Source organism: Streptomyces sp. NPDC036764, assembly GCF_055609385.1.
Window position 1 is genome coordinate 282,346 of record NZ_JBVJPT010000005.1, and the last position, 57,671, is coordinate 340,016.

Below are 57,671 nucleotides of genomic sequence, written 5' to 3' on the forward strand. Positions count from 1 at the left end.
GGTCCCGCGCTCGACCTCGCCGAGGCCGCCGCGTCCCGCCGTACGGCCCGCACGCTGCGCCTCGCCGGCCTCGGCCCCGCCCACACCGCGGAACTGGCTGCCCGCTGTCTGGGCCACGACGACGCGGGCAAGGTCCCGGCGGCCGTACTGGACCGGCTGCACGCCGTCTCCGAGGGTGTCCCCTTCGTGGTGGAGGAACTGCTGACCGCCATGGTCGACAGCGGCAGCCTCGTGCAGCGGCAGGGCGACAACTGGACGGTGACCGGCTCGCTGGACGCCGGCGTGCCCGCGACGGTCGCCGCCGCCGTCCTCCAGCGCGTGGACCACCTGGAACCGGCGGGCGTCGCGCTCTTGGAAGCGGCGGCCGTTCTGGGCAGGCGCTTCCCCGTGGACATCGCCGCCCGCGTCGCCGGGGTCGACCGGACGACGGCGCTCCGCGAGTTGCGGCAGGCGGCACGCGCCCATCTGGTCACCGACGGCGCCGCCGCGGAGGAGCCCGGCTGGCACTCCTTCCGGCACGCCCTGACCGCCGACGCCATCACCCAGCGCCTGCTGCCCGCGGAGCGGGCGGCACTGTGCCTCGCCGCCGCCGACGCGATCGAGTCCGCCGACGCGACAGGGCCCCAGCAGCGGGACGCCGGCCGCCCTGCCCGGCGGGCCCAGGAGCCCGACGGTCTGATCGGCGGTGACCCGGGCGACGACCTGTACCGCCTGGCCGCGGAGCTGTGCGTCGCCGGCGGGCAGCGGGCACGGGCGGCCGTACTGCTCACCCGAGCCGGCCGGCAGGCGGTCCTGCGGGGCGCTCTGCTGACCGCGGTGGAACTCCTCGACCGGGGCCTGGAGCTGACCGCCGACGCGGCCGACGCCCCGCCCGAGGCCGTGGCCCGACTCCTGGAGGAGCTGCTGGGCGCTCTCGTCCTCACGGGCGACGTCCGGCGCGTCCCGGAGCTCGGCGACCGACTGGACCGTGTCCTGACCGCGTGGGGCGCGCCGCCCGCCCGCCGCGCCGCGGGTTTCCTGATCCGGGCCAGGGCCGCGGCCACCGCGCAGCAGTGGGAGGAGGGCCTGACCGCCGTACGGCGGGCACGGGAGTTGCTCGGAGCCGAGCCGGACCCGGCGTCCCGCGCCGCCCTGGACTCGGTCGCCGCGCACCTAGTGCTCAACTCGCAGCGCCCGGACCGGCTGGAGAGCGCCAGGGCCCTGGCCGAAGGGGCCGTGGCGACCGCCGAGGAGGTCGGGCTGCCGGAGGTGAGCTGCAAGGCGCTGAACATGCTGGGGTACTGCCTGCGGCCCCGGGATCTGGCCGAGACGGAGAAGGTGTTCGAACGCCTGGTGGCCACGGCCGACACTCATGCGCTGCCGGTCTGGCGGATACGCGGCCTGCTGGAACTCGGTGTGCTGGACCGGATCCGGTTCACCGGGACCGATCGGCTGCTGGCCGCGCGGAAGGCGGCCGAGGAGACCGGTGCCGTACTCATGACGGCCTGGGCCGACATGCATCTGGCGCAGGCGCATGTGCTGCGCGACGAGCATGATCAGGCCCTGGAGTCCGCCCGGCGGCTGAGGACGACGGCCCGCAGGCTGCGGCTGCGGGAGGTGCAGCTCATCGGCGTCGGAGTGGACGCCATCATCGCCGCCTCCCGTGGCGAGCGGGAGAAACTCCAGGCCGCACTGCACGCCATGCAGAGCGCACTGGCCGGACGGAGCGCCGGAGCACTCTGGGGCTACGCCGACACCTCCGTGTGGGGCTGGGCCCAGGGCATCTGCTCCCTGCTGCGGGAGGAACCCGACCGCGCGATGGCCGAGTTCACCGAGGCGGACCAGGCCATGCGCGCACTGCCCAGTACCCGCGGCGTCACCGGGTTCCTTGGGCCGTACCTGCTCCTGCGTACCGTGCGGGGCGCGGCCGGCTGGGCGGAGCTGGACGGGGCCGTCGCGGACCGGCTCACCCAGGTCCACTGGGACCGGCCCTTCGCCGGGTGGTCCCGGGCCGTACTGCTGGGCCGCGAGGGACGCGCCGCCGAGGCCGCCAAAGCGGCCGAGGAAGCACTGGCCGGGACCGACGCCATCCCCCTGGCCCGTCACCTGGGTCTGCGCCTGGGCGCCTCCGCGGCGCTCGCCGACGGCTGGGGGCGCCCCGTCGAGTGGCTGTGCGCCGCCGAGCAGTTCTTCCACGACCGGGGCACCACACGGGTGTCGGCGGCCTGCCGCGCCCTGCTGCGGGAAGCCGGCTCTCCCGTTCCCCGCCGCCGCCAGGGCCACGACACGATTCCGCAGGAACTGCGGCGGGCGGGGGTGACCGCGCGGGAGTACGAGGTGCTGCGCCTGCTCGGCCGAGGACTGGGCAACCAGGAGATCGCCGAGCACCTCTTCCTCTCGCCACGCACCGTCGAGAAGCACCTCGCGAGCCTCAGGAACCGTACCGAGCGCAGCGGCCGGGCCGCTCTGATCGCCCTGGCACGCCGGTACACCGACGGGCCGTGACCCCGTACTCCTTGGGCCGTTCCCCCGACTCCAGCGCTGTGAACTGAGCGTTCGCCGCCAGGAACGATCGCTGCCACGTCGGCGTCTCAGCTAGCGCCCAGGCATGCGTGCCACACTGCCAGATTCCATCCGACCCCAAGGGAGCCAAAGCCTTACATGGACAGCACCGCATCCGCCTCGCTCGCCTCCCTCTGGGACGAGGTCGCCGGCACCCAGCCCGACCCGAACCTGTGGGTGGTGATCGCCACACTGGTCGCCGCGCTCGTCGTGGTCGTCCCGCACGGCCTGTGGCGCCTCTCGCGCAACGCCATCACCATCGCCCACGAGGGCGGCCACGGACTGGTCGCGCTGCTGACCGGCCGGACGCTGACCGGCATACGCCTGCACTCCGACACCAGCGGCCTCACCGTCAGCCGTGGCAAGCCGCACGGCATCGGCATGATCCTCACCGCGGCCGCGGGCTACACGGCTCCGCCGCTGCTGGGCCTGGGCGGCGCCGCCCTCCTGGCCGGCGGCCGCATCACCCTGCTGCTGTGGCTGGCGACGGCCCTGCTGGTGGCGATGCTGGTGATGATCCGCAACGCGTATGGAGCACTGACGGTGTTCGTGACCGGCGGCACCTTCGTTCTGGTGTCCTGGCTGACCGGCCCGCAAGTGCAGGCGGCGTTCGCGTACGTGGTGGTGTGGTTCCTGCTGGTGGGCGGGGTACGGCCGGCGTTCGAGCTGCAGGCGAAGCGGGCGCGTGGGGGTGCCGGGGACTCGGACGCGGACCAGCTTTCGAGGCTGACACACGTACCGGCGGGCTTGTGGCTCTTCCTGTTCCACGCGGTGTCGTTGTGCTCGCTGATAGGTGGCGGCAGGTGGCTGCTGGCGGTGTGACCAGCCAACTCAAGGGGCGCGGGCCCTGTCGATATGCGGCTCCGCCGCGTGGGCGCGATCAGCCCCCACGGCGCCGCACCCGAACCACATGCTCCTTATAAAGTGAACCCATGGCCCAAAACCCCGCCGCACACACCGCCCTCTGGCCCGCCCCCCACGCGAGCGGACCCGTCGACGCGACGGTCCACGTGCCGGGGTCCAAGTCGGTCACCAATCGCGCCCTCGTCCTGGCCGCCCTGGCGAGCGAGCCCGGCTGGCTGCGCCGCCCGCTGCGCTCCCGCGACACCCTGCTGATGGCCGGTGCCCTGCGCACCATGGGCGTCGGCATCGAGGAGGGCGTCGGCCCCGAGGGCACCGGCGAGGCGTGGCGTGTGCTCCCCGCGGGCCTGCGCGGCCCGGCCACGGTCGACGTCGGCAACGCCGGCACGGTGATGCGCTTCCTGCCGCCGGTCGCCGCGCTGGCCGACGGCCCCGTCCGCTTCGACGGCGACCCCAGGTCGTACGAGCGTCCCCTGCACGGCGTGATCGACGCCCTGCGCGTCCTGGGCGCGCGTATCGACGACGACGGCCGGGGCGCCCTGCCGCTCACGGTCCACGGCGGGGGTGCGCTGGAGGGCGGCACGGTGGAGATCGACGCCTCGTCGTCGTCCCAGTTCGTGTCGGCCCTGCTGCTGTCGGGCCCGCGCTTCAACCAGGGCGTCGAGGTCCGGCACATCGGCTCCTCGCTGCCCTCCATGCCGCACATCCGCATGACGGTCGACATGCTGCGTGCGGTCGGCGCCCAGGTCGACACCCCGGAGTCGGGCGGCGAGCCGAACGTCTGGCGGGTCACGCCGGGCGCTCTGCTGGGCCGCGATCTGACCATCGAGCCGGACCTGTCCAACGCCCAGCCGTTCCTGGCCGCCGCGCTGGTGGCCGGCGGCAAGGTCCTCGTCCCGGACTGGCCGGCCCGCACCACCCAGCCCGGCGACCGGCTGCGCGAGATCTTCACCGAGATGGGCGGTTCCTGCGAACTCACCGAGTACGGGCTCGTGTTCACCGGTTCGGGTGCGATTCACGGCATCGACGTGGACCTGAGCGAGGTCGGCGAACTCACCCCGGGCATCGCCGCCGTGGCGGCCCTCGCGGACTCCCCCTCCACCCTGCGCGGTGTCGCGCACCTGCGGCTGCACGAGACGGACCGGCTGGCCGCGCTCACCAAGGAGATCAACGAACTCGGCGGTGACGTGACCGAGACGGCCGACGGCCTGCACATCCGCCCACGCCGGCTGCACGGCGGCGTCTTCCACACCTACGAGGACCACCGCATGGCCACCGCCGGCGCGATCATCGGCCTCGCGGTGGAGGGCGTGCGGATCGAGAACGTGGCGACGACGGCGAAGACCCTGCCGGACTTCCCCGAACTGTGGACCGGGATGCTCGGGGCGTAGGAGACACCGCCATGCGCCGCTACAGCAAGCACACCGACGAGGACGACATCCGCACCCGCCCGGGTCGTCGCAACACCCGACCCCGTACGAACATCCGGCCCAAACACGAGGACGCCGCCGAGGGCATGGTCCTCACCGTCGACCGGGGGCGGCTGACCTGCCTCGTCGACGACCGGGTCGTGCTGGCGATGAAGGCCCGCGAACTCGGCCGCAAGGCCGCGGTCGTCGGGGACCGGGTGGCGCTGGTCGGCGATCTGTCCGGCAAGAAGGACACCCTCGCGCGCATCGTGCGGATCGAGGAGCGCAGTTCGGTGCTGCGCCGTACCGCCGACGACGACGATCCGTTCGAGCGGGTCGTGGTCGCGAACGCCGACCAACTCGCCATCGTCACCGCCCTCGCCGACCCCGAGCCGCGGCCCCGGCTGATCGACCGCTGTCTGGTGGCGGCGTTCGACGGGGGGCTCGAACCGCTGCTGGTGCTGACCAAGTCGGACCTGGCGTCGCCGGACGAAATCCTGGAACTGTACGGGGCGTTGGACATCCCGCATGTCGTCACCAGCCGGGAGGAGCTGGCGACCGGGGGCGCCGCGGACCGGGTGCGCGAGCAACTGGGCGGCCGGGTCACGGCGTTCGTCGGGCACTCGGGTGTCGGCAAGACGACGCTGGTGAACGCGCTGGTGGCGCAGGACCGTCGGCGTTCGACGGGGCATGTGAACGCGGTGACGGGACGCGGCCGGCACACGACGACGTCGGCGCTGGCGCTGCCGTTGCCGGGGATGGACGGCTGGGTGATCGACACCCCCGGCGTGCGGTCGTTCGGCCTGGCGCATGTCGATCCCTCGCGTGTGATCAACGCGTTTCCCGACCTGCAGCCGGGAACCGAGGGCTGTCCGCGTGCGTGCAGTCATGACGAACCGGACTGCGCGCTGGACGACTGGGTCGCACAGGGTCACGCCGATCCCGCGCGGCTCTACTCGCTGCGGCGGTTGCTGGCCACGCGTGAGCGCACGGAAGGCGACTGAGGAAGGCGGCCGAGGAAGGCGGCCGAGGAAGGCGATTGACCTTCGCGTTGTTTGTCCTCCTGCGAGTCCGGTAAAGGCATAATCGCACCGAGCCGGATCCAAGCCTGACGAAGCGGTCACAGTACGTGGGGATACGGGAGGACAGCACATGGCGTGGCTGCTGGTCATCGTGGCGGGGCTGCTCGAAACCGGCTTCGCCGTCTGTCTGAAGCTGTCGCACGGGTTCACCCGGCTCTGGCCGACCGTCGCCTTCTGCATCTTCGCCCTCGGCAGCTTCGGGTTGCTGACCCTCTCGCTGCGCAAGCTCGACGTGGGGCCGGCGTACGCGGTGTGGACGGGGATCGGCGCGGCGGGTACGGCGATCTACGGGATGATCTTCCTCGGGGACATCGTGTCGACGTTGAAGATCCTGTCGATCACGCTGGTGATCGTGGGGGTCATCGGGTTGCAGCTCTCCGGCTCGTCGCACTGAGACCCGCCCCTCTGTCGGGGTCAGCCCGGCAACTGCCGGTACAGCGAGTTGCGTACGAGATCGGCGACGCCTCCTTCGCCGGGCGGGGCGGCGACGCAGGACAGGGCCAGCCGGACCACGAGTTCACAGGAGCGGGCGAGATCGGCGGTGTCGGGCTTGTTGGTGCCGGGGCCCGTCAGGACGGACACGGCACGGTCGCGCACGATGGCCACGAAGTCGCCGGGCGAGGGCAGGGGTCCGTCGGCGCGGCGCTGCGCCGGGACCGCAGAGGAGGACGGGACGGCGGAGAGGGTCGGCGACGGCAGGCTTTCGCTCCAGCAGCCGGTGAGCATGGCCCGCACGAGGGCGTTGTCGCGGGCGAGGCCGACGGTCCACTCCGCGGTGGCGGTGAGGCGGTCGCGGGCGTCGCTGGGGGTGGCCAGGGCGCGGTCGACGCCGACGAGGTAGCCGTCGGCCTCCCTCCGCACGAGCGCACGCGCGAGCCCATCCTTGCTTCCGAACTCGTTGTACAGCGTCTGCCGGGACACTCCGGCCACCGCGGCCACGTCCACCATCCGCACGGCGGACCACGGCCGGCGCGCCAGCGCCGTGTAAGCGGCGTCCAACAGGGATTCCCGTGCTCCAGGCATCATCGCCTCCCGGGGACGAGCGGCTCTGCGCCCAGATTTGACGCGCACAGGGTCACTGTCAAGGGTTCGCGAAGGCGTGCGGGGGCGCCATTCGGAGCGGGTGCGCGGGTTCTCGACGGGTGAGCGGGCACTCCGCGGGCGGCTGCGGGCACCTCATGCGCTACCCCGTGGCGAGCCACGCGCCGGGCGTGCCGCCGGTACGCGCGGCGGCACCCCGCCAACCGTGCGTATCCCGCCCATGAGCCCCCGGCGTAGTAGCCCCAGCCCGACCACGGCAGATAGCGTTCGTCCCATGCCGGACTACCTCGACGATCTCCGCCTCGCCCACGTCCTCGCGGACGCCGCCGACGCCACCACCATGGACCGATTCAAGGCCCTCGACCTCAAGGTCGAGACCAAGCCGGACATGACCCCGGTGAGCGAGGCCGACAAGGGCGCCGAGGAGCTGATCCGGGGCCAGTTGCAGCGCGCCCGCCCGAGAGACGCGATCCTCGGGGAGGAGTACGGCGTCGAGGGCACCGGGCCCCGCCGCTGGGTGATCGATCCGATCGACGGCACCAAGAACTACGTACGCGGCGTCCCTGTCTGGGCCACCCTCATCTCGCTCATGGAGGCCGTCGAGGGCGGTTTCCAGCCGGTCGTCGGTCTGGTGTCCGCTCCCGCGCTCGGCCGGCGCTGGTGGGCCGCCAAGGGGCACGGCGCCTTCGCGGGCCGCAGCCTGTCGTCGGCGTCCCGGCTGCGTGTCTCCCAGGTCTCGAAGCTGGCGGACGCCTCGTTCGCGTACTCCTCGCTCGGCGGCTGGGAGGAGCAGGGTCGGCTGAACGGTTTCCTCGATCTCACGCGCGAGGTGTGGCGCACGCGCGCGTACGGCGACTTCTGGCCCTACATGATGGTCGCCGAGGGCTCGGTGGACATCTGCGCCGAGCCCGAGCTGTCCCTGTGGGACATGGCCGCCAACGCGATCATCGTGACGGAGGCGGGCGGCACCTTCACCGGACTCGACGGCCGCCCCGGCCCGCACAGCGGCAACGCCGCCGCCTCGAACGGCCTGCTGCACGACGAGTTCCTGGGGTACCTCAACGAGCGCTACTGACGCTCGAACCGCTCCCGCCGGCAGGCGTCCGATGCGCCGCCGGCAGGTCACGCCTGACGCTGCTTCTCCGGTACCAGGTCCAGGGAGCGGACGAGTTGGGCCAGTTCTTCGCGGAAGAGCTTCTCCGGGCTGAGGGCCTGGGCCTGCAGATGGCCGTAGACCTCCAGCGACACCAGGCCGTGCAGGTGACTCCAGATCCGCAGGGCAAGGGCCACGGCGGCCGGGGGCAGATGAGGGAAGGCCGGGCGGACCTTCTCCAGCAGGCCCGGGTCGAAGTCTGACCAGCCGAAGTCGCTGTCGGCGTAACGGGGTTCGGCCTGCGGCCAGGCGGCGTCCGCGAGGGCGGTGATGCCGGTGCAGACGCGGTGCGCGGCGTCCGGGGCGGCGCCGCCCGCAGGCGGGCGGTATCCGGGGACAGGGTCCCCGTAGATGAGGCGGAAGCCCTCGGGGTTGGCCAGCGCCCAGTCCCTGAAGGCGCGGGCCCATGCCTGGATCCGGACGGCCGGATCGCGCCCGAGGGCGTCGCTCCATGCGGCGTCCACGGTGTCGGCCAGCGAGGTGTAGACGTCGTTGATCAGCGTGGTGACGAGGTCGTCGCGGGTGGCGAAGTAGCCGTAGATGGCGTTGGCCGTCATGCCCATCTCGCGCGCGATGGCCCTCAGCGTGATGGCGTCGGGCCCGCCCGTGGCCATCAGCTCCAGGGCGACCTTCTTGATCTCCGCCGTCGTCTCCAGGCGCAGTCGCTCGCGGCGCCCCATGCTGCTTCCCACGGCATCACTGTACAGCGTCACGGGATTGCGCCTTGTCCATTTACTGCACGCCGTATAGTTTTTGCATGCCGTGCAGTCAGCAGGGCGACCTACCCGAGGGGACAGCCATGCACATCGGAGTGATCGGGGCCACGGGCACCATCGGCAGCCGCGTCGTCACCGAGGCCCTCGACCGGGGGCACCACGTCACGGCCTTCAGCCGCGACACCACCCGGATCAAGGAGGACCGCAGGAACATCACGTGGAAGAACATCGAAGTCCTGGATGCCGGCTCGGTCGCCGCCGCGATACCCGGCCTCGACGTACTGATCAGCGGATTCCAGCCGGGAAACGCCGCCAAGGACATGACCGACACCGTGGCCCGCTCGATCGCCGACCCCACGGTCTACGCCACCGCCGCGCGCGCACTGCTCAAGGCACTTCAGAGCCACCCCCGCACCCGGCTGATCGTCATCGGCGGCGCCGGCAGCCTGGAGATCGAGCCCGGAGTCACACGGGCCGACTCCGACGAACTCCTGCACGAAGCCCTCGACGCGGTCGGCCTGCCGAGGGAGTACGCCGCCGCGGTACGCGGCCACCGGGACGCCCTGAACGTCCTGCGCACCTCGAATCGCCTGTGGACCTACTTCAGCCCGGCCGAGGACATCGCACCCGGCGAACGAACGGGACGGTTCCGCATCGGTACCGACCAGCCGGTTCGAGACGCCGACGGCCTCAGCCGGATCTCGGCGGAGGACGCCGCCATCGCCCTCGTGGACGAGGCGGAACTGCCGCGGTTCGTCCAGCGCCGCTTCACCATCGGCTACTGAGCGCCCCCTTGTTGACCCCCTCTTTACCTGTCACTCTGAGAGTCCCCCCACTTGTGAATTTGTGAATCCATGAACAATCGGTGCGGGGGCACTTCAGGAGGTGGCTCCATCCATGCTCGTACGTGACGCCATGAGCACCGTGGTCCTCACCATCGGCCCCACCCACACCCTTCGCCAGGCCGCCGCACTCATGTCCGCCCGCCGGGTCGGCGCGGCCGTGGTCCACGACCCCGACGCGGGCGGCATCGGCATCCTCACCGAACGCGACATCCTGATCTCCGTCGGCCTGGGACAGAGCCCGGACGCCGAACGCGCCCATGACCACACCACCACCGACGTCGTGTTCGCCGCCCCGGCGTGGACCCTGGAGGAGGCGGCCCGCGCCATGGCGCACGGCGGCTTCCGGCACCTGATCGTCCTGGACCGCGGCGAGCCGGTCGGCATCGTCTCGGTCCGCGACATCATCCGCTGCTGGGCACCCGTACGACAGCACGTACCTGCCTGACCACGCACGACGGGCCGGGCCCCCCGAAGGAACCCGGCCCGTCCGCCACGGCAGGCGATCCAGTGCTGGTGTCAGCCGCGCAGGGCCTGGACCGCGGCGTCCAGCCGCTTGCCGAAGTCGTCGTCCGCCCGGCGGAAGTTGTCGATCGCGCGCTCGACGATGTCCTGGCGCGAGACCGGCGCCATGGCACCCGCCAGGTTGGCGATCAGACGCTCCTTCTCGTCCTCGGACATCAGGCGGTACAGGTCGCCCGCCTGTACGAAGTCGTCGTCCTCCGCGCGGGCGGGAGCCTCGTGGTTGCCGGTGCCGGCGGTGAAGCCCGCGAACGGCTGCCACAGCGGACGGTCCGTCTGGGCGGGGCCGCCGAAGCTGTTCGGCTCGTAGTTCTTCGCACCGCCGTGGCGGCCGTCGTACAGGAATCCGTCACGGGAGTTGGTGCGTGCCTCGGTGGCGTGCGGGCGGTTCACCGGCAGGTGGTCGGCGTTGATGCCGACGCGGTAGCGGTGGGCGTCGCCGTAGGCGAAGAGGCGGCCCTGGAGCATCTTGTCCGGGGACGGGCCGATGCCGGGCACGAAGTGCGCCGGGGAGAAGATCGACTGCTCGACCTCCGCGAAGACGTTGCGCGGGTTGCGGTTGAGCTCCAGCTTGCCGATCTCGATGGGCGGGTAGTCCTCGTGCGGCCACACCTTGGTGAGGTCGAACGGGTTGAAGCGGTACGTCGCCGCGTCCGCCGCCGGCATGATCTGCACCTGCACGGTCCAGCTCGGGAACTCACCGCGCTCGATGGCCTGGCGCAGGTCGCGCTGGTGGGAGTCGGGGTCCTCCCCGGCGAGCCTGTTCGCCTCTTCCTGGGTGAGGTTCCTGATGCCCTGGTCGGTCTTGAAGTGGTACTTGACCCAGAAGACCTCGCCGGCCTCGTTGTTCCACTGGTAGGTGTGCGAGCCGTAGCCGTTCATGTGGCGGTACGACGCCGGGATGCCGCGGTCGCCGAAGAGCCAGGTCACCTGGTGCGTCGACTCGGGGCTCAGGCTCCAGAAGTCCCAGACGTTGTCCGCCTCCTGGCTGCCCGTGTACGGGTCGCGCTTCTGGGTGTGGATGAAGTCCGGGAACTTGATGGCGTCCTTGATGAAGAACACCGGGGTGTTGTTGCCGACGAGGTCGTAATTGCCCTCCTCGGTGTAGAACTTCAGCGCCCAGCCGCGCGGGTCGCGCACGGCGTCCGCCGCGCCGAGGTTGCCGGCCACCGTCGAGAAGCGCAGGAACGTCTCCGTCTGCTTGCCGACCTCGCAGAGGAAGGCGGCGCGCGTGTACGGCGTGACGTCCGCGGTCACCGTGAAGGTGCCGTAGGCGCCCGCGCCGCGTGCGTGCACGACGCGCTCCGGGATGCGCTCCCGGTTGAAGTGGGCGAGCTTCTCCAGCAGGAGCTGGTCCTGGACGAGGACCGGGCCGCCGATGCCCGCGGTCTCACTGTTCTGGTTGTCGGCGACCGGAGCTCCGGCCTCCGTCGTGAGCGGTCCCTGGGTCACGTGCGCCTCCTGCGTATGTCCGAGCAACTCCGGCCACTCCTGTCCACCTGGCCAAAGACGGTCTCGATCCTATCTTGGACTTTGTCTAAGTCAAGCCAGGCTCCAAAGTCACATCCATTCGGAAGCTGGTCCTCCTGCTGTTAAGGTGTTCTGCATGAGTGACCTTCTGGAACGGCTGCGCGGACGCGGATGGCGTATGACCGCGCAGCGGCGCGTCGTGGCCGAGGTTCTCGCCGGCGATCACGTCCACCTGACAGCGGACGAGGTGCACGCGCGGGCCGTCGCCAAGCTGCCCGAGATCTCCCGGGCGACCGTCTACAACACGCTGGGCGAGCTGGTCACCCTCGGCGAGGTGCTCGAGGTCTCCACCGACAAGCGCGCCAAGCGGTACGACCCGAACGCCCACCGGCCCCACCACCACCTGGTCTGCGCCCAGTGCGGCTCGATCCGGGACGTCCACCCGACGGGCAACCCGATGGCCGACCTCCCCGACTCCGAGCGCTTCGGCTTCACGGTCTCGGACGTCGAGATGACGTACCGCGGTATCTGCCCGAACTGCGCGAAGGCCTAGTCGGCCACCTTCTCCGAGCCCCGGCACCGATGAGCGCCGGGGCTTTGTGCTGCGCGGGTGCGGGCGGGCGGGGTTTCGGAATCTGACGGGTCGTCATATGGTCAACGACACCCACACGTCCGTTCCGCACTCCGCGAGGAGACAGAAGTGGGAGAGCCGTACCCCAAACTCAGAGCGAACGACCTGACACGCGCCTTCGGCCGAACCCCACACACGGTCGACGCCCTCGGCCCCCTCGAACTGACCGTCGCCCCCGGCGAGTTCGTCTGCGTCGTCGGCCCCTCGGGCTGCGGCAAGTCGACCCTTCTGCGCATCGCCGCGGGCCTGCTCCGCCCGAGCACCGGCACCCTGGAGATCCGTGCGACGAGCCCGCGCCCGGCGGCGATGATCTTCCAGGACTACGGCATCTACGACTGGAAGTCCGTCCGCGCCAACGTCCGCTTCGGCCTGGACATCCAGCGCGTCCCGCGCCGCGAGGCCAACGCCCGCGCCGACGACTGGCTGGCCCGCATGGGCCTGTCGGACTTCGCCGACTCCTACCCGGCGGCCCTGTCCGGCGGGATGCGCCAGCGCGTGGCGATCGCCCGCGCCCTGGCGGTGGAGCCCGAGATCCTGCTGATGGACGAGCCCTTCGCCGCGCTCGACGCCCAACTGCGCACGATCCTCCAGGACGAACTCCTGGACATCACTCAGTCCTTGAGGACGACCACGCTCTTCATCACCCACAGCCTGGAGGAGGCCATCGTCCTCGGCGACCGCGTCCTGGTCATGTCCGCCCGCCCCGGCCGGATCATCGCCGAGCACCGCCCGCCCTTCCCGCGCCCGCGCACCGGCGACATCCGGGCCACACCCGAGTTCACCGCCCTGAAGAGCGAGCTGTGGGACCTGCTGCGGAAGGAGGCCGTACCGGCATGACGACGCTCACGAAGCCGCCCGCCGAGTCGGTCCTGATCCGCCGCCCGGGCCCACGCGAACTCCACCCCGCACGCACCCACCGCCGCAGGCGCGCACTGGAGCTGTCACTGGCACTCGCCGTGCCCGTCCTGCTGCTCCTGCTGTGGCAACTGGCCGCGGCGCAGGCCTGGATCGACGACCGTGTCTACCCGGCCCCGTCCACGATCCTCGCCGACGGCTGGGACCGGGCCGCGGCCGGCGAGCTGTGGCCGGACGTGTGGGCCACGCTGAAGCGGGTCCTCGCGGGTTACACGGCCGGCACGGCGGCGGGCTACGCCCTGGGTCTGCTGATGGGTTCCCTGTCGCTGGTACGCGCCGCGCTGGAGCCGCTGCTGGACGCGCTGTACGTCGTACCGAAGCTGGCCCTGCTGCCTATCTTCCTGAACATGTTCGGCCTGGGCGAGGGCCCGCAGGTGGCCCTGGTGGCGGCGACGGTGTTCTTCTTCGTGTGGATCTCGACCATGTCGGCGGTGATGTCCATCCCGTCCGGCCACCGGGACGCCGGCCAGGTCTTCGGCGCCTCGCGATGGCAGATGTTCCGCCACGTCCTGCTCCCCGCGTCACTGCCCTCCGTCCTGGTGGGCGCGCGGATCGCGGCGGGCGTGGCGGTGCTGGTCATCGTCGCCTCCGAGCAGATCGCCGCGACGAACGGCCTGGGCCATCTGATCTTCGACTCGCGCGCGCTGTTCCAGAACGACGTCATGTTCGTCGGCATCGTCTGCGTCGCGGTCCTCGGAGTGCTCTTCTCCGAACTGATCCGCCATGCCGGACGCCTGCTCACGCCCTGGGCACCGAGAGACCGAGGAAGGGGCCAGTCATGAGAGGAAGGCGACATGTGTACGGCGTTCTCCTCGCCGTGGGGGCACTGCTGGCGTCGGCGGCGTGCTCGTCGCCGTACGAGTCGGACTCCTCGTCGGATGCGGCCGCCGGCGACCGTACGATCCGCCCGGTCGAGGGCTGCGGCACGAAGGCGTGGACGGACCCGAAGGACCTCTCCCCCACCCGCACACCGGCCCGCTGTCTGCCCGGCGCCCCTTCCCCGCAGCCGTTGTCCGAGCCCCGCAAGCTGACGATCGCGACGGGGACGCTGAGCGCGGAGTACGTGGCCCCGCTGCAAGTGGCGCTCGACAAGCGGGAGTTCGAGAAGGAGGGCCTCGACGTCACGCTGAAGGTCCTGCCGACCCCGGACGCGCTGCCCCTGCTGGCGAAGGGCGACATCGACGCGCTGTGGGCGGCCCCGGAGGCGGCCGTCATGAACGGCGTCAAGGGCGGCTTCGACATCAAGTGGGTCGCGGGGAACTTCTCACCGGCTCCGAAGTCGAAGAGCGGTCTGTGGGTGCGCCTGAAGGAGGGCGAGAGCGCGAACCGGGTGGCGATGGCCGGCCGCAGGCTGGGCACGATGATCGGCAAGGGCTCGGTCATCGCGTACCCCATGCAGAAGGCGCTGGGGAAACACGGCGGCGGCCTCGCCGACATCCAGTACCAGCAACTGGGCTCGGCCGACGTGCTCACCGCCCTCCAGAACGGCGGCGTCGACTCCGCGTGGCTCCTGGACCCGGTCTGGCGCAAGGTGGACGGCGAGCAGGGGTACGCCTTCCTCGGCGGCCAGCCGCGGGGCGAGCCCCTGGGCGGCATGCTCTACGGCCCCGCGCTGCTCCAGGACGACGTGGACGCCGGGGTGGCCCTGCTGAGGGCCTACATCCGCACGCTGAACTCGTACTTCGCCTCGGACTACAAACAGGATGCGCCCTTCGTCACATACCTCGCCAAACTCCTCAAGGCGGAGAAGTCGATCCTCGAATCCACCCCGTCCCTGGTCATGGACTGGGAGATCCGCTCCGGCACCACGACCCGCCTGCAGTCGGCCTACGAGGCCCAGGCCGTGGCCGAGGGATCCCCACTGCCGGAGTCCCGGACGGTGAACCGTGCCCTGTACGAGGAGGCGGTGGGCCACCAGCCCTGACACACCACCCCACCCACGAAAACACCTAGGGCCGGAATCCTTACGGATCCCGGCCCTAGGCCTTCAGTAGCGGGGACAGGATTTGAACCTGCGACCTCTGGGTTATGAGCCCAGCGAGCTACCGAGCTGCTCCACCCCGCGTCGGTGAACGCAACATTACGTCAAGGACGCGGACAGAGGCAAATCGCTTTCCCGGCAGCCATCCTTCGGACCTGACCAGCACGTTTCAGCGCGGACCCGCTTTCCCCCGCCCCCGGCACCCTTGAGCGCCGGCCTGCTTCCTTCCCCCGCCCACGGCACCCTTGAGCGCCGACCCGCTTCCTTCCCCCGCCCACGGCACCCTTGAGCGCCGACCCGCCTCCTTCTCCCGCCCCGGCACCCTTGAGCGCCGACCCGCCTCCTTCTCCCGCCCCGGCACCCTTGAGCGCCGGCCCGCCTCCTTCTCCCGCCCCCGGCACCCTTGAGTGCCGGCCCGGCCCCCGGCACCCTTGAGCGCCGGCCCGCTTCCTTCCAGCCCGTCCGGCGTTTGAGGACGAGGCCCGTTCAGGGCCGAAGCGGGGGTCTGGGGGCGGCAGCCCCCAGGACGGCCGGGGTCGAAGGGGCAGCGCCCCTGGAGGACGGGACGGGTAGGGGCGGCGGGGGCGAAACCCAAGACGCCGGCCACAACGCCGGGCACCCGACATCGGCACCGGCACCCCTCACGCCGAGAGCTCCTCCCGCAGAGCGTCCCGCAACCGCGCCGCCCGCTCGGCAACCTCCGCCGGCCCCAGACTCACCGCCCGGTCGGCCCACCGCTGCCCCTCCGCCAGCTCCCCGCGACGCGCGTAGACCAGGGCGAGCCGCAAAGCCGACCGCCCATGCCCGGCGTCAGCCGCCCGCGTCCACCACACCGCCGCCTCGGGCTCACTGCCCTCCCTGGCCAGCAGCAGGCCCAGATTGAACGCACCGTTGCGCGACCCGGCCTCGGCGGCTTCCCGGTACCACCGAGCCGCCTCCACCACGTCCCCCCGGGCCGCAGCGAGCATCCCGACCCGAACCTGCGCCCGCCGATGCCCCTGGGAGGCGGCCCGCTCGTACCACTCCTCGCACTCGGCCTTCTCCCGCACCGGCTCCCCGAGCTCATGCGCGGGCTCCGGCGGCCGCCGGGCGTCCAGCACGGTCGCCAGCCGATACGCCGCCTCCGGACTGCCGGACCCGGCCGCGCACCGCAGATGCCGCTCCGCCGCGAGCTCGTCGCCGTCCCGCAGCCGGGCGATGCCGACCTGGAGCGCCGCCTCCGTGTGCCCGGCGGCAGCCGCACGCTCGTACCACCGCAGCGCGGCCCGCTCCTCGCCCCGCCCGGCGTGCAGGATCCCCAGATTGAACGCGGCGTCCACGCTCCCCGCCTCAGCGGCCTTGGAGAACCACGGCTGGGCACCCGACGTGTCCCCGCCCTGGAGCAGCAGGATCGCCAGCGCGTTCGCCGCCTCGCGGTGCCCGGCGTACGCAGCCCGCCGGTACCACTGCTCGGCCTGCGCGGTACGCGCCTGCTCGGCGCAGAGCAGCCCGAGGTTGTACGCGCCGTTGACATCACCGGCGTCCATCGCGGCCCGGTACCACCGCTCGGCGGTCTGGGTCTCCCCGCGCTCGGCATGCAGCGCGCCCAGCGCGTTCGCGGCGTTGCCGTCGCCGTCCTGCGCGGCCCGCAGCCACCACACGGCGGCGCTCTCGGTGTCCCCGGCGTCCCGCAGCAGGAACCCGAGCGCACAGGCGGCGCGCGCCTCACCGTCCTTGGCGGACGTCAGATACCAGCGCCCGGCCTCCTTGAGCTCCCCGCGCTTCTCCAGAATCGCCCCGAGGTGCAGCGCGGCCCTGCGGTGCCCGCGCGCGGCGGCCTGCCGGTACCACTGCTCGACCTCGTCCAGCACGGCCTCGCCCGGCTCGACACCGTTGTCGGCGCCGTCCTCACCCGTCCGCGTCACCTGCCGGTCGAGCGCGCGCGCCAGCCGGTACGCCGCCTCCCGGTGCCCGCGCTCCGCCGCGGCCCGCATCCACTGCTCGGCCCGGCCGTCGCTGCGGTGCTCCAGCAGATCCGCGAGCGCGTACGCGCCCAGCGTGTGCCCCTGCTCGGCGGACTGCCGCAGCCAGTACTCGGCGGCGGGCTCGTCGCCCCGCTCACGGTGATGGCGTCCCAGCGCGTGTGCGGCCGCGGCCGACCCGGCGACGGCGGCGATCCGCCACCATCCGGCGGCGTCGTCGGCGTAGCCGCGCTGGTGCAGCAGGACTCCCAGATTGTTCGCGGCCGCCCGGTCCCCCGCCGCGGTCGCGGCCCGCAGATGTGGCTCGGCTCCGTCGAGGTCACCACGGCGCAGCAGCATGGCCCCGAGGACGCTCATCGCCTCGACGTCGCCGGTCTGCGCGGCGAGCCGCTGCCGCGCCTCCTCGGCGGCCTCCCCCGTCTCGTCCTGGTCGGCCGGCCGGTCGACGGCGAAGTCGCCCTCCGGTCGCACCAGCTCACCCACCGGCTGCGAGGCACCGCCCGTCGGACGCGAGGCATCGTTCTCCGGCTGCACGAAATCGCCCGTCGGCTGCACAAAGTCGGCAGGCTGCACAAACCGCCCTGTCTCCAACAGAGTTGCCTTGTCCCCCATAACGTCCATCGTCGCACCACCTGCAACCTGGGTACACCTGGTATACCGCAGCCAGTGAGGTCACTTCAGCGTTTTGTCGACATGCCCACAGAGAGACAAGTCAAACACAGTTCTCCCAACTCCCCACAGCGGCACGACCGTCCCAGTGCCCGGCACATGCGTTCGCACACCACGAAGGCCCGGATCCTTGGAGGATCCGGGCCTTCGCTGTCGTACGAAATGTTCGCCGACTTCAGTAGCGGGGACAGGATTTGAACCTGCGACCTCTGGGTTATGAGCCCAGCGAGCTACCGAGCTGCTCCACCCCGCGCCGTTGTGATGCAACCGTACCACGGCGCGGGGTGGGCTATTCGATCAGCCGCCGGTCCCTAGGTGCCGGTGGGACTTCCGCTCGGCTTGGGACTCGCACTCCCGCCGCCACTGCCCGCGCCGCCGCCCGTCTTGTCGGGCTGCGACTGCGCGTCCTCGGCCCGCCTGAGCGCGTCCTCAAGGTCCTTCTGCGCCTTGCCGTACGCCTCCCAGTCGCCCTTCTTCAGGGCGTCCTGGCCGGCGTCGAAGGCCTTCTGGGCGTCGTCGAGCGCTTCTTGGACCGTCGGGTTGTTGGACGTCGGCGGAGGTGTCGTACCGCCGCCGTCCTCGTCCGGTGGCGGGGTGGTCGCGCCGTCCGCTCCGAAGACCTTGTTGAGGGCCTCGTCGAGCGTGTCCTCGAAGGCGGTGGTGCCGCCGTAGGACACCAACACCTTGCGCAGCAGCGGGTACTTGAGTCCGCCACCGCGTACGTAGACCGGCTCCACGTAGAGCAGTCCGCCGTCGAGCGGAACCGCCAGCAGGTTGCCGTACTCGATGTCCGAGTCGCCGCCCTTGAGCAGCCTGATCGTCTCGGCGATGTCCTGTTCGGAGTTGAACTGGCTCTGGACCTGACTCGGTCCGTTGACCGTGGTGTTGGTCGGCAGTTTCAGGATTCTGATCTTGCCGTAGTCGCTGGTGCCCGCCTCGGCGTCGACCGCCATGAAAGCACTGAGGTTGTCCCGGCCGTTCGGCGTGAGCGTCGTCGTCAGCGAGAACGCCTGTGACGCCTGGTCGGGCATCTTCATGCTCAGGTAGTACGGCGGTGTCGCACTGCCCGACTTGTTCGTCGGGTCGTCCGGCACCTGCCAGACCTCGCTGCCGCTGAGGAACGTCGTGGCGTCCTTCACGTGGTAGCGGGTGAGCAGCTCGCGCTGGACCTTGAACAGGTCCTGCGGGTAGCGCAGATGGGCCATCAGCGACTTGGAGATCTCGCTCTTGGACTTCACCGTGCCCGGGAAGGCCTTCATCCAGGTCTTCAGGACCGGGTCCTTGGTGTCCCACTGGAAGAGCTTGACCTCACCGGTGTAGGCGTCGACCGTCGCCTTCACCGAGTTGCGGATGTAGTTGACCTGGTTCTGCTGGGCCACCACCGCACGGTTGTCGTTGGTGGCGGTCAGCGAGTCGGCCGTGGTGTCCCCGAGGGTCGTACGCGACGAGTACGGGTAGCCGTTCGTCGTCGTGTACGCGTCGACGATCCACTGGATACGGCCGTCCACGACCGCCGGGTAGGCGTCGCCGTCGATGGTCAGCCACGGGGCGACCGCCTCGACGCGCTCCTTGGGCGTGCGGTTGTACAGGATGCGCGAACCGTCGCCGATCGCACCGGAGTACAGGATCTGCGGCTCGCCGAACGCCACCGCGTACGCGGCCCGGTTGACCGGGTTGGAGAGACTGACCCCGCTGTCGGCCTTGTAGCTGTAGGTCTTCTCACCGCTGTCGTCGGAGTAGTCGATCTCCTTCTGGGGACCGCCGACGATCGAGTACATCGTGGTCTTCTCGCCGTAGTAGACCCGCTGCTCGTACGTCCCGAGGTCGCCCTTGGACGGCAGGTCGGACTCGGTGAAGTCCGGGCGGCCCTGGGAGTCGGCACTGGTGCCCTCGGCGGCGACCACGCCGTAGCCGTGGGTGTAACGGAAGTGGTCGTTGATCCAGTTCCGCTTCGGGATGCCGTTGAGGTTGATCTCACGCAGACCGATGACGGTGTCCTGGTCCTTGCCGTCCTTGCTGTACCGGTCGACGTCCAGGTTGGTCGGGAACGCGTAGTAGTTCCTGATCTGCTGGAGCTGCTGGAACGTCGGCGAGACGATGTTCGGGTCCAGGATGCGGATGCTCGCCGTGGCGTCGACGTCGTCGCGCAGCTTCGTCTTGTCCTCGGTCTTGCCCGTGCCCGCGTACTCGGTGACCTGGGTGCCGTCGATGCCGTACGCCTCGCGCGTCGCCTTGAGGTTCTTCTCGACGTACGGCGCTTCCTTGGCCTGCTCGTTGGGCTGGACCTGGAACTTCTGCACGATCGCCGGGTACAGGCCGCCGATGAGGATCGCGGAGAGCACCATCAGGCCGAAGCCGATGACGGGCAACTGCCAGGTGCGCCGCCACAGGGTGGCGAAGAACAGCAGCGCGCAGATCACGGCGATGCAGAACAGGATCGTCTTGGCCGGGAGATAGGCGTTGGCGTCGACGTACCTGAGGCCGGTCCAGTTGTCGGTCGCCTTGAAGTCGCTGGACTTCACCGCGAGTCCGTACCGGTCGAGCCAGTACGCGACCGCCTTCAGGGCGACGAAGATGCCGATGAGGACCGACAGATGACCGGTGGCGGCGGCCGTGGCGCGCGCGCCGGGGCTGGTGATCCGCAGCCCGCCGTACAGGTAGTGGGTGAGCGCGGCGGCGATCACGGAGAGGATCGCGGCGGCGAAGCCGAAGCCGAGCAGGAACCGGTACCAGGGCAGGTCGAAGGCGTAGAAGCCGACGTCGAGGTGGAACTGCGGGTCCTTCTCACCGAAGGGGACGCCGTTGACCCACATCAGCCAGGTCCGCCACTGGCTGGAGGCGGAGGCGCCGGCGATCAGGCCGACCAGGGCGGTGATCGCGAGCAGCAGCCACTTCTTGTACGGCGCGATGCCCATGCGGTAGCGGTCGAGGCTCTGCTGCTCCATCGACATGGCGCTCAGCGGCGGGCGCAGCCGGTGTGCCAGCCAGATGTTGAAGCCGACCGCGAGGGCCATCAACAGACCGAAGACGAAGAAGAGTCCGATCTTCGTCCACAGCGTGGTGGTGAACACCGAGGAGTAGTTCACCGACCGGTACCAGAGCCAGTCCGTCCAGAAGCCCGCGAACATGGTGAACGCCATGCCGAGGACGGCGAGCACGCCCAGTGTCATGAGCAGGGTCCGGACACGCCGGGACGGGCGGCCCACTCTGATCCGTGGCCCGGTCGGGCCTCCGCCGCGGTCCGGCATCTGGAAAGCCAAGGTTCGCACCCCGAAGTTCGCTGTTGGTCTGGGTCAGGCCCGCGTCTTCGTGGACCCTCCGTGGCCCCCCGTGATCGTGGGCCCACATCTATGCAACTTACTCACCGTTTACTCGGTTCCCGATTCCGGCCAGGAACGAGAGAGGATTGTGACCATGTCCAACACTCCCATGGCTGCGAACCCGCTTACCCGGGCCGTTCTCGAGATCGACGAGTACGCCTCCGGCCTCGGCTGGGACCAGCCCGCCCGCCTTTTCGCCCTCGTCGACACCGCACGGCTGCGAGTCCAGGAACCCGGCCTCGCCGCCCAGCTCGGCCTGGGGGACGAGGAGGAGTCCACCGGCCTGACCCCGATCGAGCAGGACGAAATTCCAACGGGCAAGCAGCTCGACGAGTTCCTCGGCACGATCGCCTGGCCCGACGCGGTGGCCGGCTGCGCGCTCACCGTGGAGCGCCTGATGCTGCCGCCGTCCGCCGAGGCACAGGTTCCGCAGGGCCTGAGCGACGCCAGGTTCGCGAAGTGGGTGGCGGAGCACCCGGACCGTCAGGAGGTCCGCATGACGGTCGCGGTCCTGCGCGACGGCACCCGCGAGTCGGCCCTGCGCCTGCGCGAGAAGGACACCCCGACGGAGGTCCTCACCGGCCCGGACCTCGTCCCGGGCCTGGCGGAAGCGCTGACGGCCACCTTCGCGGACTAGGACCTTCCGGTCCGGCTCCCGCGGTCTTCCGGTACGACGACGGGGGCGCCCCTCGGTGTGAGGGGCGCCCCCGCTGTCGTACGGCTGCTGTCGCTCAGCTCTTGGTCGTGCACTCGGGCAGGTCGGCGGTGTCGCCGGAGCGGATGTCCGTCAGGGCGCCGAGGGCGTCGTCGATGGTGTCGACCTTGACGAGGGTGAGCCCGCCCGGAACGTCCCTGGCCGCGGTCGCGCAGTTGTCGGCGGGCGTCAGGAAGTACTGGGCGCCCTTCTCGCGCGCGGCGATGGTCTTCATCTCGATGCCGCCGATGGGGCCGACCTTGCCCTCGTCGTCGATGGTGCCGGTGCCTGCCACGAACTTGCCGCCGGTGAGGCTGCCCGGGGTGAGCTTGTCGTAGAGGCCGAGCGAGAACATCAGGCCCGCGCTGGGGCCGCCGACGTCGGCGAGCTTGATGTCGATGCTGAACGGGAAGGTGTGGTCGGTCCCGGCGGAGATCCCGACGATGGCGCGCTTGTCGCCGCTGTCGGTGGACTGCGCGGTCCTGATGGTGACCTTCTCGGTCTTCGTCGGCGTCCGGCGCTCCTTCTCCGCGGCGGCCTGCTCCTTGGCGGGCACGATCGTGAAGACGACGTCCTGTCCCGGCTTGTGCTTGGTCACCAGCTCGGCGACATCCCCGGGCTCCTTGACCGCGGTGTCGTCGACGGCCTTGATCACGTCACCGGCGTGCAGCTTGCCCTCGGCCGGGGTGCCCTTGACGACGGTCGAGACGATCACCCAGCTCTGCACCGGGATGTCCAGCGCCTTGAGGGCGGCGACCTTGGCGCTCTCCTGGGACTGGCTGAACTCCTCGGCGTTCTCCTGGGTGGACTGCTCCTCGGTCTTGCCGTCCGGGTAGAGGGTGTCGTGCGGCACGACCTTGTTGTCGTGCGCGAGCCAGCCGTAGACGGCCTCGACCAGGTTCATCTTGTAGTCGGCGCTGGTGACCCTGACGGTGGTCATGTTGAGGTGACCGCTCGTCGGGTAGGTCTTGCGCCCGGAGATCTGAAGCACCGGCTCGCCGTCGTGATCGCCGAGGGTGTTGACGGTCGGCCCCGGGGACATCTCCGCATACGGCACGGGAATGAACACTCCCGCGCACAGGAGCGCGATCAGCATCAGAGTGGAGGCGAGCATCGTCGCGGTGCGGCGTGGCATGCCAAGACAGTACGTGACAGTCCTGTCAGAGCCCCGTCAGGGCCGCGAACCCGACTCCGTGATCATGTGCGGGACGAGGGCTTCTCCATGGCCGCGCGGAAGCGGGCATAGCCGTCGAGCTCCGGGCCGTCGCCCCGCGCCTTGCGGGTCCGGTTGGCCCAACTGCCCCACAGGCCGGCGATGACCGCAGCCACGAGCGGAATCAGCAACCAGGCGAGCGCCGCCATGCCGTCCTCCCATCCCCAATGAGCGACCGCAACTGACTGATCAGCAGATTAACCACTGGCACTGACAACGCTCACGCCAGGGGTGCGGTTACGCAAGCCGGGTGGGGTGGATGGGGTTTCGGCGGGGGTGGAAGGTGCTCCGGGGCTCAGCAGGCGCCGACCCACTCCTCCGTGCCATCGGAGAACTTCTGGTGCTTCCAGATCGGCACCTCGTGCTTGAGATCGTCGATCAGTCTCCGGCACGCCTCGAACGCCTCGCCGCGATGGGGGCAGGAGACGGCGACGACGACCGCGAGATCCCCGACCCTGAGGTCCCCGACCCGGTGGACCGCGGCGAGCGCCCGCACCGGGTACTCGGCGACGACCTTCTCGGCGATCCGGCGCATCTCGGCCTCGGCGCTGGGATGGCACGAGTATCCGAGCTCGTCGACGTCGGCACCCCCGTCGTGGTTGCGCACGGTGCCCACGAACAGCGCGGTCCCACCGGCGGCGTCGTCCCCGACGGCCCGGAAGACCTCGTCCAGGGAGAGCGCCGTCTCGCGAATGGCGATGAGCTTGACGGGGTCCTGAGCGCCCTGCTCACCGGGGTGATCGTTGGTAGGTGCCATGGCCCCATCGTGCCCCACGCGTGTGAGGACGGGAAATAGCGTTATCGCCCGGCACACACGCGTGCGGCTTTGGAGCCTCCTACAGTTCGGCCCGCTCCACGCCGTGGGTCAGGCCGGCCCTCAGATCCGCCGCGTGCCGTGGAGCGGGCCGCGCTCAGATCCGCCGCCTGGCCTTGCGCGCCCGCCGTACCACCGCCGCCGCACCCAGCAGGGCCACCGTCGCTCCGGCCGCGCCGGCCGCCGTCGCGTCCTTGCGGCCGAGGCGCCGCCCGGCGACCGTGTGCCTGCCGGAGACCTCTTCCAGCAGCTCGGCGAGGACTTCCTCGTTGGTCCACTGCGGCCGCCATCCCGCGTCGTGCAGCCGACTGCCGCTGACCACCCACGGGTACATCGTGTAGGCCAGGTCCCCGGCCGGGGAGGGCGTCAGCCCGATGCGGTGCAGGCGGGCCGCCGCTCCCAGCGCGACCGCCGAGGGCAGCTCCATGCGGCGGATCCCGCTGAGCTCCTCGACCTCCTCCTGCTCCAGCCAGCCGTCGCAGCCGACGGCGAGTTCCCCTTCGACCTTCTCCAGGACGGCGTACTCGAGCGCGCTGCACAGGTCCTCGACGTGGCAGAACTGCCAGGCGGGCCGCGACCCGGCGACGACGAGTAGCCGGGGCGACTCGAAGTACCTGGTCAGCGCGGTGTCGGTGCCGCCCACCAGCACGGCCGGCCGCACGACGGTGACATTGAGTCCGGGGTGGGCTCTGGGGGCCCGCCGCGCGAGACGCTCGATCTCCAGCAGGTCCCCGACGCCGGTGGCCTCCGCGGTCGCCCGCAGTTCGGCGTCCTCGGACAGCGGCAGCTCGTTGTCGTCGAGCGCCCCGTAGACCATCGCCGAGGTGCACAGCACCACCCGGTGGACCCCGGCCGCCGCGGCGGCCGTCAGAACGGTCTGCGTCCCCCGAACGTTGTATGCCGTCCGCGCGGCTGAATCCGTCTCCAGATCCAGGTCGAGCGCCAGGTGCACGACCACGTCGGCACCCCGCAGCTTCTCGGCGATGGCGGGGTCCCGCACGTCCAGGATGTGCCACTGCGCCGCGGCGCAGTCACCGCGCCGCTCGTCGATGGCGATGACCTGCTTGACCTCGCCGGACGCGACCAGCCGCTCGGTGAGCAGCGCTCCGATCCCGGACGCGGCACCGGTCACCGCGACGACGGGTCCGCGCACGCCGCGCGCGGCGTGCGGGGTTGACTGGTTTCGCGCTGCGCGAACCTGCGGATCAGGGGAACTCACCGGGCGTCTCCAGCGGTTGTCTTTAGTACGAACGCGAGTGACGCGTACGTACCAGGTGGCATCCATCCTGCCGCAGGCCGAGAGTCGGCGAAGCACCGAGGCCCGATCGGCTCGCGGTGTCTACGCTGGGTGGTGTTATCGGGCAGTCGTGCCGCCGGCGCCAGCCGGTGGCCTTAACAGCCGAGGAATCCCGTGAGTGACACCCCATTCGGATTCGGCCTTCCGCCGGAGGAGCCGGAAGACGGCGACGAGGGCAAGAAGAAGGACCAGCAGAGCGGTGGTGGTCAGGGACCGGCCAACCCGTTCGGTTTCGGCGGGCTGCCCGGTGCCGGGGGCTTTGGCGGCCCCGGCGCGGACAATCCGTTCGCTGCCATGTTCGGCTCGCTGAACCCCACCGACCTCGGGGCCGCGTTCCAGCAGCTCGGGCAGATGCTCTCGTACGAGGGCGGCCCGGTGAACTGGGACATGGCCAAGCAGATCGCCCGCCAGACGGTCTCCCAGGGCACCGCGGACGGCACCAAGGACGCGAGCGTGGGCTCCTCCGAGCGCACCGCCGTCCAGGAGGCCGTACGCCTGGCAGACCTGTGGCTGGACGACGCGACGTCCCTGCCGTCCGGCGCGAACACCGCCGTCGCGTGGAGCCGCGCGGAGTGGGTCGAGGCGACCCTGCCCGCGTGGCAGGAGCTCGTCGACCCGGTCGCCGAGCGGGTCGGCACCGCGATGGGCGATGTGCTCCCGGAGGAGATGCAGGCCATGGCGGGCCCGCTGATCGGCATGATGCGTTCGATGGGCGGCGCCATGTTCGGCACGCAGATCGGGCAGGCCGTCGGCGTGCTCGCGGGCGAGGTCGTCGGGTCCACCGACATCGGCCTGCCGCTCGGCCCGGCCGGCAAGGCCGCGCTGCTGCCGGTGAACATCGAGACGTTCGGCAAGGACCTGGGCGTGCCGAAGGAGGAGGTGCGGCTGTATCTCGCCCTGCGCGAGGCCGCCCACCAGCGCCTCTTCGCTCATGTGCCGTGGCTGCGCTCGCACCTGTTCGGCGCGGTCGACGGCTACGCGCGCGGGATCAAGGTCGACACCGCCAAGCTGGAGGACGTGGTCGGCCAGTTCGACCCGCAGAACCCCGAGCAGCTTCAGGACGCTCTCCAGCAGGGCATGTTCCAGCCGGAGGACACCCCGGAGCAGAAGGCGGCTCTGGCCCGCCTGGAGACGGCTCTGGCGCTCGTGGAGGGCTGGGTCGACGCGGTGGTCCACGCGGCCGCCAAGCCCCGTCTGTCGTCCGCCGACGCGCTGCGTGAGACGCTGCGCCGCCGTCGTGCCTCGGGCGGCCCGGCGGAGCAGACGTTCGCGACGCTGATCGGTCTGGAACTGCGTCCGCGCCGCCTGCGTGACGCCTCCCGTCTGTGGGCCTCGCTCACGGACGCGCGCGGTGTCGACGGCCGTGACGCCCTGTGGGCGCACCCCGACATGCTGCCGACGGCCGGCGACCTGGACGACCCGGACGGTTTCGTGCACCGTGAGCACATCGACTTCTCCGAGCTGGACAAGATGCTCGGCGAGGCCGCGAGCGGCGCCGGCGAGAAGCCGAACCTGAAGAAGGACGAGGACTCCGACGGCGGCGACGCAAAGGGCGACGGCACCGAGTGAGCCTGTACGACGACGCGGTCCTCGTGCTGAAGGGGTACGAGGACCAGGAAGAGTTGCGCCGGACGTATCTGGAGCATCTGGAGACCCACCCGGACGGCATGTGGAAGGCCTGCGGCGACGGGCACATCACGGCGAGCGCGCTGGTGATCGACCCCTCACGCGGTCGGGTGCTGCTCACCCTCCACAAGAAGTTGCGCATGTGGCTGCAGATGGGCGGCCACTGCGAACCGGCCGACGAGACGCTGTCGGCGGCCGCCCTGCGCGAGGGAGCCGAGGAGTCGGGCATCGCGGGGCTGACCCTGCTGCCGGGCGGCCCGGTGCGCCTGGACCGCCATCACACGCCGTGCGCCTGGCACCTCGACGTCCAGTACGCGGCGCTCGCCCCTGCCGGCGCCGTGGAGGCGATCAGCGACGAGTCGCTGGACCTGCGCTGGTTCGCCTACGACGAGGTGGCGGACGTGGCGGACGAGTCGGTCGTACGCCTGCTGGAGGCGACGCGGGCGAGGCTCGCGGTCTGAACGCCGGCCGGTGCCGAACCATGTGTAAGGGGCGACTGCCCAGGCGGTCGCCCCTTACGTCTGCTTTCCAGACGGTCAACTCCAGACGTTGCCCTGGTTCTGACCTCGCGCCCCCTGCTGCCCCATGCCGTACTGGGCGGCGAGGCCCGAGCCGATCTGGGCGTTCTGCGGCGGCAGCAGCTCGCTCGGCTGGACCAGCGCGAAACCGGAGCCCATGAAGCTGAGCTCCCAGCCCTCGCCGGTGTTGCCGCGGCGCCGCCACACTCCGGAGGAGTGCGTCTGGGCCTGCATCTGTACGCGCAGCGAGGTCGACCAGGCGACGATCGCGTCGGCGTCGCAGTTGACGTACTTGTCGGGCGTCACCTGCATCATCAGCGGCATGCCGGAGGTCATGAGGGCGATCTTGCCGCGGCCGGTGATGTTGAGCTGGTACTTCCCCGAGCCGGAGATGCCGTAGAGGCTGTCCACGGCGATGACCTCGTGGTGCAGCGAGGAGTCCATCGCCAGCACATAGCTGCTGTCGACGGTCAGCCCGTCCTGTTCGACGTCCATGACGTGGACGTGCTGCTTGAGGTTGGCGAGGTAGACCGTGCCCTGTCCGTGACAGCGCATGAGGTCCAGGCCCTCACCGGTGTGCGCACGCGCGCGTCCCTGCTGGTTGCTCTGGTACTCGGCGTCGAACTCGACGAGTCCCTGGTAGGCGACCATCGTGCCCTTGCGGGCGAGGATGTCGTCGTGGCCCTCCAGGTTGACGCGGAGCATCTGCTTGTTCTGCAGGCTCCAGCGGTCCTGGGTCTGCTGGTCGTTGTAGGCGAAAATCGGGCTCTGCATGGCGTTCTCTCGCTCCCCCTCAGCCCCGGACCCGGAGGCGGTCGGTGCTGTCCTCGCTGGGCTGTACGACGACGATGCCCTGGCCGGAGAAGGCCATCTGGTAGGCCTCGCCGCTGCCCCGGCCGATGAGGGACTGCGCCTTGAAGCTGCGCTTGCCTTTCACCTTGAGGTTCGGCGACCAGGCGACGAGCGCGTCCGGGTCGACGTACGTCTCGTCCTCGCCACCGCCGCAGTCGACGACGATCGGCTTGCCCCGGGAGGTCAGCGCGACCCAGCCCTGCCCGGAGATCTTGGTGTTCCACAGGCCCTGCCCGGCGAACTTCGCCAGGCCCTTGACCCGCTCGACACCCCACGTCAGATGCGCGTCGAAGGCGAGCAGGTTGGTGGCGTTGACGGAGATGCCGTCGCCGTTGAGGTTGATCACGACGACGTTGGCGCCGTAGTCGGCGAGGTAGAGCAGTCCGTCGCCGGAGCACTTCATCAGGGGCGCGCCCTCACCCGTGAGCCAGTCCTTGGCGATCTGGCGCACGGCCGGCGGGTTGGGCTCGTACTGGACGAAGCCCTCGTAGGCAACCATCGAGCCCACGCGCGCGAGGAGGTCGTTCCCGGTCTGCATGGCGACCTTCAGCATGTGGTTGCCGTGGTTCTCCATGCGGGCGGTGACGGGTGCGGGGGCGTAGCCCGCGAGCGGCTGGTTCATGACGGGCTCTCCCTCAGATCTCGTACGGCTGGACGACGATGAAGTTGCCGGGAGCGGCCCGGAACTGGAGGTTGACGCTCTCTCCGGTGTCGCCGGGGTAGGCGTTGCGACGCATGCGGACCTGGCTGGAGACGACCACCTGGGCGGCGGACGACCAGGCGACCACGGCGTTGCAGTCGGCGAACGTCGTGGGCGTCACCGGCAGCACCACCGGCGTGCCGTGCGTCTTGACGACGATCGTGCCGGTACCCGTGAACTGCATCGTGAACAGCGCGCCACCGGGGATGCCGTGCCCCTCGATGCGGCGGACCTCGTACTGAAGGCTCTCGTCGAAGGCGAGGACGTTCTCGGCGGAGACGCAGATGCCGTCGCCCTGGAGCTCGATGGGGTGCAGCATCGTGGAGTTCTCGGCGAGGAACACCTGGCCCTGGCCGGTGCAGCGCATGAGCTGCATCTCCTGGCCGGTCGCGTTGCCCACGATCCGGCCGGCGAAGCCGGCGCCCTTGTAGCTGAAGTCGACCTTGCCCTGGTACAGCACCATGCTGCCCTGGCGGGCGAGAACGGGCTGACCGCCGATGCCGAGGTCGACGCGGACCAGCTTCTTGTTCTGCTGCGTCCAGCGCTGACCGGTCGGCGTCTCCTTGAACTGCTGGAGCGCCGAGGCCACACCGGGACCCTGAGGCACGCCTTGCGGGGCGCCCTGCGGGGCTCCGTAGGGCGCCTGCTGGCCCGGGACCTGCCCGTAGGGGGGCTGCTGGCCGTAGCCGGGAGGCGGGGTCGGCTGGCTGTACCCGGGAGGCGGGGTCGGCTGGCCGTAGCCCGGCGGCGGGGCCGGGGCCTGCGGGGCCGGGGGCGCCTGGGGGTAGCCGTAGCCGGGAGGCGGCGGCGCCGAGGGCTGGCCGTACGGCTGCTGCGCGGGCTGGCCGTAGGGCGCGGGCGCCGGGGCGGGCGGCGGCGGGGCGCCTCCGGGCGGCGTCATGGGCGCGATGATGGTCGGCTGCGCGTGCACCGAGGGCGCCGGGCTCGGCGGCGGCGGGGTGGATCCCGGCGGGGGCGCGAAACCCTGCGCCGGGGCGGGCGCGGGCGCCGGAGCGGCCGGCTGCGGGGCGGGAGCGCCGGCCGGGGCGCCGAACGCGGGCGGCGCGGCGGCCTGGGCGGGCGGCGCAAAGTTGGGAGTCGCACCGGCCTGGGGCTGCTGCGGGGCGGCGGGGGCCTCTTCCTCGGCGACCTCGCCACCGAAGTTCTTCAGCAGCGCCTCGAGTCCGCCGTCGAAGCCCTGGCCGACGGCGGCGAACCGCCAGACGTCCTTCAGGTAGAAGTCGCCCAGCATCACGGCGCGTTCGGTGGAGAACTCCGAGCCGTTGAAGGCGTACCGGGCCACCTCCTCGCCACCGGCGACGATACGGATGTATCCGGGGCCGACCTGCGACATCTGCCCGGCGCCGTCGATCGTCGCCGTGAAGGACAGCTTCTGGATCTGCGGGGGGATCCTGTCGAGCGTGACCCGGAAGGACTCCGTGTCACCGGCCTGGGTGCCGAGGAGCTGGATGGCTTCCTCGGGGGACTTCGGCTGGTTGAAGAAGATGAAGTAACGGTCGTCCGAGAGCCGTTCGTCGGCGTCGAGACCGAAGCAACTGATGTCGAAGCTCAGCCCTGGGGCGCCGATCTGTACCCCTACGTACAGATCCGTGCCCGCGGTGAGGTCACTGATCTTGGCCTTGTGGCCGCGTTGGAATTCCCTGGCCATGCGTAACGACCGTCCCCCATCCCGAATGTAAGTGCGTCGCGCCAGGCTAACGGCAAACTCGGACATCGGACGAAGCCGGTACAGACCCGGTACACAACCCGCGCCCGGCCGAACCGGAAGCACTGCCCAGCGGCTGCCTCACGGGCTGCCCCATGGGCTGCCCCATGGGCTGCCTCACGGGCTCCATCGGAGAATGGAGCGGCGGCGCGGCAGCGGGTCCCTCGGGCTCATTCGCCGCGCGCGCCGGGCAGATGGGGCAACCGCTCGGCGGCGACCACGCCTTCGAGGTAGCCCTTCGCCCGCTCGGTGCGGGGATACGCCTCCAGCAGCCGCCAGAAACGGGGCCCGTGTCCGGGCACCAGAAGATGCGCGAGTTCGTGCAGGAGGACGTAGTCGACGACGTATTCGGGCATGCCCTGCAGCCGGTGCGAAAGCCGGATGCTGCCCTCGGCCGGGGTGCACGAACCCCAGCGGGTGTTCTGGTTGGTGACCCAGCGCACCGAGTTGGGCCGCGCGCGGGCGTCCAGATACTGGTCCGAGAGCCGCTCGGCCCGCTCCGCCAGCTCCGCGTCGCCGATGACCCGCTTGCTCTCCTGGGCGGCCAGCTTGTCCAGCATGACGTTCACCCAGCGTTGCTCCTCGGCCTCGGACATCCGGGCAGGGATGAGCACGACGGTGCGATCGCCCTCGCGGTACGCCGAGACCGTCCGGCGGCGCCGGGCGCTTCTACGGACCTCGATCGCGCTCGCCCCCGAGCCGCTCTGCGGCGGGCTCGTCGTACTGCGCTGTGGCGTTCCGGCGCGGTGCAGTGGGTCGGCGGACACGCCCCGACGTTACCCGCTGCACATGGGCGAAGTCCCGACTCTGGGACGGTTCGATCCCGATCCCCCACCGTGCGTTTGATTTGTACGACGAATATCCACCGCCTGTGGACAACTTTCGGCACCGTCCGCCGTATCGGGGCATGCTGGCAGTCGTCGGCGACGCTGCGACCGAGCCTTTCCGACGCATGGGGATGTTCCACGATGGCTACGGGGGCCAGTTCATGCATGCGACAGATCAGACCAATTCAGCCATTTCAACCGACCTGTCCAGGCCGGCGCCTCCAGCATTTCCACCGACACCACAGGCTCCACAGGTGAAGTCGTCCCTCAGGCGCGGCTGGCGCGACCTCAACACCGTGCAATTCGGGATGACTCCGGCACACGCGCTGACCCTGGGCCCGATGGACACCGCGACGGGCAGCTTCCTCGATCTGCTCAACGGCACTCGCGGACTGGAGCTGTTACGCGAGGAAGGCCGCCGCATGGACCTGCCGGACGGCCATGTCGACGGGCTGGTGCGACGCCTGGCAGGGGCAGGACTGCTCGACGACGCGAAGGGCGGCGGCCCGGCCGGCGACACCCTTCGACGCAAGAAAGAGGTACTGGACCGGCTGCGCCCGGATCTGGCCTCGCTGTCGCTGACCACATCCGAGCCGGGCGAGGCCATGAGCCGCCTCACCGCGCGACGCTCACTGCGCGTACAGGTGAGGGGCGCCGGCCGGGTCGGATCGATGATGGCCTCACTGCTGTCGGCGGCCGGGGTGGGCGACGTCGACGTGCGCGACGTCGGCCGGGTCGAGCCCTGGGACGTGACCCCGGGCGGACTGCCCGCGGAGACCGTCGGCGACCGCAGGGACGAGGCCGCGCGACGAACCGCACGCCGCTGCGCACCGGACCGCCCAACACGCCGCGGCGCCCAATCATCCGCGGAAGAGCAGACCACCGGCCACTCCCTGGTGATCATCGCGCCCCGGGACGACGTCGCCGTGCACGCCCCCTCCCCATCCGCCGCCGAACCCCTCATCTCCTCCGGTACGCCCCATCTGTACGCCGGTGTCGTGGAGGGAACCGGCGTGGTCGGCCCGCTCGTACTGCCCGGCGAGACCGGCTGCGCCGGCTGCCTGCACGAGGGGCGTACCGATCGGGACCCGGCCTGGCCCCGGCTCGTCGCACAGTGGCGCTCGGGCTCGGGGCGGGCGCGCGAGGTGCGGGCCTGCGACCTCACGCTGGCCACCGCGGTCGCCGGTCTGGCCGCCGCACACGCCCTCGCCTTTCTGGACGGCCGGGTTCCGTCCAGCGCGGGCGCACGCTGGGAAGTGTCACTACCCGCTCTGACCTGGCACGCCCGGCCGGTGTGGGCGCATCCCGCATGCGCGTGCGGCGCCACGGAGAAAGGTGAGGGAGAACACCCCTCCGAGGACGAGGACCGGCACGAGACAATGGCGGAGCAGCGGCCGTCGAAGGAGTCACGCCGTAGGGCAGACACGGAGCGGTTGGCTGGGACCTGGAGGGCGCATGTCTGATCTTCCCCGCAAGGCGGTCACCCGCACCGCCAAGCTCGCCGCACTCCCGCTCGGCTTCGCCGGACGGGCGACCTGGGGACTGGGCAAGCGGATCGTCGGCGAGTCCGCGGAACTCGTCGGCCGCGAGTTGCAGCAGCGCACCGCGGAGCAGATGTTCAAGGTGCTCGGCGAGCTCAAGGGCGGCGCCATGAAGTTCGGCCAAGCCCTGTCCGTCTTCGAGTCGGCGCTGCCCGAGGAGATCGCCGGCCCGTATCGAGCGGCGCTCACCAAACTTCAGGAGGCGGCGCCTCCGATGCCGACGCGCACCGTGCACTCGGTACTGGCGGAGCGACTCGGCGAGGACTGGCAGGACCTGTTCCTGGAGTTCGAGGACAAGCCGTCCGCGGCCGCCTCGATCGGCCAGGTGCATCGCGGGGTGTGGCACGACGGCCGCGAAGTGGCGGTCAAGGTGCAGTACCCGGGAGCAGGCGAGGCCCTACTGTCCGACTTGAACCAACTGAGTCGCTTCGCCCGACTCTTGGGCCCCCTGATTCCCGGCATGGACATCAAGCCGCTGATCGCCGAGCTCAAGGACCGGGTCTCGGAAGAACTGGACTACGGCCTGGAGGCACAGGCCCAGCAGGCACACGCGGAGGAGTTCGCCGGCGATCCGGACGTCGTCGTCCCCGCGGTGGTGCATCAGTGCGAGCAGGTCCTGGTCACGGAGTGGATCGACGGCATCCCGCTCTCGGAGGTGATCTCCGACGGCACCGAGGAGCAGCGCGACCGCGCCGGCCAGCTCCTGGCCCGCTTCCTCTTCTCCGGCCCGGCCCGCACAGGCCTGCTGCACGCCGACCCGCACCCAGGGAACTTCCGACTCCTGCCGGGCGGCCCGGACGGTGAGGAAGACTGGCGGCTCGGCGTCCTGGACTTCGGAACGGTCGACCGTCTCCCTGGCGGCCTGCCGACGCCCATCGGCGGCTCCCTGCGCATGACCCTGGACGGGGACGCGGACGAGGTCTACGAACTCCTCTGCGAGGAGGGCTTCGTCAAGGAGTCCATCGACCTGGCCCCCGACGCCGTCCTGGACTACCTGCTGCCGATCATCGAACCGGCCCAGGTCGACGAGTTCACCTTCACCCGCGGCTGGATGCGCAGCCAGGCCGCGCGGGTCGCCGACCCCCGCTCCCCCGCCTACCAACTGGGCAAACAGCTCAACCTGCCCCCGGCGTATCTCCTCATTCACCGGGTGACGCTGAGCACGATCGGGGTGCTGTGCCAGTTGGGCGCGACGGTACGGCTGCGCGAGGAACTGGAGGAGTGGCTACCGGGATTCGTCCTGGAGGAGCCGACCGCTGAGGAGGGGTCGGCGGCGGAGGCGTGAGCTGACGCTGGGTGCGTGGAGGGGCCAGGGAGGGGGGCGGGGGACCCCTACGCCTTCAGTCAGGAAAATTGGGCTGCTCTGGGGATAGCCGCCGGGCAGCATGGCGAGGTGTCTGATCTGCTGTGGGGCGACGTCAAAGAATTCTTCGACCCGGATGAGATGGGGCCTCTGCCAGACGTGCGTGTCCCTGATGCCTCAGTGGCGGACTGGCAGGCGGTCCTCGATCTCATCAGCGAGTGCGGTTGGAAGTGCCAGTACTCCGAGGGCGATGTCGTGATGCCGGTGCCTCGGGCGGAGGCAGTACTGTCCCGCCCGCCCGACGCCGAGTGTGCGGATCTGCGGGTCTGGCCAGTAGCGGGCATTCTGGCGATCTTCAGTTTCTACACGTCTGAGGAGATCAACTTCGATGTGGATCTGAGGGAGCTGCAGGGCCAGGAGCAACTGGATGTGTTCTGCGGCTTCCTCCGGGCGATCGGACGGCGGCTGAGAAAGCCGGTACTGATGGACCCTGAGGGGGATTCCGGGCATTCCGTGCTTGGGTTCGACGTTGAAGCAGACCGGGTTGTTCTCTTGGCCGAACCGCCCGTCATGTGATGACCCGCGTTGGTCGCGGCTCGCAGAAGGCGCCTGTCGAACGTCTTCTTCCCGGCCGGGGTGACGGCGGTGGCGTGGTGTTCGAAGGCAACGGACCCCCAGGGCGAAGCACCGCTGTCTCTCTACCACCAGGCCGAGTCCAGCCGTCCCTCGATCGCTCTGAGGTTCTCCCGCGAGCACGTGTCGCAGAAGTAGCGCCGGGTGCCGTTTTCGACGGAGTAGGTCCAGGTGGGCTGCGGGGGCCGGGCCTCGGTGCCGCATCGGGCACAGGCGATGGAGTGGGGCTCTGTGGCGGAGCCGCCCTTGTCACTGCCTCCGGAAAGACTCGTCACTCGGCGACGGTACCTCCGCCGCTTCCCGATCGCCGGGCACAACGCACCGCGGGGGCCGGTCCGTTCGTACGGACCAGCCCCCGCGGGGTGTAGTCACCGCCTCCCTGATCGGGAGGCAACCGCATGGCGGTGGGGTCGATTACTGCATGACCGCCATGGCGAGCGCGCGGCGGGCACGCAGCGAGGCGCGCTCGGCACGGCGCTGCATCCGGCGAGCGGACGCCAGGCGCACGGCCCGGCGTTCCCGCTCGGCCTCGTGCTGTCGCTCGTGCATATGCGCACGTGCCAGGGCTTCTTGGATGAGTTGCATCTCTCGGTTCCTGTTCTGACGCGAGTCGTTCGCGCTACTGGTGGTGAAGTCTTCAGGCATGGAGCCTGCGAGCTCGTTGGTGGACGGCTTCATCGGGGCCTGCTTCTGGGGGTCGTGCGTGAAGGGACGGTCGATCGTTCCTGCGGTGTTCATGCCGTGACCGGGTTCTTGCGCGGGCGACCACGCGGCCGCTTCCGGGCGACGACAACACCCTGGACGAACAGCTCGCCACCCCAGACGCCCCAGGGCTCACGCCGCTCCTTGGCGCCGGCGAGGCAGGCCTCGATCAGCGGGCAGGTGCGGCAGAGGGACTTGGCGTACTCGACGTCCGCCGGCGACTCGGCGAAGAAGACCTCCGGGTCGTAGGAACGGCAGGGGACGGGTACGCCGAGGTTCTCGATGGCGTCGTCGAGCGCGGTGAGCGCAGTGAGCGGAGTCAAGGTGGAGTCCTCCGTGAGGCCGGGCTTGGGGATCGTGTCTGAAGGCGGTACTGACGGGGCGTGCGCTTCGAGTTGCACGGTTGGTTTTCCTCGTCTGTTCGTTCCGGCCCTGTTGGGCCGGTTGGCGGCTGGTACCGGGTCATTCCTTGTCCCGAGGCCCCTTCGCTCTGTCATCCCTGTTGCAGGACAAACAGAAGGGCCGCGGATCCCGGATGGGGTTCCGCGGCCCTGAAGGCGCCGGCCTGATCGACTGTCAGGCTGGATCACTCCAGGGTTCTGGCCCACGGAAGGCCCACATCTGGTGGTGCTGCGTCGTCTGCTTCCGGAATCCGGCACCGGTCGCTGCAAAGGCATAGGCATGCGCCTTGACCTCTACTGCCGCTTCCAGTGCCTTGGTCGGTCGCTCATTGCGCTCGCGGATGGGAAGACCCGCGAGAGACACGGAGGACGCCGGACGGTCGGCACGGATGCCGGACAGACCGGTGCCCTGGTTCGAGGCGCCGAGCATGCACAGGGAGGCGACGACCGAGCGATCGGTCATTTTGACGTTGCTGATGGAGCTGGCGTTGATGCTGATCACTGGACTCGCCTCCTCTCGGCGTCTCGGGGGACTGGGGTGAACCAGTCCGACGGGTATGCAAGTACAACACGGAATTGGGGCCTCCGAGAAGGCCTCCGTTCCCGTGGCTAAGAACCTATGGGGATTGCTGGGGCATGCGCAAACTATTTTTTCGACGAGTTCGTATCATTCCCCGTCCGGGCCCTGCTCAAGCTCCTGGCCTGCGCAGATGGCCAGCACATCGGCTCCGTAGCGGTCGAGCTTGCGCTTGAGGAGTCCTGGGATGCGGGCCAGCTCATCCGGACTGGTCGGCTCCGCCTCGGCGATGGCCATCAGCGTTCTGTCCGTGAAGACGCAGAAGTCGGGCTGCCCGCTGAGCCGCGCCTGGACGCCTCGCCATTCGCGGAGGCGTTCGTAGAGGCCCTCGTCCATCTCGGACGGGCAGTCCTCGCAGCGCATCAGCTTCATCTCGCCGGCGTCGGTGAGGGTGCGCCCGCAGACGCGACAGCGGGCAGGGCTGCGCTGCGTCCGTCTCGGGGCGGCGTCCGGTCGGCTGGTGAATCCGCGCTCGACCCCGCCGGAGCCACGGGCGGCGGCGCGTCCGACGGTGGCGGTCGAGCCGGGGCGCAGTCCGTCGAGGAAGCGGCTGGGGCGGCGGTTGGGGCGGCCGCCGGGGGCGCGGGTGAGTGCCCAGGAGACGTGGAGGTACCGGCGGGCGCGAGTGACGCCGACGTAGAGAAGACGGCGTTCCTCCTCGACCTGCTCGTCGGTCTTTGCGTAGGTGATCGGCATCATGCCCTCGGCGACGCCGACGAGGAAGACGACGTCCCACTCCAGGCCCTTGGCCGAGTGCAGGGAGGCGAGGGTGACGCCCTGGACGGTCGGGGCGTGCTGGGCGTTGGCGCGTTCGTCGAGTTCTGCGACGAGGTCGGCGAGGGTGGCGCCGGGTTTGGCGGCGGCGAAGTCATGGGCGAGGTTCACCAGGGCCGCCAGCGACTCCCAGCGCTCTCTGACGGCGCCGGAGCCGGCCGGTGGCTCTGTCGTCCAGCCCTCGCCCGAGAGGACGGCACGCACCTGGGAGGGCAGGTCGACGGCGTCGTCGAGGAGGGCGTCGTTGCCGCCGAATCGGGCCGCGCCGCGCAGGGCGATGCCGGCCTTGCGCACCTCGGGCCGGTCGAAGAACCGCTCGGCGCCGCGCAACTGGTAGGGGACGCCCGCGTCGGCGAGGGCCTGCTCGTAGGTCTCGGACTGGGAGTTCGTGCGGAACAGGATGGCGATCTCGCTGGCCGGGACGCCGGAGTCCATGAGGTCGCGGATGCGGCGGGCGGCGCCTTCGGCCTCGGCGGGTTCGTCCGTGTACTCGGTGTAGACGGGTTCGGGGCCGGGGTCGCGCTGGGAGATCAGTTCCAGGCGGTGGTCGGCGGCGCGTCCGCTGGCCTGGGCGAGCAGTCCATTGGCGAGGTGGACGACCTGGGGGGTGGAGCGGTAGTCGCGGACGAGTTTGACGACGGTTGCGCCGGGGTGGCGGGTGCGGAAGTCGAGCAGATGGTCGGGGGTTGCGCCTGTGAACGAGTAGATCGTCTGGCTGGCGTCGCCGACCACGCACAGGTTGTCCCGCTCGCCGAGCCACAGCTCCAGCAGGCGCTGCTGGAGCGGGCTGACGTCCTGGTACTCGTCGACGACGAAGTGCTGGTACTGGGAGCGGACCTGCTCGGCGATGTCGTGGCGGTCCTGGAGGATGGCGACGGTGAGCAGCAGGACGTCCTCGAAGTCCATGAGGGAGCGGTCCCGTTTGAGGTCCTCGTAGACGTTGTAGATCTGGGCGATCTCGGCCGGGTCGCGGGGGGCTTCGCGGCCGGCTTTCGCGGTGGCGGGCGCGTAGTCCGCGGGGACGGTCTGGGTGACCTTGGACCACTCGATCTCGCCGGTGACGTCCCGCAGCTCGTTCCGGTCGAGGCGGATGCGGCAGGCGGCGGCCGCGTCGGCGACGAGCTGGATCTTGCGGTCGACGAGTCGGGGCATGGCGCCGCCGACTGCTTTCGGCCAGAAGTACTGGAGCTGGCGCAGGGCGGCCGAGTGGAACGTACGGGCCTGGACTCCGGCGGCGCCGAGCTGGCGCAGTCGGCCGCGCATCTCTCCGGCGGCGCGGTTGGTGAAGGTGACGGCGAGCACGCTGGAGGGCTGGAGGATGCCTGCTCGGACGCCGTAGGCGATGCGGTGGGTGATCGCTCTCGTCTTGCCGGTGCCGGCGCCCGCGAGTACGCACACCGGTCCGTGCAGGGCGGTGGCCACCTCGCGCTGCTCGGGGTCGAGCCCTTCGAGCACCGCGTCGGCCGTGTCCGGTGCCTGCGGGAAGAGGGTGGAGTGCGTTGCTGCTGTCACACGGCCATGCTGCCAGGTCGCCGGAGACGGCTGCGCCGGTTGTCCACAGGCAGGCATTGATAGTCGTACTAATGCGGCAGGCGTCACGTTGCCGGGCATACCCCGGGTGGGAATGGCCGCCCGGTCGCGTACGTTCCCCCTCTGGACGACCTGTTCCCCCGAGCTATCAGAGGAGCGCGCGAGACATGCAGGGCACTGTGACGATGTACAGCACCACCTGGTGCGGCTACTGCCAGCGGCTGAAGAAGCAGTTGGACCGCGAGGGCATCGCGTACACGGAGATCAACATCGAGCAGGACCCCGACTCCGCGGCTTTCGTCGAGAAGGCGAATGGCGGAAACCAGACGGTCCCGACCGTGCTCTTCGCGGACGGCTCGACCATGACGAACCCGTCGCTGGCTCAGGTCAAGCAGAAGGTCAGCGCCTGACCGCACCGTCGGTGCGGTCCTTGGAAGGCGGTCCCTGAGGCGCTTCAGGGGCCGCCTTCATGCTGTGCGTCCGGGGTTTTTGCCGTGGCTGGTACGTCCCACACGAGTGTGTAGCGCCACAGCAGCCGGCGTCGGAAGCGGCTGCCGGGCAGCAGGCCGCGGGCGGCTTCGCGGACCTCGCCCCAGTGCATGTCCGAGTCCTGCACCGGCATGCCTACCGGGCCGGTCTTCCCGCCCCGCAGCCATCTCATCAGCAGGCTCGGAAGCACCCCGCAGCCACCGATCGCCCAGTCCAGGGCCGTCTTGTTGCCCGCCATCCCGACGATCACCAGGCGTCCGCCCGGCGCCAGCAGCCGCGCCAGTGCGCCGATCGCGTCTTCGAAGCGTGCGTGGTGCACCACGGCGACCGCACTGACGAAGTCGTACTTGCCCTCGGGCAGGGAGTCCGCGTCGAGGTAGTCCGCTTCCAGGAACGTGACGTTCCCGGGCGTCTCGGCGCGGGCCTGCCGGATCATCTGCGGTGAGCGGTCCACGTCCGTGACGGACGCGGCCCTCGCCGCGAGCTTGCGGGCGAGCAGCCCGTCCCCGCACCCCACGTCCAGTGCGGCGCGGCACCGTCCGGGACGGCGTCGAGCACCACGGGGTGGTAGTGGACGTTGTGGTTCCAGTACGGGTCGGGCACAGCCGTCCTCTCAGGCGGGTCGTCTCAGACGAAGCTCCTCGTCGGCAGCGGCTTGCCGTACCAGAGTTCGATCAGGCGGGCCGCGATGGAGATGCCGTAGGGCGGCAGGACCTCACCGGCCTCGAAGGCGACACGGAGCTCCTCACGGGAGAACCAGCGGGCCTCGTGGATCTCGTCACCGTCGACGTTGACATCGGTGGAGGTGGCGCGCGCCATGAAGCCGAGCATGAGGCTGGACGGGAAGGGCCAGGGCTGGCTGGCGACGTACTCGACCTCGCCGACGGTGATCCCGGCCTCCTCGAAGACCTCGCGGCGCACCGTCTGCTCGATGGACTCGCCGGGCTCGACGAAGCCGGCGAGCGTCGAGAAGCGGCCCTCGGGCCAGTGGACCTGGCGGCCGAGGAGGATGCGGTCGTCCTCGTCGGTGACCGCCATGATCACGGCGGGGTCGGTGCGCGGGTAGTGCTCGGCGCCGCAGGCGGGGCAGCGGCGGATGTGGCCCGCCGCGGCGATCACGGTGCGCTCGCCGCAGCGGGAGCAGAAGCGGTGGGTGCGCTGCCAGTTCTCGAGGCCGACGGCGTGCACCATCAGGCCGGTGTCGCGCGCTGACAGCAGCAGGCCCGCCTCGCGCAGGCCGGCCGCGCGCGCGGACTGGTCGATGCGGCCGGGCAGGGCGTCCTTCTGGAGGGCGAAGTAGCTGACGCCGTCGTCGTCGATGCCGAGGAAGTAGCGGTGCGCCTCGGTGAGGGGGGCCTCGAAGGAGGGGGTCATGACGAGTTCGGTGTGCCCGTCCGGTGCCTCGTCGATGAGGACCTGGCCGCCGGAGACCACGAAGCAGCGGGTGGTGGGGTGGCTCCACGCTGCCGCGAGCCAGGCTTCGTCGAGCCGGTGGTGGGCGGCGCGGTCGATGCCGCTCGGGGCTGTGAGCGAGATCGGGCGGTCGGCGGTGTGGTCGGTCCAGGTGGTCACGGGTGCTTCCAACTCCCCCAGTGGAACGGTGTGCTTCGGCGGGCGGATCGGCGGGACGTGGGACGGGAGGCGACCGTAGGCGGCAGGGCTCGGCGGTGCGGGGCGGCCTTTCCAGTGTGCCCCGCGCGCGATGCCCCTCCGGACGGGCCCGATGGCTCAGGGCTCATGGCGCCAGTTCGCGGCCAGGTCGCCCCACAGGTAGGCGGAGGTCTCGACGCCTTTGAGGAGCAGGTCCAGCTCGACCTTCTCGTTCGGGGCGTGCCAGCCGTCGGACGGGACGGAGATGCCGAGGAAGAGCACGGGTGCGGCGAGGACGTCCTGGAGGTCGGCGGCCGGTCCCGAGCCGCCTTCGCGGGTGAAGCGGACGGGGCCTTCGAAGGCGCGGCCCATGGCGCGTACGACGGACTGGAGGGCCGGGTGGTCCAGTGGGGTCAGGCACGGGCGCGTGGCGCCGGTGAAGGTGATCTCGCTGCGGATGCCTGCGGGCACCTGGTCGGCGGCCCAGGCGCGGACGGCCTTCTCGATGTGTTCGGGGTCCTGTCCGGCGACCAGCCGGAAGGAGAGCTTCACCATCGCGGAGGACGGGATGATCGTCTTGCTGCCGGGGCCTTGGTAGCCGCCGCCGATGCCGTTGACCTCGGCGGTCGGGCGGGCCCAGATGCGCTCCAGGGTGGTGAGGCCGGCCTCGCCGTGGGTGGCGTAGGACTTGGCGGTGCGCAGCCAGCGTGCTTCGTCGAAGGGCAGCTCGGCGAAGAGCTCGCGCTCGCGGTCGGTCAGCTCGACGACGCCGTCGTAGAAGCCGGGGATCGCCACGCGTGCGTGCTCGTCGTGCAGGGCGGCGACCAGGCGGGCGGCGGCGGTCGCCGGGTTGGGGACGGCGCCGCCGAAGGAGCCGGAGTGGATGTCCTGGTCGGGGCCGTACAGCCGGATCTCGCACTCGGCGAGGCCGCGCATGCCGGTGCACACGGTGGGGGTGTCCTCGGCCCACATGCCGGTGTCGGACACGATCACGGCGTCGGCCGCGAGCCGCTCCGCGTGCTCCTCGACCAGGGCGCGGAAGTTCGGGGAGCCCGACTCCTCCTCGCCCTCGATGAGCAGTTTGAGGTTGACGGCGGGGGTGGTGCGGCCGCTGGTGGCGAGGTGGGCGCGGACGCCGAGTGTGTGGAAGAACACCTGGCCCTTGTCGTCGGCGGCCCCGCGCGCGTAGAGGCGTCCTTCGCGGACGACGGGCTCGAAGGGCTCGCTGTCCCAGCCGTCCTCGCGGGCGGCGGGCTGCACGTCGTGGTGGCCGTAGACGAGGACGGTGGGCGCTTCGGGGTCGTGGCTGGGCCACTCGGCGAAGACCGCGGGGGCGCCCGGCGTCGGCCAGACCTCGGTGGTCGGGAAGCCGGTCTCCTTGAGTTTGGCGGCGAGCCAGTCGGCGCTGCGGCGTACGTCGGGCGCGTGGTCGGGCTGGGCCGACACGGAGGGGATGCGCAGCCATTCGGCGAGGTCGTCGAGGAAGGCGGCACGGTGCTGCTCGATGTACGTGCGGACGGCGCTGTCCGGGGTCTGGCTCATGGTCACGAGCCTATCGGCCCGCACCGACATCCTGGTTGGGCGGTTCCTCACAGTTCACCTCGGCGACCGGCTCATCGCTCAGCAGTCGCTCCAGGGCCGCTCGGCCGGGCAGGTCGTCCGGGCGTACGACATCACCGCTGCGGACATACAGGAACGCGGCGTCGACGGACTCCAGGGGTACGCCCTGCTGCTCGGCCCACGCGAGCCGGTACAGGGCGAGCTGGAGCGGATCGGCGGTGCGGGTGCGGTTGGTCTTCCAGTCGACGATCTCGTACGTCGCCGTCTCGCCGTCGCCGGTCCTGTATACGGCGTCTATACGGCCCCGTACGACGCGGCCGGCGATCGCGAGCTGGAACGGGGCCTCGACCCGGTAGGGCGTGCGCTGTGCGTACTCGCTGCGTTCGAAGGCGTCCTTGAGGGCTTCCAGGTCTCGTTCGTCGGCGATCTCGGCCTCGCTGCCGGGGAGGTCGTCCGGCTCCAGCATGGGCAGCGTCAGCTCCTCGAAGCGGGCCTCGACCCAGGCGTGGAATCGGGTGCCTCGACGTGCGGCGGGTTGTGGGGGGCGCGGCATGGGGCGCGCGAGTTCCTGCGCGAACCCGTCCGGGTCGGCGGCGAGACGCAGCAACTGGGACGCTGTCAGTGACGCGGGCAGGGGTACGTCCGTGACGCTCGTGCGGGCGCGCAGGAGCTCCCCGGTGAGGGCGTCGAGATCGCGATCCCAGGAGGCGATGGTGCGGGCCTCCTCGGGGGTCAGGGCGCCCGGCTGTGTGGGGTGGGGGCGGGCGGCGGGCTCCGACGGTTGCGCCTGGTGCGGGATGGCCGGGGCCGGGCGGTCGGTGGTCCAGGAGTCCCAGTCCTCGGGGTCCTCGTCCTGCGGATCGTCCGCGAAAGCCTCGCCGCCCGCGAAAGGGCCGTCGTCCGCGAAAGGCTCGCCGCCCGCGAAAGGCTCGTCGTCCGCGAACGCCTCGTCGTCGGGCGGCGGGGGCCAGTCCGGGTCGTCGTAGGTGTCGGGGTCGTGGGTCGCGGCGGGGTGGCCGCCCTCGTGCGATGCCAGGTTCTCCAGGTGGGCCAGGACCGTCTCGGCGGCGGCGCGGCGGCGGGCCAGGGCGGCCGTGTCGAGGGGCAGGGGCCATAGCTGGTCGGCGGTCTCCCGGTGCAGCGCCGGGTTCTCCTCGTCCTCGGCCGGTTCGTCCGCCCACGCCTCGATCTCGCCGTGGCCGGCCGTGCAGTGGTCGTACAGGGCGTGCAGGAAGTCGGAGGGGCCGCGGGGCTTCTTCTGGGTGGGGCCCCACCAGTGGCCGGAGCCCAGGAGCAGGGACCGGGGGCGGGTGAAGGTGACGTAGCCGAGGCGGAGTTCCTCGGTGTGCTGGTGGTCCTTCATGGCCTCCTGGAAGGCCTTCAGGCCGCGGGAGTCCCAGGAGGTGACGTCGGGGAGGGTGTCGGTGTCGCCGCGCAGTTCGTGCGGGAGCACCTTGGCCTGGGCGGTCCACTTCTCGCGGCCCTGCGTGCTGGGGAAGGTGCCGGTGACCAGGCCGGGGACGGCGACGACGTCCCATTCCAGGCCCTTGGACTTGTGCGCGGTGAGCACCTTGACGGTGTTCTCGCCACCGGGGAGGGCGTTGTCGAGGCCCTTCTCGTACTGGGCGGCGGTGCGCAGGAAGCCGAGGAAGGCGAGCAGACTCGCCTCGTTGTCGCCGGCCGCGAAGGAGGCTGCGATGTCGAGGAAGTTGGACAGGGTCTCGCGGCGTCGGGCGGCCAGCGCGTGCGGGGAGGCCGACAGTTCGACTTCCAGGCCGGTGACGGCGAGGACCCGGTGCAGGACGTCCATGAGCGGGTCGGCCAGGGAGCGGCGCAGGTCGCGCAGCTCGGTGGCGAGGCGGGCGAACCGCACGCGCGCGTCCGGTGAGAAGGGCAGCCCGTCGTCGTCCCCGTCGCCGTCCAGCGGCGTCTCCAGGAAGGTGTCCAGGGCGTCCGCGAGCGAGATGACCTCGGCGGGGTCGACGCCCTCGACGGCCTGGGCGAGCCGGCGGTCGGGGTCGTCGTCGCCGTCCACGCGCGCGTGGGACACCAGCAGGCGCGCCCGGCGCCCCAGCAGGGCGAGATCGCGCGCGCCGATGCGCCAGCGGGGGCCGGTGAGCAGACGGACCAGGGAGGCGTTGGCGCCCGGGTCCTGGAGGACCTCGCAGACGGCGACCAGGTCGGCGATCTCGGGCAGGTGGAGCAGCCCGGACAGGCCGACCACTTCGACGGGGACGTCGCGGGCGACGAGCGCGCCCTGGATCTCGGCGAAGTCGGTCGCCGTACGGCACAGGACGGCGATCTCACCGGGTGCCTTGCCGGTGTTGACGAGGTGGGCGACGGAGTCGGCGATCCAGTCGATCTCCTCGGCGTGGGTGGGCAGGAGGGCGCAGCGGACGATGCCGTCGTGTTCGGCGCCGGGCGCGGGGCGCAGTGCCTGAACGCCCGCGTGCATGGCGCGCAGGGGCTCCGCGAGGCCGTTGGCGAGGTCGAGGAGGCGGCCGCCGCTGCGCCGGTTCTCGCTGAGGGCCTGGCGGGTGGCGGGGCGGCCGTCGGCGTGGGCGAAGTGCTCGGGGAAGTCGTCGAGGTTGGCGACGGAGGCGCCGCGCCAGCCGTAGATCGCCTGGCAGGGGTCGCCGACTGCCGTCACCGGGTGGCCGGTGCCGTCGCCGAACAGGCCCGCCAGGAGGACGCGTTGGGCGACGGAGGTGTCCTGGTACTCGTCCAGCAGGACCACGCGGAACTCGTCGCGCAGGACGCGGCCCACTTCGGGGATCCTGGCGAGCTGTGCCGACAGGGCGATCTGGTCGCCGAAGTCGAGCAGGTCGCGTTCGCGCTTGGCGGCGCGGTAGCGGACCACGAGGTCGGCGAGTTCACGGCGTGCCGCCGCCGCTTCGGGGACCTTGCGCAGGTCGGCGTTGGTGAGTTTGGCGCCCTGGAGGGTGAGCAGCAGTTCGGCGTCGTGTGCGCGCAGCGTCTCGGGTCGTACGAGGTGCTCGGCGAGCTCGGCGTCGAGGTTGAGGAGGTCGCTGACGAGGTCGGCGAAGGAGCGGGTGAGGGCCGGGTAGAGGCCCGGGGCTTCGCGCAGCACGCGCGCGGCGAGCTGGTAGCGGGTGGCGTCGGCGAGCAGCCGGGAGGTCGGTTCGAGACCGATGCGCAGGCCGTGGTCGGTCAGCAGGCGGCCGGCGAAGGCGTGGTAAGTGGAGATCACCGGCTCGCCCGGCGGGTTGTCGGGGTCGATGACGTCGGGGTCGGTGACGCCCGCCTTGACTAGTGCCTTGCGGACGCGCTCGGCGAGTTCGCCGGCGGCCTTGTTGGTGAAGGTCAGGCCGAGGACCTGCTCTGGGGCGACCTGTCCGGTGCCGACCAGCCACACCACGCGCGCCGCCATCACCGTCGTCTTGCCCGACCCGGCTCCGGCCACGATCACCTGCGGGGCGGGCGGCGCGGTGATGCAGGCCGTCTGCTCCGGGGTGAACGGGATACCGAGGAGCTCCTTGAGCTGTTCGGGATCGGTGATACGGGCGGACACCTCAGGAAGGCTAGCGGCGGGCACTGACACTCGATGCCGGACCGGTCTTCGGGCCGGAAGAAGCGCAGGTCGGCACGGGTGGTGTGATCGGTCACTCCGGACACTGACGATGCGTCACTCGACCACGTGCCGCCCCTCGGGCCGCGCGCTGCACGACGCCCGGAACGCGCAGTGTGCGCAGTGCTGGCCCGCGCTGGGTGCGAACCGTTCGTCGAGGACCTTGCCCGCAGCCGTGGCCAGCAGGTCACCGACCCACTCCCCCTCCGGGCCGTCCAGGGGCTGCTGTCCCTGCACCTTGGGCAGGGTCTCGCCGCCGTCGCGCTTGGCGGCGCCCTGACGCAACTGGACGAGTTCGGCGCCGCCGGGCTCGGGGTGCACGCCGTCGAAGGCTTCGTCGACGGCGCCCTCGCGGACGGCGAGCTGGTAGACGGCGAGCTGCGGGTGCCGGGTCACCTCGGCTGCGCTGGGGGCCTGCTTGCCGGTCTTGAAATCGACGACATAGGCGCGTCCCTCACCGTCGGCCTCGACGCGGTCCATCTGGCCACGGATGCGCACCTCGAAGTCGCCGGCCTCAAGGGTCACGTCGAAGTCGTGCTCGCTCGCCACCGGGGTGCGCCCCGCGCGGTCCATCACGTGCCACTTCAGGAACCGTTCGAGCGCCACGCGCGCGTTGCCCTTCTCCTGGGCCGACTTCCACGGCGCGTCGAAGGCCAGCGCGTTCCACACCGAGTCGAGGCGCTCCATGAGGACGTCGAGGTCGGCCGGGGTGTGTCCGGAGGCGACCTCGTCGGCGAGGACGTGCACGACGTTGCCGAAGCCCTGGGCGGCGGTGGCGGGCGCGTCGGCCTTCACCTCACGGCCCAGGAACCACTGGAGGGCGCAGGTGTTGGCGAGCTGATCGAGGGCGCTGCCCGAGAGCACGACGGGCTGGTCGCGGTTGCGCAGCGGCACCTTGGACTCGGTCGGCTCGAACATGCCCCACCAGCGGTAGGGGTGGGCGGCGGGGACCAGTGGGCGGCCGTCCTCGTCGGCGAGCGCCGCCAGCCGGGCCAGTCGGCGGGCTGCGGCCTCCCTGAGGGTGTCGGACGCGCGCGGGTCGACCGTGGTGGCCCTGAGTTCGGCGACGAGCGCGGCGACGGACAGCGGGCGACGGGGCCGGCCGGTGACGTCCCTCGGTTCCACGCCGAGCTCGGTCAGGAAGCGGGAGGGCTGGTCGCCGTCGTCGGCCGCGCCCTTCACCGCTGTGACGACCAGGCGTTCACGCGCGCGTGTGGCGGCGACGTAGAACAGGCGGCGCTCCTCTGCCAGCAGCGCCCCCGGGGTGAGTGGCTCGGCGAGTCCGTCGCGGCCGATGCGGTCGGCCTCCAGGAGGGAGCCGCGGCGCCGCAGGTCCGGCCACAGGCCCTCTTGTACGCCCGCGACGACGACCAAGCGCCATTCGAGGCCCTTGGAGCGGTGCGCGGTCATCAGGCGTACGGCGTCGGGGCGTACGGCACGCCGCGTGAGGGTGTCGGCGGCGATGTCCTCGGCGTCGATCTCCTCCAGGAAGTTCAGGGTGCCCCGGCCGCCGGTGCGCTCCTCCGCGCGGGCCGCCGTCGCGAACAGCGCGCACATGGCGTCCAGGTCACGGTCGGCGTTGCGGCCGGCGGCGCCGCCGCGGCGGGCGGTCCGCTCCAGGCGGGCGGGCCACGGCGTGCCTTCCCACAGGTCCCACAGCGCCTCCTCGGCCGTACCGCCGCCCGCGAGGCGTTCTCGGGCCTTGCGGAGCAGTGCGCCGAGTCGCTGGGCGCCACGCGCGTACGTGGGGTCGTGCACCGCCAGCCGCTCCGGCTCGGCCAACGCCCGCGCGAGCAGGTCGTCCGAGGGCGGCGGCAGGGCGTTGCCCGCGGCCCGCTCCTCGTCGCGCAGGGCACGGCCGAGCCGGCGCAGATCGGCGGCGTCCATGCCGGCGAGGGGGGAGGCGAGCAGGGTGAGGGCGGTCTCGGTGTCGAGCCAGCAGGCGTCCGACGCCGCCTCCTCGGTGGCCTGTGCGGCGGATCCGACAGCGTCACCATCGCCGTCGACCGGCTCGACGGACCCGGCGACCTCACGCCCCTCCACAGCACCCTCGCCGTCGACCGACTCGGCAACGTCACCACCCTCGGCAGCCTGCGCCACGGATCCCTCCGCGTCCCCTTCGTCGCCGGAGGCCGCTGCCGCGTCGTCCCCGCCCTCGCCCCCGCCGTCGCCGCGCGAGTCCGCCTCCGCCCTGGCCACCGCCCGCAACGCCGTAAGCAGCGGGGCCACCGCCGGCTCGTGCCGCAGTGGCAGGTCGTCGCCGTCGATGTCCAGGGGCACCCCGGCGGCCGTGAGTGCCCGGCGCACCGTCGGGATCGTGCGCGACCCCGCGCGCACCAGGACGGCCATCTCGCCCCAGGGCACGCCGTCCTCCAGGTGGGCGCGGCGCAGGATGTCGGCGATGTTGTCCAGCTCGGTGCCGGGCGTCGGGTAGGTGAAGACCTCGACGCTGCCGCCCTCGCGGACCGGTGTGAGCTCGCGGTGCGCGCGTACCTTCGCCGCGGGGAGGCGGGTGAGCGGCATGCGCTGGGTCAGCAGCCGGGTCGCGGCGAGCAGGCCGGCGCCGGAGCGGCGGGAGGTGCGCAGGACCTCGACGGGCGCGGGGCGGCCGTCCGCGCGCGGGAAGGCGTGCGGGAACTCCAGGATGCCGTTCACGTCGGCGCCCCGGAACGCGTAGATCGACTGGTCGGGATCGCCGAAGGCGACCAGGCTGCGGCCATGGCCGGCGAGGGCGCGCAGCAGCCGTACCTGCGCCGGATCGGTGTCCTGGTACTCGTCGACGTACACGGCGTCGTACTGCGCGGCGAGTCGCGCCGCGGTCTCGGGGCGGCGGGCGAGGAGCACCGCGCGGTGGACCAGTTCGGCGTAGTCGAGCACGCCCTGCATGTCGAGCACGTCGAGGTACTCGGCGAGGAAGGCGGCGGCGGCGCGCCAGTCGGGGCGGCCGATGCGGCGGGCGAAGGCGTCCAGGGCGTCGGGGGCGAGGCCCAGTTCGCGGCTGCGGGCGAGGACCGCGCGGACCTCGTCGGCGAAGCCACGGGTCGTCAGGCAGGCGCGCAGTTCGTCCGGCCAGCGCACATGGGCGAGTCCGAGCCGCTCCAGGTCCGGCTGGCCGGCGAGCAGCTCCCGTACGGTCACGTCCTGCTCGGGGCCGGACAGCAGCCGCAGCGGCTCCGTGAACAGGTCGCTGTCCTGGTGGGCGCGGACCAGGGCGTAGCAGAACGAGTGGAACGTCGTCGCCTGGGGCGCGCGGCCCGCCTCTATGCGCAGGGCCATGCGGTCGCGCAGTTCCACGGCGGCCTTGCGGCTGAACGTCAACACCAGGATGCGCTCGGGGTCCGCGCCGCGGGCGATGCGTGCCGCCACCGACTCGACGAGCGTTGTGGTCTTGCCGGTGCCCGGACCTGCGAGGACGAGCATCGGGCCGGTGTCGTGGTCAACCACGGCGCGCTGTGCGGCGTCCAGACGAGGGGGAGTCGTTCGGACCGCAGGGGTACGCACCAGCCGGTAAGCGCCACGGGCCCCCTGTCGCCCCTGGGGGTGCGACAGGCGCCTGATGGAGGAAGAGGAGCTCACGTGGTTCGCCGGTCCTGGTGGGTGTGCAAGTGGTCGGGCCGCGGGGTGAGGGGGACACGCGCAGCCGACGCTACGCCGCGGGATGGTGCGGAAGCAGGGCTTCCGATTCATCCCTCAGGGCACTGGTGTCACGTGCGTCCCTCCCATCACGAACGTACGTCATGTCACGGACGTGCCCTGTTTCCCCCGTACGGATCACAGGTCACACAGCGGGCGCTCGGATGGCGGAAGCTGTCAGGTGTGACCCTGTGCGCGTTCGCCGCCGTCCCACCGCGCCCGCTTCATGTCCAGGCGCGGCAGGTGGCCCTGGGCGGCCCTGCTCGCCTCTTTCAGGGGGGTGCCCTCCGCGCGGTAGTGTTCCAGCGCTCTGAGTTCGTGGCCGGACAGCAGGACGCCGTCCGAGCGGACCACGCGCCACCACGGAACGGCTCCCCCGTAGAGGGCCATCACCCGGCCGACCTGCCGGGGTCCGCCCTCCTCCAGCCACTCGGCGACGTCTCCGTACGTCATGACGCGCCCCGGCGGGATCAGCTCGGTGACCTCGAGGACCCGCTCGGCGTACTCCGGCAGCTCGTCGGCGTACTCCGGACGGGCGTCGTCGTGGGCCGGGCGGGCGTCGTCCGGAAGGCTCTCCTCGCTCATCCGCCCCATCCTGCCCGACGCCACCGACAATGTGACGTGCTCGCCACTGTGCGTATCCCTCGCCCTGCGGCGGCGCTTCGGGCAGACTGTGCGCCCCCGCATTTGCACCCTGATGCCCCCGTGTGTCGGTGGAGCATGCCACCATCGTGCGGGCGGTGACTGGTGATACGAGATCAAGAAGAGACGATGAAGCAGCAGGGTGTGCACCCGGAGGACGCGGAAAGCACCTCTGACGTTTCGTCGCGCCCGGACACCGCGAACGACGGCAAGAAGGACGCCGACAACAGCGACGACGGCATTAAGCACCAGCCAGGCAAGGGCACCGACCCGGGCGAGACGGGCCGCAGGACCGTCGAGGGGAAGGCCGCCTACGACCACGAACTCGACGAGGTGCACGCGGACGAGGTCGAGGGCGACGAACCGCTGCTGCCCGCGCGCGTGCACCGTCCGTCCGACCTGATGCGGCTCCTGGTGGGCGTGCTCGGCATCGCGTTGCTGCTCGCGATCGCGGCGTTCGCGCACGGCACGACCTCAGGACTCGAACAGGACATCAACAAGGGCACCGGGCAGGCGCCCGACGTGTTCAGCAAGATGGCCGGGCTGGTCTCCAGCATCGCGATCCTTCTGGTGCCGGTCGCCTTCGCGATCGAGCGGCTGATCAAGCGGGACGGGCTGCGTATCGCCGACGGCGTCCTCGCGGCGGTCCTCGCCCACGGAGTGACGCTCGCCACTGATCTGTGGGTCGCGCGGGCCGCGCCGGACTCCATCCGGGACGCCCTCACCCAGCCCTCGCCCGGCGACGTCGGCTCCCTCACCGACCCGGTGCACGGCTATCTCGCCCCGGTCATCGCGTACATGACGGCCGTGGGCATGTCCCGCAGACCCCGCTGGCGTGCGGTGCTGTGGGCGGTCCTGGTTCTGTACGCCTTCTCGATGCTGGTCACCGGCTACACCACGCCGTTCTCGATCATCCTGACGCTGCTGATCGGCTGGACCGTCGCCTACGGCACGCTGTACGCCGTCGGCTCGCCCAACGTCCGCCCCACCGGTCGGACGCTGATGGCGGGCCTCAGGCACGTCGGCTTCCGCCCCGTGAGCGCGGCCCGCGAGGAACCTTCCGACAGCCAGGAGCCCACCGACCGCGGCCGGCGCTACTTCGTCACCCTGGAGGACGGCCCGCCGCTGGACGTGACGGTCGTCGACCGGGAGCAGCAGGCCCAGGGCTTCTTCTATCGCGCGTGGCGCAATCTGACGCTGCGCGGCTTCGCCACCCGAAGCAGCCTCCAGTCACTGCGCCAGGCCCTGGAGCAGGAGGCCCTGCTCGCCTACGCGGCCATCGCGGCAGGCGCGAACGCGCCCAAACTGATCGCCACCTCCGAGCTCGGCCCGGACGCCGTGATGCTGGTCTACGAGCACACCGGCGGGCACACCCTGGACTCGCTGTCGGACGAGGAGATCACCGACGACCTGCTGCACGGCACCTGGCGCCAGGTCAAGGCGTTGCAGTCGCGGCGGATCGCGCATCGCAGGCTCGTCGGTGACGCGATTCTGGTGGATCGTTCCGGCAAGGTGATCATCACAGATCTGCGGATCGGCGAGATCGCGGCCAACAGTCTGCTGCTGCGGATGGACATCTCCCAGTTGCTGGTGACGCTCGGCCTGCGGGTCGGCGCGGAGCGCGCGGTGGCCTCGGCGGTGAGCGTGCTCGGCCCCGACGCCGTCGCCGACTGTCTGCCGATGCTCCAGCCCATCGCGCTCAGCCGCTCCACGCGCGCGACACTGCGCCGGCTCGCCCGCGAGCGGGCCCAGCGCGAGCGCGACGCGGTTCTGGAAGCCTCCCGACAGGCCAAGCAGGCCCGCAACGAGGAGGCCGCGGGCGACACCGAGACCGTGCTCGACAAGCCGGAAGTGAAGCTCGACAAGCCGGACAAAAAGACCGTACGTGCGCAGGCGCGGGCCGAGAAGCGGGCCATCGACGATGCCGTGGACGAGGCGCGCGAGGAGGACCTCCTCACGCTGATCCGTCACGCGGTGCTGCGCATCAGGCCGCAGGCTCCGGTCGAGCCGGCCCGCCTGGAGCGGGTGCGGCCGCGCACGCTGATCAGCCTCATCGCCGGCGCCATCGGCGCGTACTTCCTGCTGACGCAGCTCACGCACATCGAGTTCGGCCCGCTTGTCGCCAACGCCCAGTGGGGCTGGGTGGCCGCGGCCGTGCTGTTCTCGGCGGCCAGCTACTTCGCGGCGGCCATGGCGCTGCTGGGGTTCGTGCCCGAGCGGGTGCCGTTCCGGCGGACCGTGGCGGCGCAGGTCGCCGGGTCGTTCGTGAAGATCGTCGCGCCGGCCGCGGTCGGTGGTGTCGCCCTGAACACACGCTTCCTCCAGCGCGCGGGAGTGCGGCCGGGGCTCGCGGTGGCGAGTGTCGGCGCTTCGCAGCTCTTCGGGCTCGGCTGCCACATCCTGATGCTGCTGTCCTTCGGCTATCTGACCGGCACCGAGAAGACGCCGTCGCTGTCGCCGTCCCGCACCGTCATCGCGGGCCTGCTGACCGTGGCGGTGCTGGTGCTCGTCGTGACCTCGGTGCCGTTCCTGCGGAAATTCGTCGTCACGCGCGTGAGGTCGCTGTTCGCGGGTGTCGTGCCGCGCATGCTCGATGTGCTCCAGCGGCCGCAGAAGCTGGTCACCGGCATCGGCGGCATGCTGCTGCTGACGGCCTGCTTCGTGATGTGCCTGGACGCGTCGATCAGGGCGTTCGGCAGCGAGGGGACCTCACTCAGCATCGCCAGCGTCGCGGTCGTCTTCCTCGCGGGCAACGCGCTCGGCTCCGCCGCCCCGACCCCGGGCGGTGTGGGTGCCGTGGAGGCGACCCTGACCGTCGGTCTGATCGCCGTCGGCCTGCCCAGCGAGGTCGCCGCTCCCGCGGTGCTGCTGTTCCGCCTGCTGACGCTGTGGCTGCCGGTCCTGCCGGGCTGGCTGGCCTTCAATCACCTGAGCCGTAAGGGCGCGCTGTAGCGCGAGGGGGCGCGCCGCAGGCCGTGTGAGCCAGGCATCGGGGGCGGGGCGAGCGGGCTCGCATCGGAGGCGGGCCGACGGGCTCGTCTTCCCGGAGGCAGGGCCAGCGGGCTCGTCGTCCTGGAGGCCACGAGGGCTTTCGTACCCGGGGGCTTGCCGTACGAGGACCCCGTCGCCGTACGTTGTAAGGGCCTGGAAGGTGAGGCGCCGCCGTACCTCGTACGGCCCGTGCCCCGAGCGCCCCACCACGTACGACCTCAGGATGGGACCATGCCGAAGCCTCCCCGGACGCGCGCCGCTGCCCTGACCGCCGCCGCTCTGCTGCTGTCCTCCCTGCTGGCCGGTTGCAGCGACGACGACTCCGGGGACGACGTGGACCTGACGGCTCAGGAGCTGAACTGGAAGGACTGCCCGGCCCCTTCCCAGGCGCAGGGCGGCGAAGGCAGCCCGTCCCCGCTGCCGGACGACGGCACCTGGCAGTGCGCCACGATGAAGGCGCCCCGCGACTGGGACGACCCCAAGGGGGACACGATCGGCATCGAGCTGATCCGGGTGAAGTCGAGCGGCGCCGAGAACCGGCGCATCGGCTCGCTGATCTTCAACTTCGGCGGACCCGGCGGCTCCGGAGTCACCACGCTGCCCGCCTTCGGCGACGGGTACGAGAAGCTGCGCACCCGCTACGACCTGGTGAGCTTCGACCCTCGCGGGGTCGGCCGCAGTAAGCCGGTGCTGTGCAAGGACGACCAGCAGCTCGACGCCTACTTCCAGCAGGACGCCACACCGGACGACACCGCCGAGCGGACGGAACTGGTGGACAGCACCAAGGAGTTCAACGCGGCCTGTGAGAAGAACTCCGAAGAGATGCTGCCGCATGTGCGCACCACCGACGCCGCCCGCGACATGGACCTGATGCGCCAGGTCCTCGGCGACGACAAGCTGCACTACTTCGGCATCTCCTACGGCACCGAACTCGGCGGCGTCTACGCCCATCTGTTCCCGAGGAACGTGGGCCGCGCGGTCTTCGACGCCGTGGTGGACCCGACGCAGAACTCCGAGCAGGGGTCACTCGGGCAGGCCGAGGGATTCCAGCTCGCGCTCGACAACTTCGCCGCCGACTGCACCGCCCAGGTCGAGGACTGCCCGATCGGGGACACCGCCCAGGACGTGAAGGACCGCATCGCGAAGCTGCTGAAGGACCTCGACAGCAAGCCGATCGAGGGGATCTTCCCGCGCCAGCTCACCCAGACCGACGCGACCAACGGCATCGCGCAGGCGCTGTACTCGAAGGACTTCTGGCCCTACCTCACCCAGGGTCTCCAGGAGGCGTACGAGGGCAACGGCAGGACCCTGATGCTGCTGTCCGACTCGATGAACGGGCGCAGCGAGAACGGCGAGTACAGCAACATCACCGCCGCCAACATCTCCATCAACTGCGCCGACGACAAGCCGCGGTACACACCGGAGTACGTGGAGCGGAAGCTGCCCGAGTTCCGGGCCGCCTCGAATCTGTTCGGCGAGTTCCTCGCCTGGTCCATGCTGAGCTGCACCGACTGGGCGGTGGCGGGCGCCGCCGACCATCCCGACGTCAGCGCGCCGGGCTCGGCGCCGATCCTCGTCGTGGGCAACACGGGCGACCCGGCCACTCCGTACGAGGGTGCACGGAAGATGGCGCAGGCGCTCGGCAAGGGGGTCGGCGTCGAGCTGACGTACAAGGGGCAGGGGCACGGCGCCTACGACAGCAAGAACAAGTGCGTGCAGGACGCGGTGAACGGTTATCTGCTGGACGGGAAGGTGCCGACGGCCGGCACGGTGTGCTCCTGAGACCGCTCCTGCGAACCAGAATCCGCATGAATCCGCAGGTCAGAGAGTTATCCACAGGCCGCAACGGCCAGATCGTGATCCGCCTACTATGGCCTGACCGCCATCCGCGGCACAGCGCGGACGGCCTGCGAGGGGGGAAGCGGTATGACGCGTTTCGTACGGTGGGCGGCCGTGGCCGCCGCCTCCGCGCTCTTGGCGACGGGATGCAGCGGCAGCTCGTCCGACGGCGCGCAGACCGGTGGCAGGACTAGCGAGGCGGATTCGTCGGCGCCCTCCACCGGCTCGTCCGCCACCGTGCTGCCGTCCTCCCTGACCTCGCAGAAGCTCGACTGGGGTGACTGCAAGGCGGCCGAGGACTCCCCCGCGCCGGGCGACGAGTGGCAGTGCGCGACGCTCAGGACACCCCTGGACTGGGCGAAGCCGGAAGGCAGGACGATCGGCCTCGCGCTGATCCGCACCAAGGCCACGGGCGACGACCGCATCGGATCGCTGATCTTCAACTTCGGCGGCCCCGGCAGCTCGGGGGTGTCCACGATGCCGTGGTACGCCACCAGCACTTCCGAACTGGGCAAGCGGTACGACCTGGTGAGCTTCGATCCGCGCGGCGTCGGCGCCAGTGAGGGCGTGCGCTGCCGCAACGACAAGGAGATCCAGGCCTCCGAGTCGGTGGACATCACACCGGACACCGCGGCCGAGGAGACCGCGTACTTCCGGGACGCCGCCGCCTTCGGCCAGGGCTGCCGGAAGGCCGAGGGGAAGCTGATGGCGCATGTGTCGACCACCGACACCGCCCGCGACATGGACCTGATGCGCCAGGTCCTCGGCGACCGGAAGATGCACTACTTCGGCATCTCCTACGGCACCGAACTGGGCGGCGTCTACGCCCACTTGTTCCCCGGCACTGTCGGACGGATGATCCTGGACGCGGTCGTCGACCCGAGCGCCGACACGGAGGGGCACGCCGAGAACCAGGCCAGGGGCTTCCAGCGCGCGCTGGACAACTACCTGAAGTCCACCGGCCAGGGCGCCGAAGAGGGCACCCAGAAGATCGTGGACCTGCTGAAGCGGATCGACGCGAACCCGATGCCCACGTCCTCCGACCGCAAGCTCACGGAGGCGCTCGCGCTCACCGGCATCATCAGGCCGCTGTACAGCGAGGCGAGCTGGCCGACCCTGACCAGCGCTCTGAAGGCTGCGGAGAGGGGCGACGGCACGGAACTGCTGGCGCTCGGCGACGACTACAACGACCGCGACGCGTCGGGGCGCTACGGCACGGGGACCCACTCGCAACGGGTCATATCGTGCCTGGACGACAAGCAGCGGCCGACGGTCGAGGAGACGAGGAAGCTGCTGCCGCGGTTCGAGAAGGTCTCGCCGGTGTTCGGGCCCATGCTCGGCTGGGACACGGCCGGCTGGTGCCACGACTGGCCGGTGGCCGGGCAGTACGACACCCCGGAGGTCAGCGCGGCGGGTGCGGCACCGATCCTGCTGGTCGGCAACACGGGCGACCCGGCGACGCCCTACGAGGGCACCCGCAAGATGGCCGACGAACTCGGCAAGGGCGTCGGTGTGACGCTCACCTGGAAGGGCGAGGGCCACTCCGCGTACGGGAAGGGGAGCGACTGCGTCGACTCCGCGGTCAACGCGTATCTGCTCCAGGGCACGGTGCCGGAGGACGGCAAGGTCTGCTCATGACGACGGCGGGGGCTTCGAGCACCCGTGGTGCGCGAAGCCCCCGCCGCTGGAGCAGGGCTCGCCTTGCCGGCGAGGACGTCCGGTCAGTAGACGGGCTTGTCCGGCTCGATCTGGTTGACCCAGCCGATCACGCCGCCGCCGACGTGGACGGCGTCGGCGAAGCCCGCGGACTTCAGGACCGCGAGGACTTCCGCACTGCGGACACCCGTCTTGCAGTGCAAGACGATCTTCTTGTCCTGCGGGAGGCTCTCCAGGGCGGTGCCCATGAGGAACTCGTTCTTCGGGATCAGACGGGCGCCGGGGATCGAGACGATCTCGTACTCGTTGATCTCGCGGACGTCGATGATGTCGATGTTCTCGCCGTCGTCGATCCACTCCTTGAGCTGCTTGGGAGTGATCGTCGAGCCGGCGGCGGCCTCCTGGGCCTCCTCGGAGACGACGCCGCAGAACGCCTCGTAGTCGATGAGCTCGGTGACGGTCGGGTTCTCGCCGCAGACGGCGCAGTTCGGGTCCTTGCGGACCTTGACCTGGCGGTACTGCATCTCCAGGGCGTCGTAGATCATCAGGCGGCCGACCAGCGGCTCACCGATGCCCGCGAGCAGCTTGATGGCCTCGTTGACCTGGATGGAGCCGATGGACGCGCACAGCACACCCAGCACGCCGCCCTCGGCGCAGGAGGGGACCATGCCCGGCGGCGGGGGCTCCGGGTACAGGCAGCGGTAGCAGGGGCCGTGCTCGGACCAGAAGACCGAGGCCTGGCCGTCGAAGCGGTAGATCGAGCCCCACACGTACGGCTTGTTCAGCAGCACGCACGCGTCGTTGACCAGGTAGCGGGTCGCGAAGTTGTCCGTGCCGTCG

Annotated in this window: 47 protein-coding genes and 2 tRNA genes (2 of these 49 only partly in view); 22 read left to right on the top strand and 27 right to left on the bottom strand. The window is 70.9% G+C overall.

Annotation, left to right across the window (positions count from 1 at the left end):
- From ACZ69Q_RS21980 to ACZ69Q_RS22000, 5 genes are all read left to right on the top strand, one after another.
- A protein-coding gene (locus ACZ69Q_RS21980) for a helix-turn-helix transcriptional regulator (protein ID WP_471044343.1) crosses the window boundary here: on the top strand, positions 1-2,484 show its 3' portion. Its footprint begins 537 nt before the window's first position; 2,484 of the gene's 3,021 nt are visible here — the last part of the coding sequence; the start codon falls outside the window, past its left edge; it ends in the stop codon at positions 2,482-2,484.
- A 156-nt stretch (positions 2,485-2,640) separates the two neighbouring features.
- Complete coding sequence (locus ACZ69Q_RS21985; protein ID WP_471044345.1) at positions 2,641-3,363, top strand: M50 family metallopeptidase; 723 nt, start codon at positions 2,641-2,643, stop codon at positions 3,361-3,363.
- A gap of 110 nt (positions 3,364-3,473) precedes the next feature.
- On the top strand, positions 3,474-4,793 hold the full coding sequence (gene aroA / locus ACZ69Q_RS21990; protein WP_471044347.1) for a 3-phosphoshikimate 1-carboxyvinyltransferase: 1,320 nt from the start codon (positions 3,474-3,476) through the stop codon (positions 4,791-4,793).
- Between the two features lie 11 nt (positions 4,794-4,804).
- Entirely contained in the window at positions 4,805-5,815 is a 1,011-nt protein-coding gene (gene rsgA / locus ACZ69Q_RS21995; RefSeq protein ID WP_471044348.1) for a ribosome small subunit-dependent GTPase A, read from the top strand.
- Between the two features lie 148 nt (positions 5,816-5,963).
- The gene (locus tag ACZ69Q_RS22000) at positions 5,964-6,287 is read left to right on the top strand and encodes a DMT family transporter (RefSeq protein ID WP_471044350.1); all 324 of its coding nucleotides are present in this window, start codon (positions 5,964-5,966) and stop codon (positions 6,285-6,287) included.
- A gap of 20 nt (positions 6,288-6,307) precedes the next feature.
- Here ACZ69Q_RS22000 and ACZ69Q_RS22005 read toward each other — a convergent pair whose 3' ends face one another.
- Entirely contained in the window at positions 6,308-6,916 is a 609-nt protein-coding gene (locus ACZ69Q_RS22005) for a TetR/AcrR family transcriptional regulator (protein WP_471044352.1), read from the bottom strand.
- A gap of 292 nt (positions 6,917-7,208) precedes the next feature.
- On the opposite strand from ACZ69Q_RS22005, the gene hisN reads away from it, so the two are divergent.
- Positions 7,209-8,009, top strand: a complete 801-nt coding sequence (gene hisN, locus ACZ69Q_RS22010) for a histidinol-phosphatase (protein ID WP_471044354.1) — start codon at positions 7,209-7,211, stop codon at positions 8,007-8,009.
- Between the two features lie 47 nt (positions 8,010-8,056).
- On the opposite strand, the gene ACZ69Q_RS22015 is transcribed toward hisN, so the two are convergent.
- A complete protein-coding gene (locus tag ACZ69Q_RS22015) occupies positions 8,057-8,779 on the bottom strand; it encodes a TetR/AcrR family transcriptional regulator (RefSeq protein WP_471044355.1) in 723 nt (240 codons plus the stop codon).
- Positions 8,780-8,886: 107 nt separating this feature from the next.
- Between ACZ69Q_RS22015 and ACZ69Q_RS22020 the strand changes: the two genes are divergently transcribed.
- Positions 8,887-9,588 (top strand): NAD(P)-dependent oxidoreductase, encoded by a 702-nt coding sequence (locus ACZ69Q_RS22020; RefSeq protein ID WP_471044356.1) that lies wholly within the window; start codon positions 8,887-8,889, stop codon positions 9,586-9,588.
- Between the two features lie 112 nt (positions 9,589-9,700).
- Positions 9,701-10,093 (top strand): CBS domain-containing protein, encoded by a 393-nt coding sequence (locus ACZ69Q_RS22025; protein ID WP_471044357.1) that lies wholly within the window; start codon positions 9,701-9,703, stop codon positions 10,091-10,093.
- Positions 10,094-10,164: 71 nt separating this feature from the next.
- On the opposite strand, the gene ACZ69Q_RS22030 is transcribed toward ACZ69Q_RS22025, so the two are convergent.
- The gene (locus tag ACZ69Q_RS22030) at positions 10,165-11,619 is read right to left on the bottom strand and encodes a catalase (protein ID WP_471044359.1); all 1,455 of its coding nucleotides are present in this window, start codon (positions 11,617-11,619) and stop codon (positions 10,165-10,167) included.
- 154 nt (positions 11,620-11,773) lie between these two features.
- Here ACZ69Q_RS22030 and ACZ69Q_RS22035 point away from each other — a divergent pair, with 154 nt between their 5' ends.
- From ACZ69Q_RS22035 to ACZ69Q_RS22050, 4 genes are all read left to right on the top strand, one after another.
- A complete protein-coding gene (locus ACZ69Q_RS22035; RefSeq protein ID WP_383418111.1) occupies positions 11,774-12,190 on the top strand; it encodes a Fur family transcriptional regulator in 417 nt (138 codons plus the stop codon).
- A gap of 147 nt (positions 12,191-12,337) precedes the next feature.
- Positions 12,338-13,105 (top strand): ABC transporter ATP-binding protein, encoded by a 768-nt coding sequence (locus ACZ69Q_RS22040; RefSeq protein ID WP_471044362.1) that lies wholly within the window; start codon positions 12,338-12,340, stop codon positions 13,103-13,105.
- Positions 13,102-13,965 (top strand): ABC transporter permease, encoded by an 864-nt coding sequence (locus tag ACZ69Q_RS22045; RefSeq protein WP_471044364.1) that lies wholly within the window; start codon positions 13,102-13,104, stop codon positions 13,963-13,965. Before ACZ69Q_RS22040 ends, ACZ69Q_RS22045 begins: the two co-directional genes overlap by 4 nt.
- A complete protein-coding gene (locus tag ACZ69Q_RS22050) occupies positions 13,962-15,107 on the top strand; it encodes an ABC transporter substrate-binding protein (RefSeq protein ID WP_471044367.1) in 1,146 nt (381 codons plus the stop codon). The genes ACZ69Q_RS22045 and ACZ69Q_RS22050 overlap by 4 nt, the downstream gene beginning before the upstream one ends.
- Positions 15,108-15,174: 67 nt before the next feature.
- On the opposite strand, the gene ACZ69Q_RS22055 is transcribed toward ACZ69Q_RS22050, so the two are convergent.
- The 4 genes from ACZ69Q_RS22055 to ACZ69Q_RS22070 all read right to left on the bottom strand — a co-directional run bounded on the left by ACZ69Q_RS22055 (position 15,175) and on the right by ACZ69Q_RS22070 (position 21,042).
- Positions 15,175-15,248 (bottom strand) — tRNA-Met (locus ACZ69Q_RS22055).
- 557 nt (positions 15,249-15,805) lie between these two features.
- Positions 15,806-17,737, bottom strand: a complete 1,932-nt coding sequence (locus ACZ69Q_RS22060) for a tetratricopeptide repeat protein (protein ID WP_471044370.1) — start codon at positions 17,735-17,737, stop codon at positions 15,806-15,808.
- Between the two features lie 236 nt (positions 17,738-17,973).
- Positions 17,974-18,047 (bottom strand) — tRNA-Met (locus tag ACZ69Q_RS22065).
- A 58-nt stretch (positions 18,048-18,105) separates the two neighbouring features.
- On the bottom strand, positions 18,106-21,042 hold the full coding sequence (locus tag ACZ69Q_RS22070) for a UPF0182 family membrane protein (RefSeq protein WP_471044686.1): 2,937 nt from the start codon (positions 21,040-21,042) through the stop codon (positions 18,106-18,108).
- Positions 21,043-21,208: 166 nt separating this feature from the next.
- Here ACZ69Q_RS22070 and ACZ69Q_RS22075 point away from each other — a divergent pair, with 166 nt between their 5' ends.
- Positions 21,209-21,751 (top strand): PPA1309 family protein, encoded by a 543-nt coding sequence (locus tag ACZ69Q_RS22075; protein ID WP_471044372.1) that lies wholly within the window; start codon positions 21,209-21,211, stop codon positions 21,749-21,751.
- Positions 21,752-21,845: 94 nt separating this feature from the next.
- Here the strand turns inward: ACZ69Q_RS22075 and ACZ69Q_RS22080 are convergent, their stop codons facing one another.
- The 4 genes from ACZ69Q_RS22080 to ACZ69Q_RS22095 all read right to left on the bottom strand — a co-directional run bounded on the left by ACZ69Q_RS22080 (position 21,846) and on the right by ACZ69Q_RS22095 (position 25,054).
- A complete protein-coding gene (locus tag ACZ69Q_RS22080) occupies positions 21,846-22,943 on the bottom strand; it encodes a YlbL family protein (protein ID WP_471044375.1) in 1,098 nt (365 codons plus the stop codon).
- 62 nt (positions 22,944-23,005) lie between these two features.
- Positions 23,006-23,170, bottom strand: coding sequence for a hypothetical protein (locus ACZ69Q_RS22085; RefSeq protein ID WP_380845017.1), 165 nt, complete (start codon positions 23,168-23,170; stop codon positions 23,006-23,008).
- Positions 23,171-23,316: 146 nt separating this feature from the next.
- Positions 23,317-23,778: a molybdenum cofactor biosynthesis protein MoaE gene (locus tag ACZ69Q_RS22090; protein ID WP_471044378.1), complete on the bottom strand. Its 462-nt coding sequence runs from the start codon at positions 23,776-23,778 to the stop codon at positions 23,317-23,319.
- A 154-nt stretch (positions 23,779-23,932) separates the two neighbouring features.
- Positions 23,933-25,054: an SDR family oxidoreductase gene (locus ACZ69Q_RS22095; protein WP_471044381.1), complete on the bottom strand. Its 1,122-nt coding sequence runs from the start codon at positions 25,052-25,054 to the stop codon at positions 23,933-23,935.
- Between the two features lie 192 nt (positions 25,055-25,246).
- Here ACZ69Q_RS22095 and ACZ69Q_RS22100 point away from each other — a divergent pair, with 192 nt between their 5' ends.
- Both ACZ69Q_RS22100 and ACZ69Q_RS22105 read left to right on the top strand, forming a co-directional pair.
- Positions 25,247-26,701, top strand: a complete 1,455-nt coding sequence (locus ACZ69Q_RS22100) for a zinc-dependent metalloprotease (RefSeq protein WP_471044384.1) — start codon at positions 25,247-25,249, stop codon at positions 26,699-26,701.
- Positions 26,698-27,219, top strand: coding sequence for an NUDIX hydrolase (locus tag ACZ69Q_RS22105; RefSeq protein WP_471044387.1), 522 nt, complete (start codon positions 26,698-26,700; stop codon positions 27,217-27,219). The genes ACZ69Q_RS22100 and ACZ69Q_RS22105 overlap by 4 nt, the downstream gene beginning before the upstream one ends.
- 75 nt (positions 27,220-27,294) lie before the next feature.
- Here the strand turns inward: ACZ69Q_RS22105 and ACZ69Q_RS22110 are convergent, their stop codons facing one another.
- The 4 genes from ACZ69Q_RS22110 to ACZ69Q_RS22125 all read right to left on the bottom strand — a co-directional run bounded on the left by ACZ69Q_RS22110 (position 27,295) and on the right by ACZ69Q_RS22125 (position 31,321).
- Positions 27,295-28,050 carry an AIM24 family protein gene (locus ACZ69Q_RS22110; protein WP_471044389.1) on the bottom strand — a complete coding sequence of 252 codons (756 nt, stop codon included), beginning with the start codon at positions 28,048-28,050 and terminating at the stop codon, positions 27,295-27,297.
- Between the two features lie 19 nt (positions 28,051-28,069).
- Entirely contained in the window at positions 28,070-28,750 is a 681-nt protein-coding gene (locus ACZ69Q_RS22115) for an AIM24 family protein (protein WP_471044391.1), read from the bottom strand.
- A gap of 13 nt (positions 28,751-28,763) precedes the next feature.
- Positions 28,764-30,497 (bottom strand): TerD family protein, encoded by a 1,734-nt coding sequence (locus ACZ69Q_RS22120; RefSeq protein ID WP_471044393.1) that lies wholly within the window; start codon positions 30,495-30,497, stop codon positions 28,764-28,766.
- 227 nt (positions 30,498-30,724) lie between these two features.
- Positions 30,725-31,321, bottom strand: a complete 597-nt coding sequence (locus tag ACZ69Q_RS22125) for a M48 metallopeptidase family protein (RefSeq protein ID WP_471044396.1) — start codon at positions 31,319-31,321, stop codon at positions 30,725-30,727.
- Positions 31,322-31,689: 368 nt separating this feature from the next.
- On the opposite strand from ACZ69Q_RS22125, the gene ACZ69Q_RS22130 reads away from it, so the two are divergent.
- The 3 genes from ACZ69Q_RS22130 to ACZ69Q_RS22140 all read left to right on the top strand — a co-directional run bounded on the left by ACZ69Q_RS22130 (position 31,690) and on the right by ACZ69Q_RS22140 (position 34,801).
- Positions 31,690-32,844 carry a TOMM precursor leader peptide-binding protein gene (locus tag ACZ69Q_RS22130; protein WP_471044688.1) on the top strand — a complete coding sequence of 385 codons (1,155 nt, stop codon included), beginning with the start codon at positions 31,690-31,692 and terminating at the stop codon, positions 32,842-32,844.
- The gene (locus ACZ69Q_RS22135) at positions 32,837-34,207 is read left to right on the top strand and encodes an ABC1 kinase family protein (protein WP_471044398.1); all 1,371 of its coding nucleotides are present in this window, start codon (positions 32,837-32,839) and stop codon (positions 34,205-34,207) included. Before ACZ69Q_RS22130 ends, ACZ69Q_RS22135 begins: the two co-directional genes overlap by 8 nt.
- 108 nt (positions 34,208-34,315) lie before the next feature.
- Positions 34,316-34,801, top strand: coding sequence for a hypothetical protein (locus ACZ69Q_RS22140; RefSeq protein WP_471044400.1), 486 nt, complete (start codon positions 34,316-34,318; stop codon positions 34,799-34,801).
- Positions 34,802-34,923: 122 nt separating this feature from the next.
- Here ACZ69Q_RS22140 and ACZ69Q_RS22145 read toward each other — a convergent pair whose 3' ends face one another.
- The 5 genes from ACZ69Q_RS22145 to ACZ69Q_RS22165 form a co-directional block, all read right to left on the bottom strand.
- The gene (locus ACZ69Q_RS22145) at positions 34,924-35,133 is read right to left on the bottom strand and encodes a hypothetical protein (protein WP_471044402.1); all 210 of its coding nucleotides are present in this window, start codon (positions 35,131-35,133) and stop codon (positions 34,924-34,926) included.
- Positions 35,134-35,272: 139 nt separating this feature from the next.
- Positions 35,273-35,596, bottom strand: coding sequence for a hypothetical protein (locus tag ACZ69Q_RS22150; protein ID WP_471044404.1), 324 nt, complete (start codon positions 35,594-35,596; stop codon positions 35,273-35,275).
- The gene (locus ACZ69Q_RS22155) at positions 35,593-35,961 is read right to left on the bottom strand and encodes a WhiB family transcriptional regulator (protein ID WP_188183286.1); all 369 of its coding nucleotides are present in this window, start codon (positions 35,959-35,961) and stop codon (positions 35,593-35,595) included. Before ACZ69Q_RS22155 ends, ACZ69Q_RS22150 begins: the two co-directional genes overlap by 4 nt.
- Before the next feature lie 175 nt (positions 35,962-36,136).
- Positions 36,137-36,463, bottom strand: a complete 327-nt coding sequence (locus ACZ69Q_RS22160) for a hypothetical protein (RefSeq protein WP_471044407.1) — start codon at positions 36,461-36,463, stop codon at positions 36,137-36,139.
- Between the two features lie 165 nt (positions 36,464-36,628).
- Entirely contained in the window at positions 36,629-38,881 is a 2,253-nt protein-coding gene (locus ACZ69Q_RS22165) for an ATP-dependent DNA helicase UvrD2 (protein WP_471044410.1), read from the bottom strand.
- A 128-nt stretch (positions 38,882-39,009) separates the two neighbouring features.
- Here ACZ69Q_RS22165 and ACZ69Q_RS22170 point away from each other — a divergent pair, with 128 nt between their 5' ends.
- Positions 39,010-39,252, top strand: coding sequence for a mycoredoxin (locus ACZ69Q_RS22170; RefSeq protein ID WP_471044412.1), 243 nt, complete (start codon positions 39,010-39,012; stop codon positions 39,250-39,252).
- A gap of 44 nt (positions 39,253-39,296) precedes the next feature.
- Here ACZ69Q_RS22170 and ACZ69Q_RS22175 read toward each other — a convergent pair whose 3' ends face one another.
- The 6 genes from ACZ69Q_RS22175 to ACZ69Q_RS22200 all read right to left on the bottom strand — a co-directional run bounded on the left by ACZ69Q_RS22175 (position 39,297) and on the right by ACZ69Q_RS22200 (position 50,288).
- Entirely contained in the window at positions 39,297-39,848 is a 552-nt protein-coding gene (locus ACZ69Q_RS22175; RefSeq protein ID WP_471044414.1) for a class I SAM-dependent methyltransferase, read from the bottom strand.
- Positions 39,849-39,958: 110 nt separating this feature from the next.
- A complete protein-coding gene (gene nudC / locus ACZ69Q_RS22180; RefSeq protein ID WP_471044415.1) occupies positions 39,959-40,903 on the bottom strand; it encodes an NAD(+) diphosphatase in 945 nt (314 codons plus the stop codon).
- Between the two features lie 156 nt (positions 40,904-41,059).
- Complete coding sequence (locus ACZ69Q_RS22185; protein ID WP_471044417.1) at positions 41,060-42,463, bottom strand: dipeptidase; 1,404 nt, start codon at positions 42,461-42,463, stop codon at positions 41,060-41,062.
- A gap of 10 nt (positions 42,464-42,473) precedes the next feature.
- Positions 42,474-46,013: an ATP-dependent helicase gene (locus ACZ69Q_RS22190; protein ID WP_471044419.1), complete on the bottom strand. Its 3,540-nt coding sequence runs from the start codon at positions 46,011-46,013 to the stop codon at positions 42,474-42,476.
- A gap of 114 nt (positions 46,014-46,127) precedes the next feature.
- Entirely contained in the window at positions 46,128-49,646 is a 3,519-nt protein-coding gene (locus ACZ69Q_RS22195) for an ATP-dependent helicase (RefSeq protein WP_471044421.1), read from the bottom strand.
- Between the two features lie 234 nt (positions 49,647-49,880).
- Positions 49,881-50,288 (bottom strand): MGMT family protein, encoded by a 408-nt coding sequence (locus ACZ69Q_RS22200; protein ID WP_471044423.1) that lies wholly within the window; start codon positions 50,286-50,288, stop codon positions 49,881-49,883.
- Between the two features lie 186 nt (positions 50,289-50,474).
- Between ACZ69Q_RS22200 and ACZ69Q_RS22205 the strand changes: the two genes are divergently transcribed.
- The 3 genes from ACZ69Q_RS22205 (at position 50,475) to ACZ69Q_RS22215 (ending at position 56,813) form a co-directional block, all read left to right on the top strand.
- Positions 50,475-53,297, top strand: coding sequence for a lysylphosphatidylglycerol synthase transmembrane domain-containing protein (locus ACZ69Q_RS22205; RefSeq protein ID WP_471044426.1), 2,823 nt, complete (start codon positions 50,475-50,477; stop codon positions 53,295-53,297).
- A gap of 270 nt (positions 53,298-53,567) precedes the next feature.
- Positions 53,568-55,118 (top strand): alpha/beta fold hydrolase, encoded by a 1,551-nt coding sequence (locus ACZ69Q_RS22210; RefSeq protein WP_471044428.1) that lies wholly within the window; start codon positions 53,568-53,570, stop codon positions 55,116-55,118.
- Between the two features lie 144 nt (positions 55,119-55,262).
- Positions 55,263-56,813 (top strand): alpha/beta hydrolase, encoded by a 1,551-nt coding sequence (locus ACZ69Q_RS22215; protein ID WP_471044430.1) that lies wholly within the window; start codon positions 55,263-55,265, stop codon positions 56,811-56,813.
- A gap of 83 nt (positions 56,814-56,896) precedes the next feature.
- Here the strand turns inward: ACZ69Q_RS22215 and moeZ are convergent, their stop codons facing one another.
- A protein-coding gene (gene moeZ, locus ACZ69Q_RS22220; RefSeq protein WP_380845088.1) for an adenylyltransferase/sulfurtransferase MoeZ crosses the window boundary here: on the bottom strand, positions 56,897-57,671 show its 3' portion. It continues 404 nt past the right edge of the window; only the last 775 of its 1,179 coding nucleotides appear in the window; the start codon falls outside the window, past its right edge; its stop codon occupies positions 56,897-56,899.

Coding starts and splice junctions, on each gene's coding strand:
- ACZ69Q_RS21985 (WP_471044345.1), top strand. CDS start 2,641: ATGGACAGCACCGCATCCGCCTCGCTCGCCTCCCTCTGGGACGAGGTC.
- aroA (WP_471044347.1), top strand. CDS start 3,474: ATGGCCCAAAACCCCGCCGCACACACCGCCCTCTGGCCCGCCCCCCAC.
- rsgA (WP_471044348.1), top strand. CDS start 4,805: ATGCGCCGCTACAGCAAGCACACCGACGAGGACGACATCCGCACCCGC.
- ACZ69Q_RS22000 (WP_471044350.1), top strand. CDS start 5,964: ATGGCGTGGCTGCTGGTCATCGTGGCGGGGCTGCTCGAAACCGGCTTC.
- ACZ69Q_RS22005 (WP_471044352.1), bottom strand. CDS start 6,916: ATGCCTGGAGCACGGGAATCCCTGTTGGACGCCGCTTACACGGCGCTG.
- hisN (WP_471044354.1), top strand. CDS start 7,209: ATGCCGGACTACCTCGACGATCTCCGCCTCGCCCACGTCCTCGCGGAC.
- ACZ69Q_RS22020 (WP_471044356.1), top strand. CDS start 8,887: ATGCACATCGGAGTGATCGGGGCCACGGGCACCATCGGCAGCCGCGTC.
- ACZ69Q_RS22025 (WP_471044357.1), top strand. CDS start 9,701: ATGCTCGTACGTGACGCCATGAGCACCGTGGTCCTCACCATCGGCCCC.
- ACZ69Q_RS22035 (WP_383418111.1), top strand. CDS start 11,774: ATGAGTGACCTTCTGGAACGGCTGCGCGGACGCGGATGGCGTATGACC.
- ACZ69Q_RS22045 (WP_471044364.1), top strand. CDS start 13,102: ATGACGACGCTCACGAAGCCGCCCGCCGAGTCGGTCCTGATCCGCCGC.
- ACZ69Q_RS22050 (WP_471044367.1), top strand. CDS start 13,962: ATGAGAGGAAGGCGACATGTGTACGGCGTTCTCCTCGCCGTGGGGGCA.
- ACZ69Q_RS22060 (WP_471044370.1), bottom strand. CDS start 17,737: ATGGGGGACAAGGCAACTCTGTTGGAGACAGGGCGGTTTGTGCAGCCT.
- ACZ69Q_RS22070 (WP_471044686.1), bottom strand. CDS start 21,042: ATGCCGGACCGCGGCGGAGGCCCGACCGGGCCACGGATCAGAGTGGGC.
- ACZ69Q_RS22075 (WP_471044372.1), top strand. CDS start 21,209: ATGTCCAACACTCCCATGGCTGCGAACCCGCTTACCCGGGCCGTTCTC.
- ACZ69Q_RS22080 (WP_471044375.1), bottom strand. CDS start 22,943: ATGCCACGCCGCACCGCGACGATGCTCGCCTCCACTCTGATGCTGATC.
- ACZ69Q_RS22085 (WP_380845017.1), bottom strand. CDS start 23,170: ATGGCGGCGCTCGCCTGGTTGCTGATTCCGCTCGTGGCTGCGGTCATC.
- ACZ69Q_RS22090 (WP_471044378.1), bottom strand. CDS start 23,778: ATGGCACCTACCAACGATCACCCCGGTGAGCAGGGCGCTCAGGACCCC.
- ACZ69Q_RS22110 (WP_471044389.1), bottom strand. CDS start 28,050: ATGCAGAGCCCGATTTTCGCCTACAACGACCAGCAGACCCAGGACCGC.
- ACZ69Q_RS22115 (WP_471044391.1), bottom strand. CDS start 28,750: ATGAACCAGCCGCTCGCGGGCTACGCCCCCGCACCCGTCACCGCCCGC.
- ACZ69Q_RS22120 (WP_471044393.1), bottom strand. CDS start 30,497: ATGGCCAGGGAATTCCAACGCGGCCACAAGGCCAAGATCAGTGACCTC.
- ACZ69Q_RS22130 (WP_471044688.1), top strand. CDS start 31,690: ATGACTCCGGCACACGCGCTGACCCTGGGCCCGATGGACACCGCGACG.
- ACZ69Q_RS22135 (WP_471044398.1), top strand. CDS start 32,837: ATGTCTGATCTTCCCCGCAAGGCGGTCACCCGCACCGCCAAGCTCGCC.
- ACZ69Q_RS22150 (WP_471044404.1), bottom strand. CDS start 35,596: ATGAACACCGCAGGAACGATCGACCGTCCCTTCACGCACGACCCCCAG.
- ACZ69Q_RS22165 (WP_471044410.1), bottom strand. CDS start 38,881: ATGCCTGCCTGTGGACAACCGGCGCAGCCGTCTCCGGCGACCTGGCAG.
- ACZ69Q_RS22170 (WP_471044412.1), top strand. CDS start 39,010: ATGCAGGGCACTGTGACGATGTACAGCACCACCTGGTGCGGCTACTGC.
- ACZ69Q_RS22185 (WP_471044417.1), bottom strand. CDS start 42,463: ATGAGCCAGACCCCGGACAGCGCCGTCCGCACGTACATCGAGCAGCAC.
- ACZ69Q_RS22200 (WP_471044423.1), bottom strand. CDS start 50,288: ATGAGCGAGGAGAGCCTTCCGGACGACGCCCGCCCGGCCCACGACGAC.
- ACZ69Q_RS22205 (WP_471044426.1), top strand. CDS start 50,475: ATGAAGCAGCAGGGTGTGCACCCGGAGGACGCGGAAAGCACCTCTGAC.
- ACZ69Q_RS22210 (WP_471044428.1), top strand. CDS start 53,568: ATGCCGAAGCCTCCCCGGACGCGCGCCGCTGCCCTGACCGCCGCCGCT.
- ACZ69Q_RS22215 (WP_471044430.1), top strand. CDS start 55,263: ATGACGCGTTTCGTACGGTGGGCGGCCGTGGCCGCCGCCTCCGCGCTC.